The organism is Paraburkholderia sp. Tr-20389, from assembly GCF_017104565.1.
In the GTDB taxonomy this organism is placed as follows: domain Bacteria; phylum Pseudomonadota; class Gammaproteobacteria; order Burkholderiales; family Burkholderiaceae; genus Paraburkholderia.
The window spans coordinates 56,564-102,725 of record NZ_JAAGPD010000042.1; the positions used below are offsets into that span (position 1 = coordinate 56,564).

Sequence of the window (46,162 nt, forward strand, 5' to 3'; positions counted from 1 at the left end):
CATGCCGAGCCACGGCTCTTGATCGACCCGCTCGCCGAGCCCGAACGTCGCGCGCGCAAGCGGTTCGACCCGTTCGAGCTGGATGCCTGTCGGCGGCGCGCCGCGCTCCGCGATCTCCACGCCCGTCGTCACACGCAGCCGGTTGCCGTCCATCGGCGCGACCACGTAGCCCCGTTCGGTATCGACGATGGGCACGGAGAGCATTTGCCGCGCGGGCCGATAGTGCATGTGATAGCCGCGCTTCGCGCGCAGCGGAATCTTGTAGCCGAGCGGCCCGAATACGGTATCGGACCACGGCCCGAGCGCGAGCACGACCTGCTTCGCGCTGAGGGTGCCATGCTGCGTTTCGACCGTCCACGCATCGCCCGACGAACGCAGGCTCGTCGCGTCCCCGCTCACAAATGTGCCGCCTTCCGCTTCGAACAGACGCGCATAGCCTTTGACGAGCGCGCCCGGATTCATCACGCTCTTCGGATCCTTCCAGTGAATCGCGCCGCAGATGCCATCGCCGACGCCCGGCTCTCGCGCGCGCAGCGAGGCCGTATCGAGCACGCTTACGTGCAGGCCGTGCTCGCGCACCGCGTCGTCGGATGCCTTTGCCTCATGTTCGAACGCGGCGCGCGTGCGGAACGCCTCGATCCAGCCGCCGTCATGGACGAGGGCGCCGAGCCCCGCGCGCGCGATGAGCCGGTCGTGCTCGTCCACGCAGGCGCCGATCAACGGCATCATGTCGCGCGCGGCGGCCGCGAGGCGCTGCGGCGACGATTCCCACCAGAAACGCGCGAGCCACGTCGCATACGCGGGCAGCGCCTTGTAGTCCCAGTACAGATCGGTCGACTGGTTGCGCGCGTAGCGCAGCAGCGTGCCGAGCTTGCGTGGAAAGCCGTACGGCACGATCGACGAACGCTCGATCAGCCCCGCATTGCCGAAGCTCGTCTCCTCGCCGGGTGCGCGCCGGTCGACGAGCGCGATGCGTTGCCCGCGATCCTGCAGATGCAGCGCCGACGACACGCCGACGATGCCCGCGCCCAGCACAATGACGTCGAAATCCATAACGGTCAGCTTGTCCTTGAAATGGCTCGGGAAGCAGCCAGAAAGCAGCCAGAACGTGGCCGGAAGCGCAACGAGCGCGTGTCGCCACGCGCTCGCGCATTGAAAAGGAGAGGCCGGTTCCCGCTCAGCAGCCTATCACTTCGCGATGATGTCGCGCTTGAAGTATTTCTGCGAGAGCGACGTCAGTGTGCCGTCTTTCTTGAGTTCGGCAAGCGCGCCGTCGACCTTCGCCTGCAAGGCCTTGTCGCCTTTGCGCAGACCGAAGCCGGTCCCTTCGCCGAGCGTCGACGGATCTTTCAGCGGCTCGCCGACGATCTCGAAGCCCGCGCCCGCCGGCTTGTTCAGGAAGCCGTCGCTGGCTGTCTGCGCTTCCTGCACGGCGGCGTCGAGGCGTCCCGCGACGAGGTCCGCGTAAACCTGATCCTGGTCCTGATACGACACGACCTGCACACCCGCATTCGCCCAGTGCGCCTTGAGGAAGTCTTCCTGCGACGAGCCCTGCAACACGCCGACATGCTTGCCTTGCAGGTTCTTCACGTCCGGCTTCAAGCCCGAACCGTGCTTCGCGATCATCACGATGGGCACGACGTAGATGGGCGGCGTGAACGCGATGCTTTCCTTGCGCTTCGACGTGATGTTCATCGCCGAATTGATCACGTCGAACTTGCGCGCCTGCAGCGCGGGGATCAGGCCGTCGAACGCGTTCTCGACCCACACGCACTTCATCTTCAGCTTTGTGCAGACGGCGTTGCCGACGTCGACATCGAAGCCTTCGAGCTGGCCCGACGCGCTCTTGCTTTCGAACGGAGGGTAGGCGGCTTCGATGCCGAAGCGCAGTGTGTCGGACGATTGCGCGCAGGCGGCGCCTGCCGTCATCGCGAGGACGGCGGCAGCGAAGGAGAGCTTCAGGTTCATGACGGTTCCTGTCGTTGATGATCGGGCCACCCGCAGCGTGCGGCGGCGCAGGTGAAATATAGACTGAAAGTCCAGTATGGACTATAGGGAATACGATAGTCCAGTGATCAAAAATGCCCGGCCGATCCCCTCGTGGCCTTGTGTGATAAGCGCAAGAGCCGCATAAAACCAGACTCGATGCGATTCATGTTCTAGCAACGCTGCGTCCAGAACGAGACTTTTCTGTCCAAATTTATAAAGTCTCAAGTAGACTATCTGTCTACGATGCGATCGACCCGTCAACCGATGTATCGATCGGACAGGAATAGCAATGGTCGCTTGACGCGCCGCCTCAGGAGATGAACTCGATGAAAACCGCCTTGCCACTCGCCGTCGACGAACAGGCCGTCCGCGAAGCGCTGCCCGCCCTCGATGTGCGCCGCGCGCTGACCGCGATGTTTCGCGCGCTCGCATCCGCCGAGGCGGTGCAGCCGCCGCAGACGCTGACGCTGTTCCCGAACGGTGCCGGCGACTTCATCACCTATCTCGGCGCGCTCGCCGATGCGAAGGTGTTCGGCGCGAAGCTGTCGCCGTATATCGTGACGGGCGGGCGGCCGATCATCACCGCGTGGACGGCGCTAATGTCGATGGAAACGGGGCAGCCGCTGATGTGGTGCGACGCGGGGTTGCTCACCACCGAGCGCACGGCGGGCACGACGGCGCTCGCCGTCGACCAGCTCGCGCGCACGGATGCGAAGCGGCTGGCCGTCGTCGGCGCGGGCGCTGTCGGACTGGCGCATTTGCGACACGTCGCGCCGCTGCGTGCGTGGGAGTCGATCCGTGTTTATTCGCCCGATCTCGCCGCCAACGATGAGAAGCGCGCGGCGGTGCACGCCGCCGACGCGCGCGCCGAGGCCAGCGCGAGCCTCGCAGCCTGCGTGAAGGAGGCGGATGTGGTGATGCTTTGCACGTCGTCGGGCACGCCCGTGCTGCCGCGCGACGCGTTGACGAAACCCGCGCTCATCACGTCGATCAGCACGAACGCTGCCAACGCACATGAAATCGATCCGGCGTGGCTGCCGGAGCTGGACGTCTACTGCGACTATCGCGCGACGACGCCCGCGAGCGCCGGCGAAATGAAGCTCGCCGCGCAGCAAGGCTGGTCGCCGGAGAGCGTGAAGGGCGATCTGCCGTCGCTGCTGGCGGGCACCTGCTCGAAGCCCGCATACGGGCGGCATGCGTTCTTCCGTTCGATCGGTCTCGGCCTCGAAGACGTCGCGATTGCGAGCGAGCTGTATCGCTACCTGAGCGATCGTAGAGACCAGGCACAATAGCTACAATGTCGGTCAGCCGCCACTGTGCGCCGGGTATGAGAGGCGCGCAGCGGCACCACGAAGACACTGCGAAGCCCGTCACCGTCCGCCGATGCGCAAGAAAAAAACCTCCCCCGTCAAGGATCTGCTGCTGACCCGCTATGCGCCCATTGCGGACGGCATCGCCGCGCTGTTCTTCCCGTACGCGGAAGTCGTGATCCACGACCTGCACGACCAGACGGTGCTGTACCTCGCGAACAACCTGTCGAAGCGCGAGATCGGCGACGATTCCGCGCTCGAAGAAACCGAGCATTCGGCACGCGAGCGCGTGATCGGTCCGTATGAAAAGCTCAACTGGGACGGCCGCCGCATGCGCTGCGTGAGCAACGTGCTGTTCGACGACAACGGCCAGCCGGCGGGCATGCTGTGCATCAATTTCAACATCGCCGTGTTCGAGGACGTGCGCTCGACGCTCGATCTGTTCATCAAGGGTGCGGGCGTCGTCGCGCAGCCGGACGAACTGTTCCGCGACGACTGGCAGGAACGCATCAACACGTTCCTGCACGGCTGGCTGCGCGAGCGGCAGATCGGCCTGAACGGGCTCACGCGCGAACATCGGCGCGAACTGGTCGAAGCGCTCTATGCAGAAGGCGCGTTTCGCGGTAAGAGTTCGGCGAACTATGTCGCGAACGTGCTTGGCATGGGGCGTGCAACCGTCTATAAGCATCTGAAGCAGATGAAAGAGGGTGCGAACTGACGCATGCGACGAAGTGCGTCGACGCGACCCACGCTGCTTTGTCCGTTCAGACACCCGCGAGGAAATCACTGTGACCGTACGTTATCGACACTACAAGGGCGGTATTTACGAATTCATCTGCGAGGCGACGCTCGAATCGGATCCGAGCGTCACGATGATCGTTTATCGCGCTGACAACGGCACCATCTGGACGCGGCCGTCGTCGGTATTCTTCGAACTGATCGAGCACGAAGGCCAGACCGTGCAGCGCTTCGCGCCCATCAACTAGAAACTAGAAACGCCTGACGGGCGGCGTCGGTGTGGCCGGAATCTCGGCGGCGTCGGGCACGTCGATCACGAGATCGCTTTGCGCGACAGCCACGCACGGCAGGATATAACCTTCCGCCTTTTCTTCGGCGCTCACGCCGGGCCACTCGACCGTATAGCGCACGCTGCCCGACTCGAGACGGCACAGACACGTGCGGCACGTGCCGTTGCGGCACATGCGCGGCAGATGCAGATTCGCGAACCCCGCCGCTTCGAGCACGGTGAGCGATTCGGGCGCCTCGAACGTGCGGCCGAGCGGCTCGACGCGCACCGCGAAGGTCCGCTCGCCATGTTCATGCGTGGTTTCGTTCGATGGACGCAGCGATTCGCTGCCAGACTGTTCTTCGCGGGACATCGCGCCAACACAACCGATAGGGGGACGGGACGCAAGCTTAACGCAGCGCGACCTGGCGCGCTGCTTCGCGTGCGGGTGCGAACCGCGGCGGATCAGTGCGTGGTGCGCATCCGCATGTAGCGGTAGACCGTGTTGCGCGCAAGGCCCAGTTCGCGCGCGGCCGCCGAAATATTGCCGTTGTTGCGCGCAAGCGTCTGCTCGATCAACGTCGCCTGCAGTTCTTCCATGTTGGCTGGCTTCGACGGCGCGGCCGAATGGGCGGCGGGCACGGCCTGCAACGGCTCGTCGTCGTGCGGTGCGCAGTCGTGCAGGAAATCGTCCGGCAGATGGTCCAGTCCGATTTCGGCGGCGCCTTCGGCCATGATGCCCGCCGTGCGCAGCACGTTCGCCAGTTGCCGCAAATTGCCGGGCCAACGGCAGCGCGCGAAGCATTCGAGCACGTCGGGCGCCACGCGCGTCGGCATGTGCTCGCTGTCGGGCTCGTCGCGCCGCAGTCGCGCGAGCATCCGCTCGACGAGCACGGGCAGATCGGTGCGTTCGGCCAGCGCGGGCAGCGTGACGACGAGCCCGTTGATCCGGTAGTACAGGTCTTCGCGGAAGGTGCCTTCTTCGATCATCGCGCGCAGGTTGCGGTGTGTCGCGCAGACGATGCGCACGTCGACGGGCACCGCGCGCGTGCCGCCGAGCGGCACGACGGAGCGCTCCTGCAGCACGCGCATCAGACGCACCTGCTGCGCGAGCGGCATGTCGCCGATTTCATCGAGAAACAGCGTGCCGCCGTCGGCCTGGACGATCTTGCCGACGTTGCCGCGCTTGCGCGCGCCCGTGAACGCGCCGTCTTCGTAGCCGAACAACTCCGCTTCGATGAGCGTATCGGGCAATGACGCGCAATTGACGGCGACGAACGGCGCGTCGCGGCGCGGCGACTCTTCGTGCATCGCGCGCGCGAGCCATTCCTTGCCGGTCCCCGTCTTGCCGAGCACGAGCAGCGGAATATCGCGGCCGCGCACTTTCTCGACGCGGCCGAGCACGGCGGCCATGCGGGCGTCGCCCGTGTCGAGCGTCGCGAAGGTGATGGCGGCAGCGCGCGATCTGCACGACGCCGTCGCCGTCGCCGGTGCTGGAGGCGCCGATGCGCGCGGCGTGCCTGCGTCGGCGGAAAATGCGGGCCGTGCGGCGTATTCGGCGCGCGCCAGTACGCGCACGCCGCTGGGCAGCATCAGCGTCAGGCATTCGCCCGGCGCGCGCGACGCCTGCTGCAGCACGGCGGGAAACGCCGTGCCGAACAGCGCCTCGAACGGCTGTCCGAGCAACGCGTCGAGTGGCCGGCCGAACTGGAACAGTGCGCTGCGGTTGGCCGCGAGCAGCGTGCCGTTGGCGCCGAAGGCGGCGAGCCCTTCGAACAGCGTGCCGATGAACTCGCTGCGAGCATGAAAGCGCACGCGCACGGCATCGCCGAACTGGTTCGCGAACAACTGGTTTTCGATAATCTGCGCCGACATGCGCACGAGCGCCAGCGTGTGCTTGTGGAAGCCGCGCGGGTCGCCGCTCACATCGAGCGCGCCGATCGTGCGCCCGTACGGATCGGCGATCGGTGCGCACGAGCAGGTGAGGATGCGGTTGGCCTCGAGAAAGTGCTCGCCGCCGTGCACGACGGTCGGCTGGCCTTCGGCGAGCGCCGTGCCGACGGCATTCGTGCCGCGATGCGCCTCCGACCACGACACGCCTGCACACAGCGCGACGCGGTTCGCTTTCTCGACGAAATCGCTGTCGCCGAGACTGTGCAGGATCACGCCGTTGCTGTCGGTGAGCAGCACCATGCTTTCCGTATCGACGATCTGCGCGTGCAGCGTTTCCATCACGGGCAGCGCGTGCGCATACAGCGAGCGGTTGAGCTCGACGAGATCGCGCAGGGCGACGGACTGCAAGGGATGAAAGTCGGGCGCCTCGGACGCGCGCAGGCCGAATTCGCGCGAACGCGCATGAGCTTGCGCGAGCACGTCGGCGCGGCCCGTGACGGACGGCGTGACGGAACGTTGGGTCACTGCATGTCTCCGATGTTGTACCTGAACGCTGCCTCACAGGCGCACGTGCATGCGGCGTTGCGCAATGCAGCACGGAATGCCCGTTGAAAGTGTCGTCCGCTGGAAAACGTCCGGTCTGTGCCGACTCATGCCGGACCATCTTACAGGAGGACGCGTGGCGCGTGTTCCGCTTGCCTTCTGGCGCAGAAGTGCAATCATCGTAGACAGGCACGCGTTCGCGCCGCGTGCCGTCACTCGGGTTTCGTTCGTCGCGTTCCCGGCCAGCGCCATTTCGAGGAGAACGTCATGGTGCGTATGGAGTTGAGAGTCGTCCTCGCCACGCTTGCGATCTTCATCGCGCTAGGGGGCATCGGATTATCGATCCACGGTTCGCTCTACTATCTGGATCACGAGATCTGGACGGGCGTGATTCTGATTGCGATCGGTATTGCGGGCTGTGTGACGATGCTCACGTTGTGGCCGCGCGACTTGCCTGGCAAGACTCCGCCCGAGCATCCCGCCGACGACGCTGGACCACACGAACATCAACATCATCTGCCGACGCAGTTCTAGGTCTGTTTTCGCTGCGGTGCCGCAATTCTTGGTGCGTGGCGGCACCATGCTGGGGTATGGCGAAACAAAACTTGCGGCGCGGCGGAAGTCGTCTACAGTGGTGAGATCGACCGACGGCACGTGCGATGACGGCGTGTGTTTGCGGTCGACAGCCCGCGCTGCGATCCATAACGGAGGTGTGAACAGGGGCAGGCGCGATTTTCGGCGATGACGTTCCATCAAGGTGTTCCCCATGCAGATCAATTTCCCGAAAGAAGTCCCTGAATATTCTGGGCGCGAGCTGACTCTGGCGTTTCCGGCCATGGTCGATGGAGAACGGGTGGAATGCACGATCACCGCCGAGGCGCTGGAAGACCACTTCGGCGCGGCCTCACCGCGCATCGAAGACATGCTGGGCGCGTTCTCGACGCACCGCGAGCGGATCGAAGCCGCTACGCGGAGGTTGCTGTCGGAGACAGGGGCGCAGTGTGTCGTATTGAGGAGTGGGTATGTGAGGTTTTATGAGGCTAATTGGCGGGCGTGATGTTGTTGTTGGTGGTGGTGTCTGCGACGCGGCGTTGCCGGTTTGGTTTTTTTCGCTTTCGCTGGCATCCGCGTGATGTATTCGTGCTTCATGCGTTGCCCCTGTGCGGGGCGGCACCTACTTTTCTTTGCAGCGGCAAAGAAAAGTAGGCAAAAGAAAGCCGCTCACACCGCTAGCCCGTATGTTCGCCCAGGGGCTCTCAACGTCCCCGTCCTTCGCGCGGCATCGCGCTATTTCATGCGCGTTGCCAACGTTCCTGGATTCGCGTCACCCACTTCACACTCCCGCGTCACGTACCTCGTTACCAGACCTTCACCGCCGCCCAGGTGGCAAACTGTGTGTAGGCCATCGCGACGGAAGTGCACCACTCCGGACTGAAAAGCGGGACCACTACATCCTAGAAGCACGAACGCGTAAGGTGCGACAAGCTACACACAGTTTGCCACCTGGGCGGCGCAGACGGGTCGCTGCCGCTGGCTGCCTGCGGGTGATTGGAGTGGGTGATGCGCCTGTTCAAGGCGCTGGCAACGGGCGCAAAAAAGCGTGTTGCCGTGTGGAGTGCGGGACCCGTAGGGGGCCCGCAGGCAGGAAGAAGGATTGGCGGTGTTAGCGGCTTTCTTTTGCCTACTTTTCTTTGCCGCTGCAAAGAAAAGTAGGTGCCGCCCCGCACAGGGGCAACGCCAGCAAACCAGAGACATCACGCGGACGCCAGCGAAAGCAAAAACAAAAACCAAAACCGGCAACGCCGCGTCGCAGACAAAAGAATTTACTCAGATCCGAGATAAAAGAACCGAAACAAAAACACAGCAGCAATGATCCACACAACGAACTTGACCTGGCGAGCCCGCCCAGTGAGCAATTTCAAACCAGCATAAGAAATAAATCCAAACGCGACACCATTCGCGATGGAATACGTGAAGGGCATCATCAAAGCGGTGAGTGCAGCGGGCACGACTTCAGTGGCGTCATCCCAGGGCAGATCGGCCATTTCCCGCAGCATCAAACACGACACATACAGAAGAGCCGGTGCCGTCGCGTAGCCAGGCACAACGCCAGCCAGCGGCGCAAAGAACAGCGCGAGCAAGAACAGCACGCCAACCGTAATTGCGGTAACGCCAGTGCGCCCGCCCGCCTGTACCCCCGAAGCACTCTCGATGTAAGCCGTCGTCGACGACGTACCCAGCACCGACCCCGCGAGAATCGCAGTGCTATCCGCCAGCAACGCGCGGTTCAATCGATGCATCTTGCCGTGCACCAGCAGTCCCGCGCGATTCGCGACACCCATTAGCGTGCCCGTCGCATCGAACAGTTCGACGAGGAAGAACACCAGAACCACGTTGAGCACGCCTGTCGACAGCGCAGCCTTGATGTCGAGCTGGAACAGTGTCGGCGAGATCGACGGCGGCGCGGACACGATCCCGCGAAACTCGTTGCCGCCGAAGAAGAAGCTCAGAATCGTCACGCCGACGATGCCGATCAGGATAGCGCCGCGTACGCGCAGGAAGTCGAGCGTGACGATCGCGAAGAAGCCAATGATCGCGAGAATCACATGCGGATCGTGCAGGTTGCCGAGCGTAACGAGCGTCGCCGGGTTGCCCGTGACGATGCCCGCCGTCTTCAGCGAAATGATCGCGAGAAAGAGGCCGATGCCGCCCGTGATCGCAATGCGGATCGAATGCGGAATGCCATTGACGATCACTTCCCGCACGCGAAAGAGCGTGACGATCAGGAACAGACAGCCCGAGATGAACACCGCGCCGAGCGCGGCCTGCCACGTGAAGCCCATGCCCTTGACGACCGTGTACGCGAAATACGCGTTCAGACCCATGCCGGGTGCGCACGCAATCGGGTAGTTCGCATAGAAGCCCATGATCAGCGAAGCGAGCGCCGCGACGAGACACGTCGCAACGAACACCGAGTCTTTCGGCATGCCCGCATCGCCGAGAATCGCCGGGTTGACGAAGATGATGTAGGCCATTGTGAGGAACGTGGTGATGCCCGCGAGCACCTCCACGCGCAGGTTCGTGCCTGCTTCGTCAAAGCCGAAATACCGTTTTACGGAGTCCATGAGCCGAGTCTCTCGTCGTGTGAATGTCGTTGGTAACCGCTTGTTGTGCCGCGTCTCGTGCCGCTTCGTGACTGCCCGTGGGCGGATTTAATCACGATTGTTCAGCAAATACCGCATTTGCCGCGCGCGCGTGTAGCCGAAGCAACACTCGATAGTCGGGCGGCGAAGTCAAACGCGGATTTTGCTGGCGGAGGGCCGTGATGATACCTGAGCCGGCGCTTCAGGTCGGATTACGAGCGGAACGGGAAGGGATGCGGGAAGACGAGGGGAGGCTTGTGCAACGCGTCGATGCCCGGCGCTGGATAGACAACGCAATACGTGACGCGCTCTGCGATTTGAAGCACGCGCGTCACGCACGCATCGATCGAACGGAACTACTGCTGCGTGCCTTGAGCTTGCGCGCGATGCTGCGCGACGATGCGGCCCGCCGCGATCGCATTGGCCGGATAGTTGATCCAGTCGAGCGGATCGTAGCCAGCCTTGCGCCATTCGACGAGATCGGCCTTCACTTCGGCGCGTGTCTTGGGCGTGTTCTGGTCATACGCGCGCGATGTCTGCGCAAATGCGGACGACACGGCTGCTGCGCCGATGAGCGCGCCCAGAACCATACGAGGAATCAGCTTCATGGCAGGGGCCCTGAAAAGTTAGGATGACCCCCTTATTTTAGGTTCTGTATCCGCATTGAGTAAGGTTCGTAACTGAAATGAACCGTTGCTCACTTTGCGCCAAATGGGCTCTGCCAGCCGCATCAATCATGCGTGCAGGGTCGACGCTAGCCCATATGCTGAGAAGGCTTGCCCATTCGATCGAGTACGGCCGTCAACAGATCGACGGGCAGCGGAAACACGATCGTCGAGTTCTTGTCGGCGGCAATGGTCGTCAGCGTCTGCAAGTAGCGCAACTGCATCGCCTGCGGTTGTTGCGCGAGCATCTGCGCGGCCTGCAACAGCTTCTCCGACGCCTGCAACTCGCCCTCGGCATGAATCACCTTGGCGCGGCGCTCGCGCTCGGCTTCTGCCTGACGCGCAATCGCGCGGATCATCGTTTCGTTGATGTCGACATGCTTGATCTCGACATTCGATACCTTGATGCCCCACGCGTCCGTCTGCGCATCGAGCACCCGCTGGATATCGGTGTTCAGCTGCTCGCGCTCGGAGAGCAGTTCGTCGAGGTCGTGCTTGCCGAGCACGGCGCGCAGCGTGGTCTGCGACAACTGGCTGGTCGCTTCGAAGTAACGCGCGACCTGAATCACCGCGCGCTCCGGATCGACGACGCGAAAGTACACGACAGCATTCACCTTGACGGACACGTTGTCGCGCGTGATCACGTCCTGCGGCGGCACGTCGAACACGACGGTGCGCAGATCCATGCGCACGACCTGCTGCACGACGGGGATGATCAGCACGAGGCCCGGGCCCTTGACCTTCCAGAAGCGGCCGAGCATGAACACGACGCCGCGCTCGTACTCGCGAAACACGCGTACCGACGAAGCGACCAGCACGATCGCCAGAAGAATCAGGATGCTGCCGAAGCCGAAAGTGAAACCGATCATGTGCGTTCTCCTTGTGATGAGGCCGGGTTCGCGGGCACGACGGTGAGCATGAGGCCGCGCCGCCCGGTCACGCGCACCGCATTGCCTGCCGCGAGCGGCGCGTTGCTGCAGACACGCCAGCGCTCGCCATGCACGCGCGCCCAGCCGACGCGCTCCGGCTCGCCATGCAGCAGGCTGTCGGACCGGACCTCGGCGCGGCTTTCCATTGAATCGGCATCGGCGGCGACCAGGCCGTCGTCGAGCACGACGCCGACGCTGCCGATCATCGCCTCGGCACCCGTCACGACAGGCCGCCGCCGCGAACGCAGCACGAGGCTCGACACGCCGAAAATGAACAACACGCTGAATACGACGACGGCGGCGATCATCGGCAGCGGAATGCCATAGCCGGGCACATCGGTATCGATCAGCATCAGCGCGCCGATCGCGAACGCGACGATACCGCCGAAGCCGAGCGCGCCGAAGGTCGGCAGAAACGCTTCGGCGATCAGAAACGCCAGACCGAGGAAGATCAGACCGAGACCCACGTAATTGACGGGCAGCAGTTGCAGCGCGAACAGGCCCAACAGCAGGCTGATCGCGCCCGCGACGCCGGGCAGCACGAAGCCGGGATTCGCGAACTCGAAGAACAGGCCATACATGCCGATCATCAGCAAGATCAAGGCCACGTTCGGATCGGTGATGACGGCGAGGAAGTGGTTGCGCCAGTCCGCTTCGAGCGTGACGACGGGCGCGTGCGCCGTCGTCAGGTGCTGCGCGCCGGCTGCCGTGTCGTAGGTGCGGCCGTCCAGTTGCCGCAGCAGATCGGGAAGGTCGCGCGCAATGATGTCGACCACTTTCTGCTCGAGCGCGTCGCGCGCCGACAGGCTCACGGCTTCGCGCACCGCGCGCTCGGCCCATTCCACGTTGCGGCCGCGCAGTTGCGCGAGGCCGCGGATATACGCCTGCGCGTCATGAAGCTGCTTGCGCAGTTCCGTCGACTGACTGTCGAGCGCGAGCGCGCCCGATGCAGCATTGTCCCTGGCGGCCGGGCTCGATGACGGGCTCGACGAAGGCGCTGCGCCCGGCAACGCGGGCGGCTGGCCAGGCCGGGGCGCATCCTGTCCGCCGATGCCCAGCTGCACGGGCGACGCTGCGCCGAGATTGGTACCGGGCGCCATCGCCGCGATGTGGCTTGCATACGTGATGTAGGTGCCCGCGCTCGCGGCGCGCGCGCCGCCGGGCGCGATATAGGTTGCGACGGGCACGGGCGACGCGAGAATCGCCTTGATGATCTGCCGCATCGAGGTGTCGAGTCCGCCTGGCGTATCGAGTTGCAGTACGGCGAGTTGCGCGTGGTCCTCCGCCGCGCGGGCGAGACCGCGCACGATGAAGTCGGCAGTGGCGGGGCTGATCGCGCCCGCGACGGGAATCACGACTACGCTGCCGGGCGCGATGGCCGGCTGCGCAGCATCGGCGCAAGGGCCGAAGATTGCCGCGCAGCATACCGTCAACGCGAGCAGCAGTGCTCGCCGCAACGGTGTGCACGTGCCATGGGCGACGACGCGTAGCGCGCGAGCCCATGCAGTGCGGACCTCGGCGGCCGCAACTGCACCGTACGCGCTGCGATTCGCGAAGCATGCGCGACCGGACAAACGTCGCAAACCCGCTTGCCGGATCGGGAGAAGCCGGTAGGTTCCCATCGTCGACGGCCGGGCGCGCGGCGACGGATCACGTTCGTATGCGGCGCGCCTGGCCTGAAAAAGCTGGCCTGTCTTAAGCTTAGTCGGATTCCGCGGGTTCCGCGCGGCGGGACATACCCGTGCCCGGCGCTGCATTCACCGCCCGATAATCCGCCGGCCGCATCCCCGTCCACTTGCGGAACGCACGATGAAACGCACTCGGCTCCGCAAAGCCGAGCGTCGCAGCGATGTCGGCGATCGGCCGGCCGCCGCGCTGCAGTTCCGTGATCGCGATGTCGCGCCGCAAGTCGTCCTTGATCGACTGGTACGTATAGCCTTCCTGCTTCAGATGCCGGCGCATCGTCGCCTCGGCGACGTGCAGGCGTTGCGCCATCTCGTCGGAGCCGGGCCACGCGGCCATCGGCAGCGCACGCAACGTTTTGCGCACGCGTGCCGCGAGCGAGCCGGGATTGCGGTACTTGATGATGAAACTCGCGGGCGCGTCGCGCAGGAAGGGCTTGACGGACTTCGTGGTCTGCACGACAGGCAGGTCCAGAAAGCCGGGTGCGAGGTCGACGTACGACTCGCGTTGATCGAACGACAGGTCGTCGCAGAACATCAGCCGGTATTCGTGCGCGGCGGGCGGCTCCGCGCAGCGAAAGCGCGCTTCGATCAGCGGAATGCGCCGCCCGACCAGCCAGCACACCAGTCCATAAACCAGAATGAAGTACGTTGCGTAGGCAAACATGGCCGGCTGCGGCGCGCCGTCCCGATGATCGAATGCGAGGCGCACGCAGTCGTCGCGTTTGACGATCTGCACGCTCATGTCGTCGAGGACGAGGCGCATGAAGCCGACCGCGCGCGCCAGCGCCTGGCCGCCGTTGCGCGCGGTCAGCGCCATCTGCGTCATCGCGATGAAGCTGCCGCTCTTCATCGCGTGGGAATCCTGGCCGAAGAACTCGTCGTCGAGTGCGCGGGCGATGTTGGCCCACAGCGCGCCGTATTGCGCGGGCGTGACGCGGCTCTTTGCGCTGCCGAGCATCTGCGGCGCGATGCCCGCCGTCTCGACGATGGGCAGCACGTCGACGCCGCGAGCCCGAGCGAGCGCCAGCGTTTCTTCGACGAGACTCACGGAGATCGTGCCTCTTTCGGCTTTCATGCAGTCGGGATCCTTGTGTCGGCAGGAAGGCTGCGTTTCGTGCGTTCTTCGTGCGTTCTGGCAAATGCGCTCACATTGACGGCAATGCGCGCCTCGTAGTGCCCGCCATTTTGCCGCATAGGCGAGGCTGCCGGTATCCGGATATGGCAAATGCGCTCACGCAGATTGATCGAACGCGGCATCGAATCCCGCTTTCGCGCCGCCTACACTGGGTGCCATCGAACGCGCCTTGTGTGCAACGCAGCAGGCGCGTCAGCCAAACCGGAGAGGACACGCAGACACATGGACGAGTTCTATACCGACGATCAGCGGATGATCCGCGACGCGGCTCGCGACTTTTCGGTCGAATGCCTCGCGCCGAACGCAGCGCAATGGGACCGCGAAGGCGCGTTGCCTGCGCAAGTCGTCAGACAGATGGGCGAGCTTGGTTTTCTCGGCATGATCGTGCCGTCCGAATGGGGCGGCTCGTATACCGACTACATCGCGTATGCGCTCGCGCTGGAAGAAATCGCCGCCGGCTGCGCTGCGTGCGCGACGATGATGAGCGTGCACAACTCGGTCGGCTGCGGTCCGATCCTCAATTTCGGCAACGACGCACAGAAAGACCGCTATCTCGCCGACCTCGCGACGGGCAAGCGCATCGGTGCGTTCTGTCTGACCGAGCCGCACGCGGGCAGTGAGGCGAACAACATTCGCACGCGCGCCGTGCTCCGCGACGGCCAATGGGTGATCAACGGCAGCAAGCAGTTCGTGACGAACGGCTCGCGCGCGAGCATCGCGATCGTGTTCGCCGTCACCGATCCCGAGGCGGGCAAGCGCGGCATCTCGGCCTTCATCGTGCCGACGGATACGCCGGGCTTCAACGTCGGGCGGCCCGAGAGCAAGCTCGGCATTCGCGCCTCGGATACCTGTCCAATTTCACTCGACGATTGCGCGGTGCCCGAAGCGAACCTGCTTGGTGCGCCGGGCGAAGGCTTGCGCATCGCGCTGTCGAATCTGGAGGGCGGCCGCATCGGCATCGCGGCGCAGGCGATCGGCATCGCGCGTGCGGCCTTCGACGCAGCGCGTATCTATGCGAATGAGCGCATCCAGTTCGGTAAGGCGTTGAAGGAGCACCAGACCATTGCCAACATGCTCGCCGACATGGCTACGCGTCTGAACGCCGCGCGGCTGCTCGTGCATCACGCGGCGCGGCTGCGCAGCGCGGGGCGGCCGTGTTTGTCGGAAGCGTCGCAGGCGAAGCTGTATGCCTCGGAGGTGGCCGAGGAGGTTTGCTCGAAGGCGATCCAGATTCACGGCGGTTATGGCTACCTCGAAGACTACGCGGTCGAGCGGCACTATCGCGATGCACGCATCACGCAGATTTACGAAGGGACGAGCGAAGTACAAAGAATGGTTATCGCGCGGCATGTTTGAGCGCAGAATAATCCGCTAATAAAGCGCGATCGGCGCAGCGCGAGAGGGACCTGAGTAAGCGCTAAAGCGCTAACTCAGGCCGACTCCGCATGGGATCCGGGTAGGCGCTGAAGCGCCAACCCGGATCGACCGCGAGAGGGACCTGAGTAAGCGCTAAAGCGCAAACTCAGGTCGACTCCGCATGGGATCCGGGTAGGCGCTGAAGCGCCAACTCGGATCGACCGCGAGAGGGACCTGAGTAAGCGCTAAAGCGCAAACTCAGGTCGACTCCGCATGGGATCCGGGTAGGCGCTGAAGCGCCAACTCGGATCGACCGCGAGAGGGACCTGAGTAAGCGCTAAAGCGCTAACTCAGGTCGACTCCGCATGGGATCCGAGTAGGCGCTAAAGCGCCAACTCGGATCGACATGGAGACGACAATGACGGCAGCCCAAGGCTTTTTCGAAGCGCGCGACCTGTTGTTGCGCCATCGCACGGACTATGAGCGCGCATATAGCGAGTTCAGATGGCCGGAACTCGGGGAGTTCAACTGGGCACTCGATTATTTCGACGTCGTCGCGCAAGGCAATCACAATCCGGCGCTGTGGATCGTCGACGACGCCTCGCAGGAAGGGCTGAAGCTGTCGTATGCGCAGATGTCCGAGCGCTCGTCTCGGATGGCGAATTTTCTGCGTGGGCTCGGCGTGGGGCGCGGCGATCGCCTTCTGCTGATGCTGCCCAATCGCGTCGAACTGTGGGACGTGATGCTCGCGGCGATGAAGCTCGGCGCGATCGTGCTGCCCGCCACCACGCAACTGTCGCCCGACGATGTGCGCGACCGCGTGCAGATCGGCGGTGCGAATGTCGTCGTGGTCGATAGCGTGGAGACGGCCAAGTTCGATGGACTCGACGCGGCGGTGAAACGCATCTCGGTCGGCGCGCCGCGCGACGGCTGGACGGACATCGCGGCCGCATACGAATCATCGCCAGCATTCACGCCCGACGGCCCGACGCGCGCTACCGATCCGATGCTGCTGTACTTCACGTCGGGCACGACGTCGAAGCCGAAGCTCGTCGAACACACGCATCAGAGCTATCCCGTCGGCCATCTGTCGACGATGTACTGGATCGGCCTGCAACCCAACGACATCCACTGGAACATCAGTTCGCCGGGCTGGGCCAAGCACGCGTGGAGCTGCTTCTTCGCGCCGTGGAATGCGCAGGCCTGCGTGTTCGTCTACAACTTCGCGCGCTTCGTACCGAAGGAAACGCTGGATGTGCTGGTGCGCTGCAACGTCACGACGCTGTGCGCGCCGCCTACCGTGTGGCGCATGCTCGTGCAGGAACCGCTCGCGTCGTATGCCGTGAAGCTGCGCGAGATCGTCGGCGCGGGTGAGCCGTTGAACCCCGAGATCATCGAGCGCGTGCGGCATGCATGGAACATCACGATCCGCGACGGCTATGGGCAGACGGAAACCACCTGCCAGATCGGCAACCCGCCGGGGCAGCCGGTCGTGGCCGGCTCGATGGGGCGACCGCTGCCGGGCTATCGCGTCGAACTCGTCGACGCCGACGATCATCCCGTGACGGAAGGCGAAATCGCGCTGCCGCTCGATGTGCGTCCGCTCGGCCTGATGACGGGCTACGCGAACAATGCCAAGGCCACCGAACACGCGATGCGCAACGGCTACTACCACACGTCCGATGTCGCGATGCGGCGCGACGATGGTTATCTCGTGTACGTGGGCCGTTCCGATGACGTGTTCAAGTCGTCCGATTACCGGCTGAGTCCGTTCGAACTCGAAAGCGTGCTGATCGAGCACGAAGCGATTGCTGAAGCGGCCGTCGTGCCGAGCAACGATCCGCTGCGTCTGTCGGTGCCGAAGGCATTCGTCACTGTGCGTCATGGTTTCGAAGCCGGCCCCGAACTCGCGCGCGACGTATTCCGCTTCTCGCGCGAAAAGCTCGCGCCATACAAACGCATTCGACGCCTGCAATTCAGCGATCTGCCGAAGACGATCTCCGGCAAGATCCGCCGCGTCGAACTAAGGCGGCGCGAACTGGAGCGCACGGGCGAGCCCGCGCGTCTGCCTGACGAGTACTGGGAAGAAGATTTCCCCGAGCTTCGCAACGGCAATGGCAACTGAGTCCTGACACCGATATTGATCAAGGAGACACCGAGCATGAGCGCAATTCCAACGACAGTCGCAAGCCAGAAGGTCGAGACCGTGAAGCTGCTGATCAACGGCGAGTTCGTCGAATCGAGCGCGACCGAGTGGCGCGACATCGTGAATCCGGCGACGCAGCAGGTGCTCGCGCGCGTGCCGTTTGCGACGCGAGAAGAAGTGGACGCCGCGATCCGCTCCGCGCATGCCGCATTCGCGACGTGGAAGAACACGCCGATCGGCGCGCGCATGCGCATCATGTTGAAGTATCAGGCGCTGATTCGCGAGCACATGCCGCGCATCGCGAAGACGCTGACGGCGGAGCAGGGCAAGACGCTGCCCGATGCCGAGGGCGATATCTTCCGCGGCCTCGAAGTGGTCGAGCACGCGTGTTCGATCGGCACGCTGCAACAGGGCGAGTTCGCGGAGAATGTGGCGGGCAGTGTCGACACGTACACGCTGCGTCAGCCGATTGGCGTGTGCGCGGGCATTACGCCGTTCAACTTCCCCGCGATGATTCCGCTGTGGATGTTCCCGATGGCGATCGTATGCGGCAACACGTTCGTGCTGAAGCCTTCGGAACAGGATCCGCTGTCGACGATGCAACTCGTCGAACTCGCGATCGAAGCGGGCGTGCCGAAGGGCGTGCTGAACGTCGTGCATGGCGGCAAGGAAGTCGTCGATGCGCTTTGTACGCATGAACTGGTGAAGGCGATTTCGTTCGTCGGCTCGACGGCCGTGGGCACGCATGTGTACAACCTGGGCAGCCAGCATGGCAAGCGTGTGCAATCGATGATGGGCGCGAAGAATCATGCTGTCGTGTTGCCTGATGCGAATCGCGAGCAGACCTTGAATGCGCTGGTTGGTGCCGGCTTTGGCGCGGCGGGGCAGCGGTGTATGGCGACTTCTGTTGTCGTGCTGGTGGGTGCGTCGAAGGACTGGTTGCATGAACTCGTCGAGAAGGCGAAGACGTTGAAGGTGAATGCGGGTCATGAGCCGAAGACGGATGTCGGGCCGGTTGTTTCGCGTGCCGCGAAGGCGCGGATTCTGGGTTTGATCGAAAAGGGTGTGGAGGAAGGCGCCACGTTGGCGCTGGATGGGCGCGATGTGGAGGTGGCTGGCTACGCCGATGGGAATTTTGTCGGACCGACGGTGTTTAGCGACGTGAACGTCGGGATGGAGATCTACAAGACAGAGATCTTTGGGCCTGTGCTGTGTGTGATGACCGTGCCTACGCTTGATGATGCGATTGCGCTCGTGAATGCGAATCCGATGGGTAATGGCGTTGGTCTCTTCACGCAGAGCGGCGCGGCGGCGCGCAAATTCCAGAGTGAAATCGATGTCGGACAGGTGGGGATCAATATTCCTATTCCCGTGCCGGTGCCTTTTTTCAGTTTTACCGGGTCTCGGGGATCCAAGCTTGGGGATCTTGGGCCTTACGGCAAGCAGGTTGTGCAGTTTTATACGCAGACCAAGACCGTTACCGCTCGATGGTTCGACGACGTTACTGTTGTCGATGGTGTGAATACAACCATCGCTCTGCGGTAAGTTTTTTGTCTGCGACGCAGTCGCCATTCTGGTTTTTTTTTGCTGGCGAGCGCCTCATTCGCGCTGGCATCCGCGATTTCACGTCGGTGGTCATGCGTTGCCCCTGTGCGGGGCGGCACCTACTTTTCTTTGCAGCGGCAAAGAAAAGTAGGCAAAAGAAAGCCGCTCACACCGCTAGCTTTTGTACTTGCCTGCGGGCCCCCAACGGGTCCCGCACTCCACGCGGCACCGCATCGTTTTGAACCCGTTGCCATCGTGCTAACTTATGCATCACCCGCTTTACATCCCCGCGTGAAGGGCTGCGTTACCTGAAAGTCCACCGCCGCCCAGGTGGCAAACTGTGTGTAGGCCGTCGCAATGGAAATGCACGACTCCGGACTGAAAAGCACGATCGGTGTCGTAAAAGCGCGAATGCGTACGGTGCGACAACCTACACACAGTTTGCCACCTGGGCGGCACGGACGAGTCGCTGCCGCTGGCTGCGCTACGGGTGACTGGAGTGGGTGATGCGACTGTTAAGGCGTTGGCAACGGGCGCAAAACAAAGTGTTGCCGTGTGGAGTGTGGGACCCGTTGGGGGCCCGCAGGCAGGAACAAGCACTGGCGGTGTGAGCCCGCTTTCTTTGCTTACTTTCTTTGCGGCGGCAAAGAAAGTAAGTGCCGCCCCGCACAGGGGCAACACCAGCAAACCAGAAGCAAACCGCGGATGCCAGCGAAAGCAAAAAACCAAAAACCAAAAAAGCAAAACGACGACTGCGTCGCAGACAGCACAAAGGAGGACATCTGACATGAAGATCGGCTTCATAGGACTAGGCAACATGGGCGCGCCGATGGCGCACAACCTGCTAAAAGCGGGCCACACGTTAAACGTATTCGATCTCAACGCGCACGCAGTGCAATCGCTAGCAGCCGAAGGCGCAACGGCGTCAAGAACACCAAAAGCAGCATCCACAGACGTGGAATATGTAATAACGATGCTCCCGGCGGCAGCACACGTAAAAGCGGTGCTAACAGGAGAAGACGGCATCCTCGCGGGCATCGCGAAGAACGTAACGATCATCGACTCAAGCACCATCGACCCAGCCAGCGTAAAAACCTTCGCCGAACTGGCGAACCAAAACGGCAATACGTTCGTGGACGCCCCGGTATCAGGCGGCACAGGCGGCGCAACAGCCGGCACGCTCACCTTCATGGTGGGCGGCAGCGCAACAGCCTATGAGCACGTCAAACCCATCCTGCAAGCAATGGGCAAAAACATCGTCCACTGCGGTGACACCTCGACCGGTCAGGTCGCAAAGATCTGCAACAACCTCGTGCTCGGCATCACAATGGCCGGCGTCTCCGAAGCGATGGCGCTGGGCGTTGCGCTCGGCATCGACCCTAAAGTGCTCGGCGGCATCATCAATACGTCGACGGGCCGCTGCTGGAGTTCCGACACCTACAACCCGTTCCCCGGCGTGATCGAAACCGCGCCGTCGACGCGCGGCTATACAGGCGGCTTCGGCACCGACCTGATGCTCAAGGATCTCGGCCTCGCCACCGATGCCGCCAGGCTCGCGCGCCAACCCGTCTATCTCGGCGCGCTCGCGCAGCAGCTCTATCAGACGATGAGCACCAAAGGCGCAGGCAAGCTCGACTTTTCCTCCGTCATCAAGCTGTATCGCAACGAAGGAGACGCGTGATGATCGAACTCGATTACGCCCATGACGGCAGCGTCGCGCTGCTGTCCTTGAAGCGCCCGCCCGCGAATGCATTTACGCCGGAAGGGCTGCTGCAGTTGCAACACATCGTCGGGCGGCTCAATGGCGAAGCGCAGGTGCGCGCGATCGTGATCACGGGCGACGGTTCGAAGTTCTTCAGCGCGGGAGCCGACCTCAACACGTTCGCCGACGGCAACAAGGAAGTCGCGCGTACGGCGGCGACACGCTTCGGCACCGCCTTCGAGGCTCTGCAGAACGCACGGCCGGTCGTGATCGCGGCGATCAACGGTTACGCGATGGGCGGCGGGCTCGAATGCGCGCTTGCGTGCGATATCCGCATCGCCGAGCAGCATGCCGTGATGGCGCTGCCGGAAACGGCCGTCGGTTTGCTGCCGTGCGGCTGCGGCACGCAGACGCTGCCCTGGCTCGTCGGCGAAGGTTGGGCGAAACGCATCGTGTTGACGGGCGAGCGCGTCGATGCGGCGACGGCACTGCGCATCGGCCTCGTCGAAGAAGTGGTCGAGAAGGGCGCGTCGCGCGAGTTCGCGCTCGCGATGGCGGCGCGCGTCGCGGGCCTGAGTCCGCAGGCCGTCACGTTCAGCAAGGAACTCATCCAGCAGGCGCGCAACGGCGTGCCGCGCGCAGCGGCGCTCGCCGTCGAGCGCGAGCGTTTCGTCGATCTGTTCGACGGCGCGGATCAGCGCGAGGGCGTCAATGCGTTCCTCGACAAGCGTGCACCGCAATGGCAAGCCGCGCAAATCACACAAACGAGCGAGCCGCAGCGATGAGCGCCGTCCTCCAGCAGGAAGTCATGCGCGAACGGGAAGTGTTGTTTCGCGTCGTCAATCGCGTCGCGATCGTCACGCTCAACCGGCCTGCGGCGCTCAATGCGCTATCGCACGACATGGTGCGTGAACTGGCTTCGCTGATCGAACGTTGCCGCAACGATAGCGAGATCGTCGCCGTCGTGTTGCGCGGCGCGGGCGCGAAAGGCTTCTGCGCAGGCGGCGATGTGCGCGCGCTTCACGGCATGCGCCAGCGTAACGACAGCGGCTGGCAGCAGTTCTTCATCGACGAATACCGGCTCGACTACGCACTGCACACATTTCCGAAACCCGTCGTCGCGCTGCTCGACGGCATCACGATGGGCGGCGGCATGGGGCTGGGCCAGGCGGCGCGGCTGCGCATCGTCACCGAACGCACGAAGATCGCGATGCCGGAGACGCGTATCGGCTTTCTGCCGGACGTCGGCGCGACGCGCTTTCTTTCCATGATGCCCGCCGAGCTCGAACTGTACGTCGGGTTGACCGGCGCGACGCTGACGGGCGCCGATGCGCTGCATTGCCGGCTCGCCGATCTGTGCGTGCCGTCCGAATGGCTCGATACGTTCGAAGAGCGCCTGTTGCGCGTGTCGACAGCCGACATCGCCGCCGGCGATCTGTTGCGCGCGTTGCGCACCGTCTTCGAGCCGCCGTGCAACATCGTTCCGCATGCGGGGCTCGGCGCTTTCACGCAGGCGATCATGCGCCATTTCGACAAGCGTTCGGGCGTCGAGCGCATCGTTGCGGCGCTGCGCCAGGATCTTGAGCGAGAGCATCCGCGCGAGATGCGTCAATGGTTGCAGGCCACCTACGACGCGCTCACGTCGCACTCGCCGACCATGCTGTACGTGACACGCGATGCGCTGTTGCGCGGCCGTCAGATGACGCTCGCCGAATGCTTCCGGATGGAATTGGGCATCGTCACGCGCGCGATCGAAGAGGGCGATTTCAGCGAAGGCGTGCGCGCACATCTCGTCGACAAGGATCGCAAGCCGCGCTGGGCGCCGGCGACGCTTGCGGAAGTGCGGCCGGAACGTGTGCGGCATTTCCTGTCGTCGCCGTGGCGCACGCAGGCGCATCCCCTGGCGAGTCTCGGCGAGGAGCCGGCCGTCGTGTAACGCCCCGTGTGTGTGAAGCGACACGACACCGCAATCGAAACGAGGCCCAATGGGCCTCGTTTCATTTATCCCGACCCCGTGTTCAACGAACTGGGCGCGCAGAGGGCGCGGAGATCGGGCTCGCGGGCGTGGCGGCCGCGATCGCCGATGCCGTGCATCACGCGACGGGCGTCAGGGTGCGCAAGCCGCCCGTGATGATTGAGGATCTGCTCGCGGGCTAAGCCGCGATGGCGAGGTTTGACGTCAGTCAGTCACGCTTCGCCTGCCGCTTCAGGGCCCGTTGCAGGCGTCGTCGCGGCGCCTGCAGCGTCGTGCTCGCCCGCACCGCTCACGCGCCCGATCCACCTGCACGCGAACACGGCCGCCGCGGCCGCGAGCCACTCCACCGTGCCGTTTTCGCTTATTCCTTAGGCGCCATTCTGGAATGACGCGAATCGCAATGCGCAAACGGTTCCATTCGTTGTGCACACCCGCATGCATTGACGACCATCGGGACGCGAATTGTCCCAACGCGCACCTATAGTGTTGTCATTGCAGAGCGCACACCAGACAAACACGACGGGGAACAAGAATGGCCACTGAATATCTGCGCGACGACCACTATCACATCATCGACTCGATCGAGACCGACTCGAGCGGTAAGCAGATTGCGCGTGACGCGCATTACCACAGGCTTGGCGAATACGATCCCCGGGCCGATCAAACCCGCGACGTTTCGTTCCGGATCATCGGGACGGGCAATCAACTTTCGGCATTGATCTGGCGCGCAGTCAGATAGCCCGAGTCGCGCATTGTCATTGGCCGACGAGAATCGTCGGCCAATGCTGATAGAAAGTAGAGCCGGTGCCGTAATTGCCATAGTGTATTCATGGCGACCAGGCACGTCATCGGGACGCCGTTTGTCCCAAGCGCGATGCAAATCGTGTGAGTGAATCCACGCACACGGTGGCATTGGAGACACAGACTCACTGTATTCGCCTGAGAGGACTCAGAATGCTGAACAACAATTCTCCCCTTGAGAGCCTTGCGGCCTTTGCAATCGTCTTTGCCACCGGCATCCTGTCGACGGTCGTGCTCGGCAAATACATCGAAAAGGTGCGCCGCGACGCACAGCATGCCGAGCCTGGCGCAGCATGAGCATCTAACACACCGACTTCGCCGTTTCCACTCCAGCAAGCGTTCGCTCCATGCCGATTCCCGCCCCTCCTATGAAATTGACCTGCCGCACTTGCGGCTGGCACCGCATTTACAGGCCGCGCAGCGACGTGCTAATGGTGCTGGGCGCATGCGAAGCGTGTGGGAGTGAGGACATCGAGATGAGGCCGGCGCGGCCATTCGATAGTCCCGGCACGTTGGCCGCGTGGTTGTTGGACCGTCTCAGCGGCCGCTCGCGCACCAGGTTCTAGCGGCGCGCGCGTGCGGACATTTACATAACAACGACACAGACCACGGCGGACAGGCATAAGGAACAACGAGGGCCGTACTGGATGAAAGATCAACAACGGGAAATGGAGCAGGCTGCCGCCTGGCTGCACGACGCGGATGGACTGCTGGTCACGGCAGGTGCAGGGATCGGCGTGGATTCGGGGTTGCCTGACTCTGCGAGAGCCGTAAATCGATCTGGCAAAAGGCATCGGCATTCGGGGCGGCGCGCTTGAGGGACTGACGGCAATCGATGCTGCGCTTGCCGGGGACTGAGCACAGGCTCAAGAAAGCGGCAAAAAGTGCCGTTAAACCCGAGACCATCCACTCACGCGACTCTATCGTTCAATGTCCGACATCGACCGCGAAATCATGCGCGTGCTTCCCGACGCAGCCACGCAAAGCGATTACCTGAGCACGCCAGACATCTACCGGCGGCTGGCGGGCACCGTGCAGAACATGCCGTGGCCGAAGACGGTTCACCGGCATCTCGCCCGGCTCGAGGAAGAAGGTCTCGTCGAGACAGGCCAGCGCGGCACGGCCTCCGTCTGGCGCAGGAAGGCGGGGGCGAGCGGCCTCGCCGCCAAGGCCGGCGCGATGATCAATTTCGACGACACGTACGTTGACGATGCGCTGCATGTGCAAGGCACGGTCATGTTGAGCCAGCGGTTGCGCTGGCGGCTGCGTTCGTTCGGCCCGAACGTCGAACTGCTCGGACCTGCGAGCCTGCGTGCCGAGCTTGCTGCGGAAGCGGCGGAGCTTGCGAACATCTATAGCAACTAGCACGTCGCGCGAGGCAACGAAGCATGGCTCGGATTTTCCCAACCGACTGGAACGACAAGCTCGTGAACGGCGCGGCGAAGCGCGAGATCGAAACGCTCGGCACTCTGCATCGCGGCTTGCCTGACACGTACGCTGTTTATCACGGCGTGCACTGGACGCAACTCAACAAAGGATTTTCGATCTTCGGCGAAGCCGACTTCGTGGTCGTCAGCCCGACCGGCCGCGTGCTCGTGATCGAGCAGAAATCGGGTGCGCTCGAAGAGACACCCGACGGCCTCGTGAAGCTCTACGCGGGCAAGCGCAAGAGCGTGTCCTCGCAGATCGCGCGGACCATCGGCGGCATGCACAAGCGCTTTTCAGGCGCGTTCGGCGCGCAGAACTACAAGCTTGAAGAGATGTTGTATTGCCCGGACTATCGGGTGATGAATCCCTCGATAGCCGGCGTCAACCCGGAGCGGATCGTCGACGCGACGCGCAGCGATCAACTCGTGCAGATTGTCGAACGCATTCTTCCTGCCGACGAACCGGCGCAACCCTGCCGGGCGCGCCTCCATGCTTTTCTCGCCGACGAGCTTTCACTGATGCCGGATGTCCGGGCGATGATTGGTGAAGTCAACCGGCACGTAACGCGCGTGTCTGGTGGTCTTGCGACGTGGGTGCGGTCGATCGAATTCGAGCCGTTCAGGCTGCGAGTAATCGGTACGGCCGGCTCCGGCAAGACGCAGCTCGCAGTCCGCGTGCTCGATGATGCCGTCAAGGCGGGACAGCGCGCGCTTTACCTTTGTTTCAACCGCCCACTGGCCGATCATCTGCGGCATATCGCACCTGAAGGCGTGACCATACTCACGTATCACCAGCTCTGCCAGTGGGCAGCGGCACGCATAGGTCAGGTAGTCGACTTTGCCGACCAGCACGTATTCCGGACGCTCGAACACGCGTTGCTCGATGCGCAGTTCGACGAGGCTGAGTGTTTCGACACGGTGATCGTCGACGAAGGCCAAGACTTCCATCAAACATGGGTTGCGCCCGTAGAACGCCTGTTGCGCGAGAACGGCCGCTTCTGGTGGCTGGAAGATCCGATGCAGAATCTGTACTTGCGAAGCAGTGTTGAACTGCCGGGGTGGGTCGCAGTGCGCGCCATGGCCAATCATCGCAGCCCGCATGACATCGTGCAGTTCATCGACATGCTGGCGGACGCGCCGATGAAGGTCGACGCGGCGGGACCGTTCACCCGCTCGGATGTCCGTACGATGACCTACGCCGGCGGCAACGCGATGCAGGCCACCCGTGAAGCACTCGACGAAGCGATGGCGGCCGGCTTCTTGCCATCCGACATCGCGCTGCTGACATTCAGTGGGCGCGAGAAATCGCTACTGGCCAGGTTCGACCAGCTTGGAAGCCATACGCTGCGCAGCTTTACGGGCGAATATGACGAGCGCGGCGCCCCACGCTATCGCGATGGCGAGATCATGATGGAGAGCGTCTATCGCTTCAAAGGGCAAAGCGCTCCCTGCGTGATTCTGACGGAAGTCGATTTCGAACAGTTCGACGATACGGTGTTCCGACGCCTGTTCGTCGGTGCGACGCGCGCGACGATGAAACTGATCGTCGTGATGTCGGAGCGTGCGCAGACGCAACTGATCGAACGAATGTCATAGCGCACGTCAATCCTCATTGCGCATCCAGCTGCTGCGCGATCATGCGCAGCACCTCGCGCCTCACCACATGACGCGTCCCCTCGGGGCGCGTCGACGAGGCTGCAATCAATCGCCCTAGCCGCGCGAGCGCAGCCTGCGGCGACAACGTGCCCGAAAGCGCCCAGTGGCCTGAGCGTCTTTTCAGCAACTCATCCGGGCTGCCCGTAAACAGAACCATTTCGTTGCGGCCCGCGGCATACGATGCCAGAACGGCCTGATTCGCCTGGATACTGTGCCAGCAAAACGCATCGTTCGCGCGGCGCGTGGGCTGGACCAGATGCACGACGATGTCGGCATCCGTCTCACGCCTGAGGCGCGAAATCTTCCACGCAATTGAGCCGTCCAGATCGGGCAACTCGCCGATCCAGGACCGAACTTCCGTTTCATCGAATCCCCAAAGCCGCAACGCGATGCGAAGCGTATGCGCGTTGTCACGCGTATCGCGCCGCGCGATTATGATGTTCGTGCGAATCGGGTTCGTCGGCTTGGTCATAGGTATCGGGCACTCCCAGTGATTGCGTGATCGAAATTGTGGGAGATCGTCGGGACAAATGCTGTCCATATTCCCTGTCGAGATCTGTAATCGTGTCGGGACGCGAATTGTCCGGATGGGTTTTTATGTTCCGCACGGGCCTACCAACGTGTCGCTACATCAAACGATCAATGGAGGCATGTTTTGTCCAGACGAGTGCACAGAGTGCCGTCTCGTCGTTCGAGAGCAGTGAAAAAGCAACAGGAGATAAAACGAGAATACATCGACACATGAGTTTCAAGCGCTTTAAAAACACCATTGTTTCCACGTATCGAATCACGACGTCGCGATTCTTTTGCTGATCGTCATCGGCGTAATGTCGTATCGTTTTTTATGGCCGTCTATGCCGTCAACTGAAACTTGGCGGTGCCTATCGTGTTGTCGCCGATACAGGAAAAGCGCTTGCGTATCGGCCTCAAGTGTCAGCGCTCGAGGCCGCGATTGTTGAAGAATCGCTGCGAACTCGCGAGATCGACCGAGACGTGCCCCGTCATTTCCCAACAAACGGCCGACACGCCGGCATATCGCGCCGTCTCAATGTGCAGTCGGCAATGAATGCAGTTACGGACTCGCACATCAGTGAGATCGCAAGATGGAGGGCAACCTCACGACGGTTACGAACCTGAACTGAGTATGCCCGTTAATGCTCACCCCCAGAACAATGCGGCGCTCGCCGCGCAATCGTTTGCTATTGCTTGCATGACAGAAAATCCGGACGGCTTTGGCAATTGCGTCTAATTTGCATCCAATCCTCCCTAGTCCATTCGAAATGATTTTTAAGCGGACCCTAAATATATCGAAGCTTAGACCGATATCACGAAGGTAGAACCAATCTGGCGGGTTTCAAGTCTGTCTTTAAGCCGGGTCAAGGCTTGTGATACAGACGTCGCCTGACAACAAACAATCCAGATATCGGAAATGAGAGAACTTTCAGGGCATGACGACTCCGCAAGCCGGTCGTCGTTTGAATTGCGCACTCCGCGCATCACGTTGGACCAGGACGTGGTGCTCGCTCCCGAAACGCGTCGCATGTTCGAAGAAGCCATCGGCGCGATGCGCTATCACAAGACCATTTACGCCGATTGGGGCTTCGGGGCAGTGGACCCAATGGGCCGCAATATGGTCCTTAACTTCTATGGTCCGCCCGGAACAGGCAAGACGCTCGCCGCCGAAGCACTCGCGGGGACGCTCGGGCGTCAGTATCTGCACATTGGCATCTCCGAACTCGAAAGCAAATACGTCGGAGATACTGCCAGAAACATCACGCTTGCATTCAAGGAAGCAGCCGCCGAGGGAGCCGTGCTGTTCTTCGACGAAGCGGACACGCTGCTTGGCGCACGTCTTTCCTCTGTCACGCAAGGCATCGACAACGAGATCAACGCGATGCGCTCGACGCTTCTCGTCGAACTGGAACGCTTTGACGGGATTGTCGTGTTCGCCACCAACTTTGCGAAGAACTACGACTCTGCGTTTGTGAGCCGTATCCGCTATCACATCGAGTTCAGACTGCCCGACCTCGAAGGTCGCAAGCAGTTGTGGGAGCGCTTTCTCGTGCGAGGCGTCCCGCTTGCCGAAGAGCGGTCGCTTGTGATCGATCGATGTGCTGCCGCATCCGATGGACTGAGTGGCCGTGAGATACGCACCGTTTTGCGCACCGCTTTTCCGCGCGCCATTGTGAGCAAACCAGCAGAGCCGTGCGTGCATTGGGAACACATCGAGACGGCGATCGGCGACGTGCGCGCAGCGCATCGCAATGTCGGAAAACAACGGCAGAAGGCCTACGGCACCGATATTGGAGTCGATGCAGGCATGCAATTGCTCGGCCTTTCTGCGTGAAGCCACCATTTTTTATTGACAGTCACGGGGAGATACAGTGGGATTTTTCGACGGGTTAAAGAGCGCGTGGAGTACTGTTCGTAGTGTCGCTAGCTCGGTCATCGAGACGGCGAAAGACGTTGCTGGCCGTGTAATTGGATGGATGGCGGAGGAAGCGGAACAGTTCGTCGGCGACGTCAAACAGATGTGGCAAACGGTGAAGCCTTTTGTCGAGCATATACGAACAGGCTTGAGAGCCGCAGCGGGCATTGCACCGTTTCCCTGGTTGAAGGGCGCGCTAACCGCGCTAGATGCAGGCTTGGGCGCACTCACCGCGTTCGAAAATTCCCCGATCGCCAAGAAGGTGGAGGAGGCAATCAAGTGGGCAATCGAGCTGGCAAAGCGTTGGCATAAGCCCGTGCGCGGCGAGGTGCAGGCAAGCGGTCAAGAAGCAAGCACGCTTTCCGATGAAGAACTCGTAGTTGCAAAACGCCATCAGCAGACGTTCCGATTCGCCGAACGCGAAGTCGTGTCCGACTCGTTGCGACACGAACTGGGGTTGGCATCGGCGATCAACGACTTTGAAATTGCGTCCATCGATGTGACAAAGGCAATCGATGCGGCGCCCGCCGACTTCGAACACTATCTTCGTCTGCGCGCAACGCAAAAGCTTCTGACAATGGCGGAGAAGAAATTCCGTTCGGCCGGCACAGTGGATGATCTGAGCGCCGACGATCTGTTTCTGGTGCGTATCGCTTCCGATCTGGTCAAGGCGAAACCCGAATTGTCGATAGAGACCGCGTTGCGGCTGGACCGTTTGTTGACGGATCGCTACGGCAAGAAGCTGACGCCGTTCGTCTTCGAGGAACTGATTGCCGCGTGGGCCAAACGTGGTGAAGTACTCGGCCAGCAATGGAACGAAGCGAACCGCACCTATGCAAAGGATAAAATTCTGCTGAAGCGTTTGACGCTTGCCAAGGAAATCCAGGAGGAGCTTTCGGAAGAAGAGACGCTCGAGCTTTCGAAACTCGAGAAGGAAGTGCCCGCGAAAAAGACGGCGCTGGATCAACTGGCCACCCGACAACTCGACACCGAGCGCTATGCCGGCGCAGCCGAAGGCTTCCTGCAATTGCTCGAAAAAACACCTGAACAGATCGAAGCAGAAGATCGCAGCTATCTGATCGATGAAGGCGCGAACGTCGGAAAGATACTGATCGATTGTGCGCAAAACGAGATTCCGTTCGACAAACTGAGCGCCGATAACCAGGCACTCGTCAACGACTACGCGAACATCTTCAAGAACGAATCGAAGCAACGTACTGAAGTCATCCTGAAGGCGGCAGCATGAACCCACGCGAAGTACTGGACTTTCTGCTTCCTCAGGCGAACGATCCGCTCCAGCTGATTTTTCTTTCGATCATCCTGCTGCTGATCTTGTGCACGATGGTCAGCGCGCATATCACGGCCAATCCGAAATCGTGGGAGCACAAGTGGAACCGCGGAACGCCCGACGACAGCAGCGATGACCTCGATATCGAGCATGGCAGCGTCACCGACCTCTGGCAAGCCGTCGCCACGACACCCGAGAAACTGGCCGACATCATGCCGGGCATGCTGCTGGTCATCGGGCTACTGGGCACGTTTCTGGGCTTAGGTCTCGCGCTTAATCACGCGTCCCATATTTTGGGCCAGCCGGACGCGCTGACGGCAAATGGTGCGGCCGATAGCATGCGCGATCTGGTCGGCCTGCTTCAAGGTCTCGGGACCAAGTTCAAGACGTCGACGTGGGGTATTTCCGGGTTTGTGCTGCTCAAGTTCTGGAGCGAGATCACCCGTTTTGCGGAGAAGCGTCTTGCCTGGGTGATCGGCAAGGTCAAGATCGAGCTTGAACAGCGCAAGCAGGAAGAAGCGGTTGCAACTGCAGCAAAGCAAAAGGCGTTGTTCGATGAGATCAAGGGCGCGGCGAACGGCATCGTGAATGGCTTCGCTGAGCAGATCGCGCGCATGGCCGCACACGACGATGAACTGCATCAAGGCACGCAGACCCGTCTAGATGAACATTTTCGTCTGGTTCGTGAAGATCTCGGACAGGTGCAGGCTGCGAGCCGCGAAACTAACGCAGCGATGACGCAATTCACGTCGGGCGTGAAGACGGTCGTCGATGACATGGGCGATGCCGCGGCACGCATGGCGTCAGGCGCCGACAAAGTGGGCCGCGCAGCAGAGCAATTGACCGGTTCAGTGGATGCGTTCAGCGCGCAGTTCAAGGACGTGCTTGACAGCGTGCGCAAGGATCTGGGCACGGCGATCAAGGACATGAGCACTCAGGCGTCGGAGACACTTGGGCGCGGAAGCCAGCAACTGGAGAGCGCGACCAGGGAAATTGCATCTTCGCTCAACGTGCTTTCGAGTGATGTGAAGGAAACGCTGACGGCGGTGAAGGAGTCGATCGATAAATCGCTCAAAATGCAAACAGCGGCTTCCCAGACGTTCACTGTGTCGAGCGACGCATTGAACGAGACCATTGTCGAAATCAAGGAGCAATTCGACAAACTCGGTTCGAATATTTCCAGTGGACTGCAAGCCGTTTCGGGCGCCGGCCAGCATATGCGTTCGATCGGAAAAAGCCTGGGAGACGTTATCGCACCGCTGACCGCGATTTCAATCGAGCAGAAGGCATTGTTCGAACCGCTTGGCTCACTGCCGGCACAACAGCAGGCGATCCTGCGCGTACTTGGGGAAGTGCGCGACAATCTCGCGTCCACGTCCGCAGCGAAAATGGCCGCGAACGATGAAATCGTCCAGCCTGGCTAAGCGCGCGCCATGAAAGAAAAACCTAGCGAATGGATCGCCATTTCCGACCTCATGGCGGGTGTGATGGCCGTGGTGATGCTCATGTTGGTGGTCGCTGTCGTGCAGAAGAGCACGAGCGAGGCGCGTTATCGGGAAGAGTTGGCCAATGCGAAATCGAGCAAAGGCGACCCACTTGCAAAGATGATGCAGTCGCTCAGCGCGAAAGTCGGTACGGGAGACGCTGCCGGGTTGATGGCGCTCGACCGGAATACCAACCGGCTGACGCTGCGAGACGGTGTGTTCGAACGAGGCAGCGCGTGCCTGACGCCCGATGCGCGTGCCGCCGTTGAAGCCGTACAGAGCCAGTTGGCGCACTTCGTGGTCGATAATCCGCACGCACGCATTCTCGTCGAAGGCTACACCGACAATTTGCCGGTCAACCGACCGGTCATCGACTATCAGCGGTTTTGCACCGTCTATGACGACAATTTCACGTTGTCGGCCGCGCGTGCGCGCGAAGCGCGCCGCGCGCTGATCGGAACCATCGATGAAGTGGCCGCGAGGCGCATCGTCGTAGCAGGCTATGGCGAATCGCGCCCGCTACAAGGACTGGACCCCGCCGATCCGAAGAACCGGCGCGTCGAGGTGCAGTTTCTGGTGGATCAATAGACCCACTCCGTAAGTGCCCATGGATGGTTTGCGTAGGGCGTTCCAGTCCTACGCGACATCCAGCGTGAACGGCAACGAAACCCGATCTGGATAAATCGTACTTGACAGGCAATTCCCCAGCCGCAATTACGCGAAATCTTTCCGACCGCGTTCAAACGGCGACTGGTCGAACGATCGCCTGAGCCGGGCGCATCGGTGGCGTTGATCACGCGTAGCAACGATACCAATGCAAACCTGTTGTTCGGATGGCGACGGCTATGCCCGCGCCAGACATCGGGGACGTCGTGACCGTTGGCGGACCGGTGCCGCTCTCGTCAGCTATTTCGACGGCGCATTGAGCGGCGAGCGACCCTTCCGGAATCGACTATGGCGCCGAACTTTGTGACAGGACTGGTTCGTAACGTCAACTAGACGGCGCGTTGTTCTGCGTCCGTTCGATCTGTAGCACAGAATGTCCGGAGGTTTGCTCGCCGTCGTTCTGCCCAAGTGGACTCAATGACAGCCGATCGCGCACGCTATGGTCGATACGGCGCCTATGACACCAACGCCGACTCCCAGCCCAAACGTTTCAAGGGTCGTCGCACATCCTTGGAGAAGGCAAGCAGAAGCAAGCGTGCCTGCAATTAGTACGCGGCGCAAGGTGATGTGCGCCAGGGCGGGACGAAACATGGCGTGTTCCTTCGTTTTTGTCAGCAGCCCGATTGCCGCATTGAAGGCAGTGTATCGGCACCACCCTTGGCATTACCGATCAAGCAGCTACGCAAGTCTGCAAGTCGTTGCAAAATGTTTCCCTGCTCGCAGGAAACATCGACATGAGGTGGCGCACCCGCGATCCTCGCAGTCTTCTCGATTGGGGATTGGGCAACGGATGCCGATTCCGGATGCCTTCTATTCGAATCTCGGAGTCGCACGCGGTGTGTCGCGCGGATATCGATGAATCTACCGTGCAACTGATCGTCCAAAAAACGGAAGCTTGTTTGAAGGTTATCCCCGAGACGTTAGGTTCCGCTAGCGGCGAAAGCGGCAGGTTGGTCCGCCGCAATCGCGAAGAAACAGAGTAGCGATAATGCGGAGCTATCGGTGAGCGGCTTGGCGATATGCAGATTGTCGCCTTGACTCGGAGTTTTGGGGTGCCGCAGATCAAGCGAACCAAACTCTCGCGGGCGGTTGGAAAATGAAAGCATGTTTCATTGGTATTGTAAGCTGGTGCGATACCAAGACTCATGGAAATCCCGTACATCCTGGCGTCATCCGCGAAAGCTTTGGGAAGGGTTTGCATCGCTAAAATCTCCTCCAATCAATTGAGTCGGGCAGTTTTAGTGCCGCCTCGAACTAACGGAGACACTTGATGCAACCTACCTTTCGCGCGTTACGACATGTCGCACTTGTTTCTGGCCTGGTGGTTGCATTGGCGGGGCAGAGCGCGCGTGCTTCGGACGACGCCGGCGACAAGATCACCATCATGGTTGGTGGGATCACAAAAATCATCTATCTGCCGGCACGCCTCACGGAGCAACTCGGATATTTCAAGGAAGAGGGGTTGAATGTCGAACTGCTCTCGCAGCCAGCAGGTGTCGACGCCGAAAACGAACTACTAGCCGGAGCGGTGCAAGGCGTGGTTGGCTTCTATGATCACACGATCGATCTCCAGACAAAAGGTAAGGATGTCAAAGCGATTGTCGTATTCGGGCAGGTTCCTGGCGAGGTAGAGATGGTGTCGTCGAAGGCGGCAGACACCGTCAAATCGATGGCTGACGTCAAGGGAAAAACACTGGGTGTGACCGGTCTCGGATCGTCCACAAGCTTCCTCACACAGTATCTTGCGAGCCAGCACGGCATCGCGTCGAGTGAATACAGCATGTTGCCGGTTGGTGCAGACGCCAGCTTCATTGCAGCTGTCAAGCAGGGCCGCATCGACGCGGGCATGACTACTGAGCCGACTGTCTCCGCGCTTCTGAAGGCGGGCGATGCGAAGGTACTGGTGGACATGCGCACTGTCGACGGAACGCGTGCGGCGCTCGGTGGCACCTATCCGGCGGCAAGCCTCTATGTGCAGAACGCGTGGGCAACGTCGCATAAAGCCCAGAGTGCGAAACTGGCGCACGCGTTCGTACGCACCATGCAGTTCATTCATTCGCATAGTGCCGAAGAGATCGCCGCGAAAATGCCCAGCGACTATCAAAAGGACAAGGTGCTTTATGTGAGTGCACTGAAGGCATCGCTGCCGATGTACACCGCCGACGGCAAGATGCCCACTGACGGTCCCGCGACGGTGCTGAAGGTTCTGTCCAGCTTTAATCCCTCGGTGAAGGGCAAGCATGTCGACTTGTCCAAAACCTATACGAACGAATTCGTCGAGACGAAGTGATGTTGTCGGGGCGTCGTCGCACGGCGCTCTTGCCGCTTCGCCCGATGTTTTTCTCGGTATTGGTGTCGTGCCAGGCACCTGAACAATCGTGAGATGTCTTTGATGAAGCAAGCTCAAACCCGAACCGCTGCGCCGGCCATCGAGTTCCGCTCAGTCTCCTGCCGTTTCATCTCGCCGGACGGCAAGGCCACCATCGCCCTGCGGGATTTCAGCATGGCGGTCGCGCAGGGAGAATTTGTCGCGATCGTCGGCCCGACGGGCTGCGGCAAGTCCACGACGCTCAGCATGATCACCGGTCTGCTCAAGCCGACTGCAGGTGAAGTGCGTGTGATGGGGGCGCCAGTTAGCGGTATCGATCCGCGCATAGGCTTCGTCTTTCAGGCTGATGCCGTGTTTCCGTGGCGGTCAGTGCTCGACAACGTGGCAGCGGGCCCGCTCTACCGTGGTCGCTCAAAGCGCGCCGCCTACGACGAAGCAGGCGACTGGCTTCGCAGGGTAGGGCTCGACAGATTCGGCAAGCACTATCCCCATCAACTGTCCGGCGGAATGCGCAAACGTGTCGCGCTTGCACAGACCTTCATCAACAAGCCGGAAATCCTGTTGATGGATGAACCATTCTCGGCACTCGACATGCAGACACGGACGTTGATGCAGGACGAACTCCTTCAGCTTTGGGGCGGGACGGGCTCGGTGATATTCGTCACGCATGACCTCGAAGAGGCAATTGCGCTCGCCGACCGGGTTTTCGTGCTGACGGCCCGGCCAGCTACGCTCAAGAAGGTCTACGAGATTGATCTCCCGCGTCCGCGCATCACCTCTGAAATCCGCTATGCACCACGGTTCATCGAAATTTCGCGCGACATCTGGCACGACCTGCGCGAGGAGGTTCAAATTGCCTGAAACGCTCGAACTCCGGGAATTGCCCATGACAACCCATGCAACGCTGGACGGCAAGTCGCTCGAGCAGGTGGAGCGGATCGCACAACGCCGCTTGCGGCAGCGCCACGCCCTCGTTATAGGGCTGCGCGTGCTGGTGCTCATCGTAACCCTCGGTGGTTGGGAACTCGCGGGCCGCAACAAATGGATCGATCCGTTTTTCTTTTCGATGCCATCGCTGATCTTTCTGCAGATCGTCGACTGGTTCCAGAATGGAACCTCGCAGGGGCCGCTACTTCTTCAGGTATGGGTCACGCTGGAAGAAACCGTCATGGGTTTCCTGATAGGCGCGGTCGGGGGCGTGGTGTGCGGCGTGCTGCTCGGTCGTAACAAGCTGCTTTCCGATGTCTTCAGCATCTACATCAAGGTTGCCAACTCGATTCCGCGTGTGGTGCTCGGCTCGGTCTTCGTAATCGCGCTCGGTCTCGGCATGGCCTCGAAAGTCGCGCTTGCCGTCGTTATGGTGTTCTTTGTGGTGTTCGGCAATGCTTTTCAGGGCGTGCGCGAGGCGGACCGATACATGATCGCCAACGCGCAGATTCTGGGCGCATCGCGCAGACAGGTGACGACTTCCGTCGTGATTCCTTCGGCGTTGAGCTGGATTCTCGCGAGCCTGCATGTCAGCTTTGGCTTCGCACTGGTTGGCGCCGTGGTCGGCGAGTTTTTGGGCTCGAAACAGGGTATCGGGTTGCTGATCTCCACGGCACAGGGGGCGTTCAACGCGAGCGGCGTGTTTGCGGCAATGATCGTGCTCGCCGTCGTGGCGCTTTCAACGGATTACCTGCTGACGTTACTGGAAAAACGGTTGCTCAAATGGCGTCCCGCCGCGTTTTGAACGGGGCCCGGGCAGTACCCAGGCGGGTTTGGTTTCGAGGTCGATTCACGGCGAAAGCCGTCCGGCGTGTGCCGTCGGGCGGCTTTGTATCTGAGAGAACATCAGATGGTGCATAGTCTGCGTGCGCGTTTGCTATTGTGGCTGCTGGTGCCGCTTGCCGCGTTTGTGCTCGTGACCAGCGCTGTATCATATGACGCCGCGCGCCAGACCGCGGATCTCATGCAGGATCACTCCCTGCTCGATTCGGCGCGTACGATCATTGAAGACGTTGACTGGGATAATGGCGCGATCAGCGCGACGATTCCACCTGCGGCTCTGGAACTCTTTGAATCGCCCTGGCAGGATCATGTCTACTACAAGGTACTGGCCGGCAATGGCCGGCTGCTGGGTGGCGTTCCAGACCTGCCGCTGCCGACAACCAGTGCTGCGGTGCCTGTGTTTTACGACAGCACATATGCGGGTATGCCGGTTCGCGCCGTCGCCTACGAGCGCCTTCTCTATGACTCGGGCCGCGCCGAACGTGTCACGGTGATCGTCGGCAAGACGATTGCGTCCCGCCAGGCCATGATCGAAAGCCTATGGCGGCCTCAACTCATACGGCAATGGCTCATGCTGGCGCTCGTCGTGCTGCTTGTGCCGCTCGGGCTCACCCTTGAGTTGCGGCCACTCGTGAAGCTCAAGGACGACGTGGCTGACCGCGAGCCGGCCCAACTGGAGCCGATTCGCCCGGATCATTTGCCGTCGGAGCTTAGACCGATTGTCGACGCGATCAACCAGTGCATCGCGCGGCTCAAGGTTCACGTCGCAACGCAACGCCAATTCATCGCTGATGCGGCGCATCAGTTGCGCACGCCACTCGCGCTGCTGACGGCGCAGACGCAGTTCGCGAGCCAGTGCGACGCGCGTGATCCGGCACTCTTCGACGCGCTGAAAGGCGTGCGCCGCAACAGCCAGAAGATGGCGGAGTTGACGAATCAACTGCTTTTGCTTGCGCAGGCGGAATCGATGACCCAGTCGTCTCAGGTTCAGACCCGGGTCGACCTCACAGAAGTCGTCTCTTCTGTGCTCGAGGAAATGGTCCAGGCCGCGGAACGGCGAAACATCGATCTCGGTGCAGAACTCGCCAACGAGATGTATGTGGCCGGCAATACGGGGCTGCTTGCCTCGCTGGTATCGAATCTGATCGACAACGCCATACGCTATACGCAGACCGGCGGCCGTGTAACGGCTGTTTGCCGCTGCGAGGGAGGGCAGATCGTGTTGCAGGTCGTGGACAATGGCCCGGGTATCCCGGCCGAGGTGCGTGCACACGTGTTCGAGCGGTTCTATCGGGTCGCGACAGATACGGAGGGTACGGGTCTTGGTCTCGCCATCGTGCACCAGGTTGCGCGCTCGCACGGCGGATCAGTAAGCGTTGCTGCAGGGGGCGAACGCGTGGGGCTTGTCGCAACGGTACGGCTGCCTGTTTGGCAGGTTAAGGAGGGACCATGAAGCTGCTGCTGGTGGAGGACAATTCCGAACTTGCGCACTGGATCGTCAACCTGTTGCGCGCGGAGAATTTTGTAGTGGACTGTGTGATCGATGGGGAATCCGCAGATTCCGTGCTGCTCACCCAGATCTACGATCTTGTGCTCCTCGATATGCGCTTGCCGAGCCTTAGCGGCAAAGACGTACTCAACCGTTTGCGGCGTAGGCGCAATAATGTGCCCGTGCTCATGTTGACCGCGCACGGCTCGATCGACGACAAGGTAGCCTGCTTTGCTGCTGGCGCCGACGACTATGTGGTCAAGCCGTTCGACAGTCGCGAACTCGTCGCGCGCATCAAGGCGCTGATACGCCGTCAGTCAGGCGAGAAGTCGGGCTGCTTGACGTGCGGCGATTTGCATTATGTTTCCGACACGCGGGAGTTCCGTCATAACGATGCACCGCTAAATCTGCGTCGACGCGAGCATTCGATTCTCGAGGCGCTCATGCTGCGGCAGGGGAAGGCCGTCCCCAAGCACGTGCTGCTCGAGGGTATGTGCAGCCTGAGCGATGAAACGAGCGTGGACGCAATCGATATCTATATCCACCGGTTACGCAAGCATCTGGTGGAATCAAGTGTACAGATCACGACACTCCGCGGCCTCGGTTACATCCTGCGCGAGAAGGAACCGATCCTCGCGTGACCCAGGTCAGTATTTTTTTGGATATTAGTGCAAGCACTTAGGAATACAGATTTGATGTGAAAGAATCGTGAAGGAATCACCTCTCTAATATTCGTCTCATCCGCTGAATTGCAAAGTCTGGCCCGAAGAAAGACTGACTGCAGCGGATCCATGAAAACTTCAACGCAGTATTCCCTGGAGACGATCTTGAAGAGAAGGCACCTTGTATTCACCGTGGCGGCTGGCGCATTGGCGACAAGCGGCGCACACGCCCAGTCGAGCGTTCAGCTCTATGGTCTCCTGGATCTGAGCGTACCTACGTATCAGTCTCACGCGGATGCCAACGGCAATCACGTGGTTGGCATGGGCATTGACGGCGAGCCGTGGTTCAGCGGCAGCCGCTGGGGCGTGAAGGGTGCGGAAGACATCGGCGGCGGCACCAAGGTGATCTTCCGGCTCGAGAGCGAATATCGCGTGAGCGACGGCCAGATGGAAGATCCTGGCCAGATCTTCGACCGCGACGCCTGGGTGGGCGTCGAAGACGAACGCTTCGGTAAGCTCACCGCGGGCTTCCAGAACACGATCGCGCGTGATGCGTCGGCCATTTATGGCGACCCGTATGGCAATGCGAAGTTGACGACCGAAGAAGGTGGGTGGACCAACGCGAACAACTTCAAGCAGATGATCTTCTACGCTGCGAGCGCGACGGGCACTCGTTACAACAACGGCCTTGCATGGAAGAAGGTGTTCGATAACGGAATTTACGCTGCTGCGGGCTACGCGTTCGGCAATTCCACAAGTTTTGGCAGCAACGCGAATTACCAGTTCGCGCTGGGCTATAACGCCCCGACCTGGACGGCTTCGACGTTCTATAACCACGTGAACCGCGCCGGCAACACGAACCAGGCATTCTCCGTGGGCGGCAACTATTCGATCGGGATTTTGCGAGCCAACGCGGGCTATTTCCGCTACTGGGGTAACCAGGGGGCGCTTGGGCAGCGTCAGGACAACGCGTGGACGGTCTCGTTCAAGCTCGCGCCGAAGGGCGCGCTGGACTACGAGCTCGGCTATCAGCAGATGCGCACGCACAACGCCGCCTACAATGCTGACGGCGACATTCCGAATGCCAACCTCGGCGCGTTCGATCCCACCAGTGGCTTGCACAACGGCTTTAAGGAAACGCTTTACGGCTCGATCTTCTATCATCTGTCGAAGCGCACCGAAGTGTACCTTGCGGGCGACTACATGAAGCTACACGGCGGCTACACGGTGGGCACGACCTTTGGCGCAACCAATCAGGTCGAACTGACGACGGGCGTTCGCACCCGCTTCTGATCGCATTCGTCGTGTATTGCCGCGGACGCTCTTGGCGGAAACGCCGTTCCGCCAAGAGCGCCGGGGGCGAGCGATGGGCTCGCTGGTTCTTGAGGTACGAGAATTCGTGTTCCTCGCACGACCTTGGCCCGTTCTCGGATCAATACTCCGTCAGCCCTCATTTATGCAAACCACGGTCGGCGCTGTGTATGCGGACGGATAGGGCGACGTAGGACCGCTCACCAGACGCAGCCGCTGCGTGGCGAGGACATCTGCTTCGACCTGCTCGCGATGCGTCAGTATCGGTGGTTCGCCTGCCGGCGCTTCGTTCACGCTGCAAAGTAGGTGCTTTCCGTTGGACAATTGGACGGGCGTCTCGTAGGCCGAACCCGGCGGTGCGGCGAGACCGTAGGTACTCCACAGGGCGGCGGCGCAACCTAACGCAAATCCCAGCTGATGGATCTTCATGGCTCTCTCCTCGATTGAGGTAGCTTATCTTCAATCAATGAAGGCTTCTTAGCCAGCGCTAATCCGGCAAGTTACTCTTGCGTTCTGCTCTGTCCCCGTGCTGGAGATCAGATCTTGTTGCAGACGAACAGAGCCGTAAGTGCACACCGGATAGCGAATTGATCGCTGAGATCCAGCTATCGTTCCCATGTCAGGCGAGATCTCGAACGCGTGCATGATCTGCGGGCCGAGCGGCATCATCACCATGAAGTCCATGATGATGGTGAATTGCGTGAGCGCGAGCAGCCACAACAGGCGCCGCTCGTGCCGTTCGTTCAATGAGAGCATCCAGTCGCTCCGGGTTGAATGAGGGGCATCAGTCGTCGAGATTTTCGTGGACGGCCTGTTCGCCCTGTTTCCAGTACGCCGACGCGCGAATCCGCGATTTGTCGATGCCTCGCTCGTTGACGAGGTGCTGACGCACCGCGCGCATCGTCGCCGCTTCGCCCGCCGCCCATACGTAGCCTTCGCCGTCGGGCACGAAGGTTTCGCGCACCGCCTTCAGCAGCTCGCTGCCGCGATACGCGCCTTCGTTGCGATAGCGCCATTCGATGTACAGATCGGCCTGTGTGTCGAACTCGATACGCGCCGACGGATCGGCCACTTCGATCAGCGCCGCGACGCGCGCGCCTTGCGGCAATTCCGCGAGACGCCGGCCGATAGCGGGCAGCGCGGTATCGTCGCCGATCAGCAGATGCCAGTCGAAGCCCGTCGGCACGACGAACGAGCCGCGCGGCCCGCCGACGCCGAGGTATTGCCCGGCCTTCGCCTGCGCCGCCCATGCGGCGGCAGGACCGGCTTCGTGCATCGCGAACTCCAGATCGAGTTCGCGCGCGTCGCGATCATAACGCTTCGGCGTGAAATCGCGTGCGACAGGACGCGGGCGATCAGTCGGGAACACGGGACCATCGGGGCCCGCTGTCGGCACTGTCGGCTTGTCTTCACCGGGCGCCGGGAAAAACACCTTCACGTGATCGTCGAACGAGGCGGACACGAAATCGTGCAGATCGTCGCCCGTCAGCGTCACGCGGATCAGATGCGGCGTGACGGCTTCAACACGCGTCACCTGCAACAGACGGAATTTCAGCGGATGACGCACACGCGTCACGGTCAGATCGGGTCGGGTTGCTGCTTGCATAGATTGTTCTCTCCAGATGTTCGGTTGGCGCGCTCAGGCTGTTTCGCCTGGCGTGTTGCCGCCCGTCTCGCGCGGCTTGCTTTCGATTTCGGCGGTGGCGCGCGCGAGGATCGCCGCGATGCGCCGCTGCTCTTCCGGCGATGCGTTGTCGCGCAGCAGCAGCGCATGTTTCAGCGCGCGGCGCGCCTGCACGAATTCGGGCAGCCAGCCGCCGTATTCGGCCGCGTTGTCGTCGCCGGCCTCGCCCGTTTCGCCTGCGAACGCGCGGCGCACCGAGTCCATTTTTCGCGCGATGTGCGAGAGTTTCGCCAGCATCAGGTCGGCGCGCTCACGGTTGCCGGCGAGGTATTCGCGGCCCGCGTCGGCAAGCGAATAGCGCTTGCGGTTGCCTTCCAGTTGCACGGTCACATAGCCGAGTTCCTCCAGATACGTGAGGGCCGGGTAGACCATGCCGGGACTCGGCGTGTAGAAGCCGTTCGAACGCGCTTCGAGCGCCTTGATCAACTCGTAACCGTGGCGCGGCTGTTCGTCGATCAGCGCCAGCAGCAGCAGTTGCAGATCGTCGGACGTGAATTTGCGGCCGCGTGGGAAACCGTCGCCTTCACCGCCGAAGCCGCCGCCTCCGAACGGGCCGCCGGCACCGCCGCCGAACGGTCCGCCATGCCGGCCGCCGCGCTGATGGCGGCCGACTGCGTGCCAGAACAGCTGGAAGCGCTCATGGAAGCCGAAGAACGAGGGATCGCGAGCAAAGGCGGCGTCGCGGGCGAAATCACGGGAAAAGCGGGGGTGGTGATGGCGCATGTGGCATCTCCGAGTGTCTTAAGATGTATCGTAAGATATATATCTAAAGATAATTCGTCAAGAAGGATTTTTGTTTTTTATCGGGGGCAGAACGGGCGCTGCGGGTGGATTTCCGCCGGCAAGTTCGAGCAAATCCGAAAGCGTGTGGACGGTCTTCCGTTCGCGGTCGTTGAGAGCGTATGCGGCGTCGAACGGGGGCACGGGAGTGTGCGGGGGAGCGCTGGGGATCGTCACGCCAATAATCGGATTTGTGACTACGCAATGCTGATGAGGGAACGAGACAAGGAGTGCGCAGGGCACCGCACGCACGTAGGCAGCGGAGCACGGAGTGAGTCTCCGCGCAAATGGCCGCCACGCGGGGAGGGGGCGGGCCAGTGCGCAGTGGGCACAGGAAGGCGTTGAAGGTGGTCGGGTCCTGCCGGTCCGACTGCGCTCGCGCCCGGAGACGGAACTGAAGCCTGGTGGCCATTGCGGTCATTCAAGGGCCAGCAACTGACTAGCTGCTATCCGCGCTCTTACAGGCACTCACCTGGCCATCATTGGTGCGACGAAAATGTTCCGCCGCGAAACTGTTCGAGGCTGACTCTCGCCTGATCGAAGGCCAGATGCGTGACATAGCCGGTTGCCATCTGCGGTGAGTCGCTTGCATCGATACTGTCCGGTCTGAGCAGCAGTTGCGCATCGCTCTCCAGTCCGGCAATCCTCCCGGCGTATGCGTAGACGCCGCTTACACAAAGGCCTAGTCGAACGACACTGAGGCGGCCGGTCTCGATCGCTTCTTTCAAGCCGTCCATGCAACTCGTTGGCACATTGAGCGATGCCCACCACAAAGCGGGTTCGTGCAATTCCTTGTCGCTGCGGTTGAATCCGAGTCTGGCGGTACCTAGTGGAATATCGGAGAAGGCCATGCCGAGCGTTTCCTGCAAGCTGCGAAGCCCATCGTGGTCTGTGCTGCTGATCTGGCGGCTCGTAAAGGTGACATGCACCGTGGGGGTGGCGAGCCAGGGCTCACCAATGATCGACAACTCGCCGTCGTCCAGAGATGCCATGCCGCAGATCGAGGTTGATAGGACCGCACTGGCCGACCCGGCGATGGGCTCCAGTTGGCGCACGACCCGGAGATCCTGCAGGTGAAGCCAGATCGATCCCTTCAGCTTGAACGTTGAGATGCTTCCATCGTCCCTCAACCATTCAAGCGCATTCCGGCCGGCGTCCCGGATGATTACGCTGCGAGGCAGGTCGGTATCGCTGGTCGCCGATCCGGGTGGCCTTTCAGTTTCAGTGTGTTTGTCACCAGACCGTGAGGTGGCCGGCAATCGCTGTCCAACGTATCCGGCTGCCGTCACGTTGTCGAGAATATCCTGACGCATGCGGACGACGGCGCGTTGTTCACCTGACGGGTATCTCGCGTCGGTCCCTGTTCGCGTCGATTCGTGCGATAACGGCGAAAGTTCCGGCGGGCTTCGAAGCTCGCGACACGGGCTCGACGGGTCGACAAAACTGCCCCACGCCGGCATCAGACGAGTCAAGAGATTGCTGTAGGGCACGAGCAGCGGCATGAACGTCATTGCCACGAGAACGTTGAACAGCGTATGAAAGTCGGCCACGACCCGTCCGTTGTCCGGCTCGATCACGACTATCAGGCGGCCAATCGGCACCAGTGCTGCTAGCGCCACGCCGACGCCCATCAACAGCATCAGCAGGATCCCGGCGGGGACACGTCGCGATGACGGTTCGCCGGGCGCCGCGCGGTCAAGCACCGGCCGGGCGGCCGTACCGAGATTCGCGCCTAGAACAAGAGCGAAAGCCGTATCGGGCGGTACTACGTTCTTCGCGCAAAGGGATGCGATCAGCAGCACTGCTGCCACGTTCGACTCTGCCGCCCAACTTAAGCTCGCGGCCAGCAGCATGTCGACCACCGGCATCGTGGACGCGGCGCCCAACACCATGCGAAGGCTGGGCGCGTCTTCGTAATCCGTCATCAGATCCAGCAGCGCATGCAGCCCGAGCAACATGAGCCCGAGTCCGATGAATGCGCGCCCCAGATCATGGGCGCGCGTGTTCGAAGCCTTGCGAAACATCAACACGCCAGCAAGGATGAGTGCGGGAGAGACAGCTGGCTGATCGACAACCAGCAGTATCTGCACGACAAGCGTCGCCCCTATATTCGCGCCGAGTACAGCCGCGAGTGGAGGTGCAAGGTCGGCCGGGCGCGTGATGGCCACACGCTCGGTCATCCATCCCATCACCGTGCTGCTCTGCTGGATGGTGGACACACCCAGCCCACCCAGAAAGGCATGTCCACGGTCGCGCAGCGCACGCAGAAGAAACGGCTCGAAGACCGGACTGAACGTCCGGTTCATGCCATTCTGGAACATCTGCATACCCAATAGCAGCAGCGCGACGGAGCCGGCGAGGTCGATAAGGGTAAAGGTTTGCAGTGGCATGGCGACCCGTGCTGTTTCCGCAATAGTCCTTGCCGCTCCCATCTGATACGCCGACCTCCTGAGTGTGGGCTGAAGGCGAATCAGGGCTGAACAACCGACAACGCGTAACTGAACCGAATTTTCCACGACATTGCATGGGCCATACGTGCGCTAACGAACAGCGCAATCAGTTGTTTGAGCCAGCAGGCGAAATAGACGGGGCAGGTTGTCGTGATCGAGGCTACCGCGCTGAAAGTGCCAACTCCTGCGTAGCAGGTATGTTCCTGGATCGATCGCGGGGTTCCGTACAAAGCGGAAGGTTGGCCGATGGCAGGCACTGTCGAGTACGGCGACGGTACGGCCGCTCAAAACGTGTCAATCCGCTCCAGCAAACGGTGCAGCCGCTGCTGCTGCTTAGGGGCGAGCCCGGTTGTCGCGGATGCCTGGAGCACCCGCTCGCGCCAGTATGCCCGCGAAAACAGTGATCTCGCGCCATCGGCATCCAGCACAGTTTCCAGATGAGCAATTGCCGCATCGATATCGCGGAAGGTGTAGGGACTACGGTAGCCTGCCTTGGTATTGCCGGAAGCCATGACTTCGTACGAAAGAGGTTGATAAATATAAGTAGTACGTATTAACGCTGCGTTTTGAATCTCCCGCGAGGCCGCAAAATAATACGATCGACCGTAAGGGAATATCTTCAGACAACGGTTTCCGCGGCGACGAAGTTCAATAACGTCCGTGAGCAGGAAGCCGAAACATCTGTTGAATGTTGCGACGCAGCAGGCTATCGATTGTAAGGAACGGTGTGTGATTGTCAAACCGTTTAGCGCCTGGCGATCAGACTGGAAAGGAGAGGGCGTTAGCCATAATGCCGTTCAGTTAAGGTCTCTTTTGAGGACTCGAACGGTATAACGAAACGGTCTGGACTTGACGGCCCGAGCGCAAGAGCGCCCGGGCCGTTTTTCGTTGATAAGTTGCTTGAGCCGCTCACGC

At 61.5% G+C, this 46,162-nt stretch carries 42 protein-coding genes and 2 pseudogenes (1 of these 44 only partly in view); 27 read left to right on the forward strand and 17 right to left on the reverse strand.

The features are described 5' to 3' along the window. Positions 1 to 1,053 carry the 5' portion of an FAD-binding oxidoreductase gene (locus tag G3N95_RS31225; RefSeq protein WP_205973950.1) on the reverse strand. The gene continues 192 nt to the left of window position 1, outside the view, so only the first 1,053 of its 1,245 coding nucleotides appear in the window; the start codon lies at positions 1,051 to 1,053; its stop codon lies beyond the left edge, outside the window. A 135-nt stretch (positions 1,054 to 1,188) separates the two neighbouring features. Further along, a complete protein-coding gene (locus G3N95_RS31230) occupies positions 1,189 to 1,968 on the reverse strand; it encodes an ABC transporter substrate-binding protein (protein WP_205973951.1) in 780 nt (259 codons plus the stop codon). 347 nt (positions 1,969 to 2,315) lie between these two features. On the opposite strand from G3N95_RS31230, the gene G3N95_RS31235 reads away from it, so the two are divergent. The 3 genes from G3N95_RS31235 to G3N95_RS31245 all read left to right on the forward strand — a co-directional run bounded on the left by G3N95_RS31235 (position 2,316) and on the right by G3N95_RS31245 (position 4,285). Next, positions 2,316 to 3,281: an ornithine cyclodeaminase family protein gene (locus G3N95_RS31235; protein ID WP_205973952.1), complete on the forward strand. Its 966-nt coding sequence runs from the start codon at positions 2,316 to 2,318 to the stop codon at positions 3,279 to 3,281. 91 nt (positions 3,282 to 3,372) lie between these two features. Beyond that, on the forward strand, positions 3,373 to 4,017 hold the full coding sequence (locus G3N95_RS31240; RefSeq protein WP_205973953.1) for a PAS domain-containing protein: 645 nt from the start codon (positions 3,373 to 3,375) through the stop codon (positions 4,015 to 4,017). Between the two features lie 70 nt (positions 4,018 to 4,087). After that, positions 4,088 to 4,285, forward strand: coding sequence for a DUF1653 domain-containing protein (locus G3N95_RS31245; protein WP_205973954.1), 198 nt, complete (start codon positions 4,088 to 4,090; stop codon positions 4,283 to 4,285). A gap of 3 nt (positions 4,286 to 4,288) precedes the next feature. On the opposite strand, the gene G3N95_RS31250 is transcribed toward G3N95_RS31245, so the two are convergent. Further along, entirely contained in the window at positions 4,289 to 4,678 is a 390-nt protein-coding gene (locus tag G3N95_RS31250) for a 2Fe-2S iron-sulfur cluster-binding protein (RefSeq protein ID WP_241019052.1), read from the reverse strand. 92 nt (positions 4,679 to 4,770) lie between these two features. After that, the gene (locus tag G3N95_RS31255) at positions 4,771 to 6,723 is read right to left on the reverse strand and encodes a sigma-54-dependent Fis family transcriptional regulator (RefSeq protein ID WP_205973955.1); all 1,953 of its coding nucleotides are present in this window, start codon (positions 6,721 to 6,723) and stop codon (positions 4,771 to 4,773) included. Between the two features lie 285 nt (positions 6,724 to 7,008). On the opposite strand from G3N95_RS31255, the gene G3N95_RS31260 reads away from it, so the two are divergent. Then, the gene (locus tag G3N95_RS31260) at positions 7,009 to 7,275 is read left to right on the forward strand and encodes a DUF2964 domain-containing protein (protein ID WP_205973956.1); all 267 of its coding nucleotides are present in this window, start codon (positions 7,009 to 7,011) and stop codon (positions 7,273 to 7,275) included. 232 nt (positions 7,276 to 7,507) lie between these two features. Beyond that, positions 7,508 to 7,798, forward strand: a complete 291-nt coding sequence (locus G3N95_RS31265; protein ID WP_205973957.1) for a DUF1488 domain-containing protein — start codon at positions 7,508 to 7,510, stop codon at positions 7,796 to 7,798. Between the two features lie 766 nt (positions 7,799 to 8,564). Here G3N95_RS31265 and G3N95_RS31270 read toward each other — a convergent pair. From G3N95_RS31270 to G3N95_RS31290, 5 genes are all read right to left on the reverse strand, one after another. Continuing rightward, positions 8,565 to 9,866 carry an NCS2 family permease gene (locus tag G3N95_RS31270; protein WP_205973958.1) on the reverse strand — a complete coding sequence of 434 codons (1,302 nt, stop codon included), beginning with the start codon at positions 9,864 to 9,866 and terminating at the stop codon, positions 8,565 to 8,567. Positions 9,867 to 10,240: 374 nt separating this feature from the next. Further along, on the reverse strand, positions 10,241 to 10,492 hold the full coding sequence (locus tag G3N95_RS31275) for a DUF4148 domain-containing protein (RefSeq protein WP_205973959.1): 252 nt from the start codon (positions 10,490 to 10,492) through the stop codon (positions 10,241 to 10,243). A gap of 146 nt (positions 10,493 to 10,638) precedes the next feature. Next, entirely contained in the window at positions 10,639 to 11,418 is a 780-nt protein-coding gene (locus tag G3N95_RS31280) for a slipin family protein (RefSeq protein ID WP_205973960.1), read from the reverse strand. After that, complete coding sequence (locus G3N95_RS31285) at positions 11,415 to 13,100, reverse strand: nodulation protein NfeD (RefSeq protein ID WP_205973961.1); 1,686 nt, start codon at positions 13,098 to 13,100, stop codon at positions 11,415 to 11,417. Before G3N95_RS31285 ends, G3N95_RS31280 begins: the two co-directional genes overlap by 4 nt. A gap of 79 nt (positions 13,101 to 13,179) precedes the next feature. After that, entirely contained in the window at positions 13,180 to 14,238 is a 1,059-nt protein-coding gene (locus G3N95_RS31290; RefSeq protein WP_205973962.1) for an AraC family transcriptional regulator, read from the reverse strand. A 282-nt stretch (positions 14,239 to 14,520) separates the two neighbouring features. Here G3N95_RS31290 and G3N95_RS31295 point away from each other — a divergent pair, with 282 nt between their 5' ends. From G3N95_RS31295 to G3N95_RS31320, 6 genes are all read left to right on the forward strand, one after another. Then, positions 14,521 to 15,654 (forward strand): acyl-CoA dehydrogenase, encoded by a 1,134-nt coding sequence (locus G3N95_RS31295; RefSeq protein WP_205973963.1) that lies wholly within the window; start codon positions 14,521 to 14,523, stop codon positions 15,652 to 15,654. Between the two features lie 418 nt (positions 15,655 to 16,072). After that, positions 16,073 to 17,779 (forward strand): AMP-binding protein, encoded by a 1,707-nt coding sequence (locus G3N95_RS31300; RefSeq protein ID WP_205973964.1) that lies wholly within the window; start codon positions 16,073 to 16,075, stop codon positions 17,777 to 17,779. Positions 17,780 to 17,815: 36 nt separating this feature from the next. Next, positions 17,816 to 19,345 carry a CoA-acylating methylmalonate-semialdehyde dehydrogenase gene (locus tag G3N95_RS31305; RefSeq protein ID WP_205973965.1) on the forward strand — a complete coding sequence of 510 codons (1,530 nt, stop codon included), beginning with the start codon at positions 17,816 to 17,818 and terminating at the stop codon, positions 19,343 to 19,345. 787 nt (positions 19,346 to 20,132) lie between these two features. Further along, on the forward strand, positions 20,133 to 21,026 hold the full coding sequence (gene mmsB, locus G3N95_RS31310; protein WP_205973966.1) for a 3-hydroxyisobutyrate dehydrogenase: 894 nt from the start codon (positions 20,133 to 20,135) through the stop codon (positions 21,024 to 21,026). Beyond that, positions 21,026 to 21,832 carry an enoyl-CoA hydratase gene (locus G3N95_RS31315; RefSeq protein WP_205973967.1) on the forward strand — a complete coding sequence of 269 codons (807 nt, stop codon included), beginning with the start codon at positions 21,026 to 21,028 and terminating at the stop codon, positions 21,830 to 21,832. Before mmsB ends, G3N95_RS31315 begins: the two co-directional genes overlap by 1 nt. Continuing rightward, positions 21,829 to 22,983, forward strand: a complete 1,155-nt coding sequence (locus tag G3N95_RS31320; protein WP_205973968.1) for an enoyl-CoA hydratase/isomerase family protein — start codon at positions 21,829 to 21,831, stop codon at positions 22,981 to 22,983. The genes G3N95_RS31315 and G3N95_RS31320 overlap by 4 nt, the downstream gene beginning before the upstream one ends. Positions 22,984 to 23,234: 251 nt before the next feature. Here the strand turns inward: G3N95_RS31320 and G3N95_RS40940 are convergent, their stop codons facing one another. Continuing rightward, the gene (locus G3N95_RS40940) at positions 23,235 to 23,369 is read right to left on the reverse strand and encodes a hypothetical protein (protein WP_277398050.1); all 135 of its coding nucleotides are present in this window, start codon (positions 23,367 to 23,369) and stop codon (positions 23,235 to 23,237) included. A gap of 185 nt (positions 23,370 to 23,554) precedes the next feature. Here G3N95_RS40940 and G3N95_RS31325 point away from each other — a divergent pair, with 185 nt between their 5' ends. The 5 genes and pseudogenes from G3N95_RS31325 to G3N95_RS31340 all read left to right on the forward strand — a co-directional run bounded on the left by G3N95_RS31325 (position 23,555) and on the right by G3N95_RS31340 (position 26,846). Further along, entirely contained in the window at positions 23,555 to 23,761 is a 207-nt protein-coding gene (locus G3N95_RS31325) for a hypothetical protein (protein WP_205973969.1), read from the forward strand. A gap of 215 nt (positions 23,762 to 23,976) precedes the next feature. Beyond that, a complete protein-coding gene (locus G3N95_RS31330; protein WP_205973970.1) occupies positions 23,977 to 24,120 on the forward strand; it encodes a hypothetical protein in 144 nt (47 codons plus the stop codon). A gap of 350 nt (positions 24,121 to 24,470) precedes the next feature. Then, positions 24,471 to 24,581: pseudogene (locus G3N95_RS40715) on the forward strand (NAD-dependent deacetylase); the annotation flags it as partial. Positions 24,582 to 24,753: 172 nt separating this feature from the next. Continuing rightward, positions 24,754 to 25,188, forward strand: coding sequence for an Lrp/AsnC family transcriptional regulator (locus G3N95_RS31335; RefSeq protein WP_205973971.1), 435 nt, complete (start codon positions 24,754 to 24,756; stop codon positions 25,186 to 25,188). Between the two features lie 23 nt (positions 25,189 to 25,211). Beyond that, positions 25,212 to 26,846 carry an ATP-dependent helicase gene (locus tag G3N95_RS31340; protein ID WP_205973972.1) on the forward strand — a complete coding sequence of 545 codons (1,635 nt, stop codon included), beginning with the start codon at positions 25,212 to 25,214 and terminating at the stop codon, positions 26,844 to 26,846. Positions 26,847 to 26,859: 13 nt separating this feature from the next. Here G3N95_RS31340 and G3N95_RS31345 read toward each other — a convergent pair whose 3' ends face one another. Then, positions 26,860 to 27,378 carry a hypothetical protein gene (locus tag G3N95_RS31345; RefSeq protein WP_205973973.1) on the reverse strand — a complete coding sequence of 173 codons (519 nt, stop codon included), beginning with the start codon at positions 27,376 to 27,378 and terminating at the stop codon, positions 26,860 to 26,862. A 957-nt stretch (positions 27,379 to 28,335) separates the two neighbouring features. On the opposite strand from G3N95_RS31345, the gene G3N95_RS31350 reads away from it, so the two are divergent. The 11 genes from G3N95_RS31350 to G3N95_RS31400 all read left to right on the forward strand — a co-directional run bounded on the left by G3N95_RS31350 (position 28,336) and on the right by G3N95_RS31400 (position 40,315). Next, the gene (locus G3N95_RS31350; RefSeq protein ID WP_205973974.1) at positions 28,336 to 29,253 is read left to right on the forward strand and encodes an AAA family ATPase; all 918 of its coding nucleotides are present in this window, start codon (positions 28,336 to 28,338) and stop codon (positions 29,251 to 29,253) included. Positions 29,254 to 29,290: 37 nt separating this feature from the next. Then, positions 29,291 to 30,580, forward strand: a complete 1,290-nt coding sequence (locus G3N95_RS31355; RefSeq protein ID WP_205973975.1) for a hypothetical protein — start codon at positions 29,291 to 29,293, stop codon at positions 30,578 to 30,580. Between the two features lie 254 nt (positions 30,581 to 30,834). Continuing rightward, the gene (locus G3N95_RS31360) at positions 30,835 to 32,046 is read left to right on the forward strand and encodes a hypothetical protein (RefSeq protein ID WP_205973976.1); all 1,212 of its coding nucleotides are present in this window, start codon (positions 30,835 to 30,837) and stop codon (positions 32,044 to 32,046) included. A 9-nt stretch (positions 32,047 to 32,055) separates the two neighbouring features. Beyond that, on the forward strand, positions 32,056 to 32,694 hold the full coding sequence (locus G3N95_RS31365; protein ID WP_205973977.1) for an OmpA family protein: 639 nt from the start codon (positions 32,056 to 32,058) through the stop codon (positions 32,692 to 32,694). 195 nt (positions 32,695 to 32,889) lie between these two features. Next, a complete protein-coding gene (locus tag G3N95_RS40720) occupies positions 32,890 to 32,982 on the forward strand; it encodes a hypothetical protein (protein WP_346778426.1) in 93 nt (30 codons plus the stop codon). A gap of 1,060 nt (positions 32,983 to 34,042) precedes the next feature. Further along, positions 34,043 to 35,062, forward strand: a complete 1,020-nt coding sequence (locus G3N95_RS31375; protein ID WP_205973978.1) for an ABC transporter substrate-binding protein — start codon at positions 34,043 to 34,045, stop codon at positions 35,060 to 35,062. 102 nt (positions 35,063 to 35,164) lie between these two features. After that, complete coding sequence (locus G3N95_RS31380) at positions 35,165 to 35,962, forward strand: ABC transporter ATP-binding protein (RefSeq protein WP_205973979.1); 798 nt, start codon at positions 35,165 to 35,167, stop codon at positions 35,960 to 35,962. A gap of 25 nt (positions 35,963 to 35,987) precedes the next feature. Then, positions 35,988 to 36,833 (forward strand): ABC transporter permease, encoded by an 846-nt coding sequence (locus G3N95_RS31385; protein WP_205973980.1) that lies wholly within the window; start codon positions 35,988 to 35,990, stop codon positions 36,831 to 36,833. 105 nt (positions 36,834 to 36,938) lie between these two features. Beyond that, positions 36,939 to 38,324, forward strand: coding sequence for a sensor histidine kinase (locus tag G3N95_RS31390; RefSeq protein ID WP_205973981.1), 1,386 nt, complete (start codon positions 36,939 to 36,941; stop codon positions 38,322 to 38,324). Next, positions 38,321 to 39,001: a response regulator gene (locus G3N95_RS31395; RefSeq protein WP_205973982.1), complete on the forward strand. Its 681-nt coding sequence runs from the start codon at positions 38,321 to 38,323 to the stop codon at positions 38,999 to 39,001. Before G3N95_RS31390 ends, G3N95_RS31395 begins: the two co-directional genes overlap by 4 nt. 150 nt (positions 39,002 to 39,151) lie before the next feature. Further along, positions 39,152 to 40,315, forward strand: coding sequence for a porin (locus tag G3N95_RS31400; protein WP_205973983.1), 1,164 nt, complete (start codon positions 39,152 to 39,154; stop codon positions 40,313 to 40,315). A gap of 150 nt (positions 40,316 to 40,465) precedes the next feature. Here G3N95_RS31400 and G3N95_RS31405 read toward each other — a convergent pair whose 3' ends face one another. From G3N95_RS31405 to G3N95_RS41070, 6 genes and pseudogenes are all read right to left on the reverse strand, one after another. Then, the gene (locus G3N95_RS31405; RefSeq protein ID WP_205973991.1) at positions 40,466 to 40,762 is read right to left on the reverse strand and encodes a hypothetical protein; all 297 of its coding nucleotides are present in this window, start codon (positions 40,760 to 40,762) and stop codon (positions 40,466 to 40,468) included. Positions 40,763 to 40,954: 192 nt separating this feature from the next. Further along, positions 40,955 to 41,089: pseudogene (locus G3N95_RS31410) on the reverse strand (MFS transporter); the annotation flags it as partial. A gap of 28 nt (positions 41,090 to 41,117) precedes the next feature. Then, positions 41,118 to 41,939, reverse strand: a complete 822-nt coding sequence (locus tag G3N95_RS31415; protein ID WP_205973984.1) for a siderophore-interacting protein — start codon at positions 41,937 to 41,939, stop codon at positions 41,118 to 41,120. 33 nt (positions 41,940 to 41,972) lie between these two features. Next, entirely contained in the window at positions 41,973 to 42,740 is a 768-nt protein-coding gene (locus tag G3N95_RS31420; RefSeq protein WP_205973985.1) for a PadR family transcriptional regulator, read from the reverse strand. Between the two features lie 536 nt (positions 42,741 to 43,276). Beyond that, positions 43,277 to 45,187: a Na/Pi symporter gene (locus G3N95_RS31425; protein WP_205973986.1), complete on the reverse strand. Its 1,911-nt coding sequence runs from the start codon at positions 45,185 to 45,187 to the stop codon at positions 43,277 to 43,279. Positions 45,188 to 45,531: 344 nt separating this feature from the next. Continuing rightward, on the reverse strand, positions 45,532 to 45,987 hold the full coding sequence (locus tag G3N95_RS41070) for a hypothetical protein (protein WP_346778427.1): 456 nt from the start codon (positions 45,985 to 45,987) through the stop codon (positions 45,532 to 45,534). Between the last annotated feature and the right edge of the window lie 175 nt (positions 45,988 to 46,162).

Excerpts from the sequence above, each read along its gene's own strand:
- G3N95_RS31290 (WP_205973962.1), bottom strand. The coding sequence starts at position 14,238 with ATGAAAGCCGAAAGAGGCACGATCTCCGTGAGTCTCGTCGAAGAAACG.
- G3N95_RS31285 (WP_205973961.1), bottom strand. The coding sequence starts at position 13,100 with ATGGGAACCTACCGGCTTCTCCCGATCCGGCAAGCGGGTTTGCGACGT.
- G3N95_RS31380 (WP_205973979.1), top strand. The coding sequence starts at position 35,165 with ATGAAGCAAGCTCAAACCCGAACCGCTGCGCCGGCCATCGAGTTCCGC.
- mmsB (WP_205973966.1), top strand. The coding sequence starts at position 20,133 with ATGAAGATCGGCTTCATAGGACTAGGCAACATGGGCGCGCCGATGGCG.
- G3N95_RS31340 (WP_205973972.1), top strand. The coding sequence starts at position 25,212 with ATGGCTCGGATTTTCCCAACCGACTGGAACGACAAGCTCGTGAACGGC.
- G3N95_RS31330 (WP_205973970.1), top strand. The coding sequence starts at position 23,977 with ATGCTGAACAACAATTCTCCCCTTGAGAGCCTTGCGGCCTTTGCAATC.
- G3N95_RS31405 (WP_205973991.1), bottom strand. The coding sequence starts at position 40,762 with ATGAAGATCCATCAGCTGGGATTTGCGTTAGGTTGCGCCGCCGCCCTG.
- G3N95_RS31235 (WP_205973952.1), top strand. The coding sequence starts at position 2,316 with ATGAAAACCGCCTTGCCACTCGCCGTCGACGAACAGGCCGTCCGCGAA.
- G3N95_RS31425 (WP_205973986.1), bottom strand. The coding sequence starts at position 45,187 with ATGCCACTGCAAACCTTTACCCTTATCGACCTCGCCGGCTCCGTCGCG.
- G3N95_RS31240 (WP_205973953.1), top strand. The coding sequence starts at position 3,373 with ATGCGCAAGAAAAAAACCTCCCCCGTCAAGGATCTGCTGCTGACCCGC.
- G3N95_RS31375 (WP_205973978.1), top strand. The coding sequence starts at position 34,043 with ATGCAACCTACCTTTCGCGCGTTACGACATGTCGCACTTGTTTCTGGC.
- G3N95_RS31295 (WP_205973963.1), top strand. The coding sequence starts at position 14,521 with ATGGACGAGTTCTATACCGACGATCAGCGGATGATCCGCGACGCGGCT.
- G3N95_RS31385 (WP_205973980.1), top strand. The coding sequence starts at position 35,988 with ATGACAACCCATGCAACGCTGGACGGCAAGTCGCTCGAGCAGGTGGAG.
- G3N95_RS31320 (WP_205973968.1), top strand. The coding sequence starts at position 21,829 with ATGAGCGCCGTCCTCCAGCAGGAAGTCATGCGCGAACGGGAAGTGTTG.
- G3N95_RS31280 (WP_205973960.1), bottom strand. The coding sequence starts at position 11,418 with ATGATCGGTTTCACTTTCGGCTTCGGCAGCATCCTGATTCTTCTGGCG.
- G3N95_RS31315 (WP_205973967.1), top strand. The coding sequence starts at position 21,026 with ATGATCGAACTCGATTACGCCCATGACGGCAGCGTCGCGCTGCTGTCC.
- G3N95_RS31335 (WP_205973971.1), top strand. The coding sequence starts at position 24,754 with ATGTCCGACATCGACCGCGAAATCATGCGCGTGCTTCCCGACGCAGCC.
- G3N95_RS31395 (WP_205973982.1), top strand. The coding sequence starts at position 38,321 with ATGAAGCTGCTGCTGGTGGAGGACAATTCCGAACTTGCGCACTGGATC.
- G3N95_RS31265 (WP_205973957.1), top strand. The coding sequence starts at position 7,508 with ATGCAGATCAATTTCCCGAAAGAAGTCCCTGAATATTCTGGGCGCGAG.
- G3N95_RS31260 (WP_205973956.1), top strand. The coding sequence starts at position 7,009 with ATGGTGCGTATGGAGTTGAGAGTCGTCCTCGCCACGCTTGCGATCTTC.
- G3N95_RS31350 (WP_205973974.1), top strand. The coding sequence starts at position 28,336 with ATGAGAGAACTTTCAGGGCATGACGACTCCGCAAGCCGGTCGTCGTTT.
- G3N95_RS31230 (WP_205973951.1), bottom strand. The coding sequence starts at position 1,968 with ATGAACCTGAAGCTCTCCTTCGCTGCCGCCGTCCTCGCGATGACGGCA.
- G3N95_RS31325 (WP_205973969.1), top strand. The coding sequence starts at position 23,555 with ATGGCCACTGAATATCTGCGCGACGACCACTATCACATCATCGACTCG.
- G3N95_RS31420 (WP_205973985.1), bottom strand. The coding sequence starts at position 42,740 with ATGCGCCATCACCACCCCCGCTTTTCCCGTGATTTCGCCCGCGACGCC.
- G3N95_RS31400 (WP_205973983.1), top strand. The coding sequence starts at position 39,152 with ATGAAAACTTCAACGCAGTATTCCCTGGAGACGATCTTGAAGAGAAGG.
- G3N95_RS31345 (WP_205973973.1), bottom strand. The coding sequence starts at position 27,378 with ATGACCAAGCCGACGAACCCGATTCGCACGAACATCATAATCGCGCGG.
- G3N95_RS31360 (WP_205973976.1), top strand. The coding sequence starts at position 30,835 with ATGCCGGGCATGCTGCTGGTCATCGGGCTACTGGGCACGTTTCTGGGC.
- G3N95_RS31305 (WP_205973965.1), top strand. The coding sequence starts at position 17,816 with ATGAGCGCAATTCCAACGACAGTCGCAAGCCAGAAGGTCGAGACCGTG.
- G3N95_RS31415 (WP_205973984.1), bottom strand. The coding sequence starts at position 41,939 with ATGCAAGCAGCAACCCGACCCGATCTGACCGTGACGCGTGTGCGTCAT.
- G3N95_RS31390 (WP_205973981.1), top strand. The coding sequence starts at position 36,939 with ATGGTGCATAGTCTGCGTGCGCGTTTGCTATTGTGGCTGCTGGTGCCG.
- G3N95_RS31300 (WP_205973964.1), top strand. The coding sequence starts at position 16,073 with ATGACGGCAGCCCAAGGCTTTTTCGAAGCGCGCGACCTGTTGTTGCGC.
- G3N95_RS31270 (WP_205973958.1), bottom strand. The coding sequence starts at position 9,866 with ATGGACTCCGTAAAACGGTATTTCGGCTTTGACGAAGCAGGCACGAAC.
- G3N95_RS31250 (WP_241019052.1), bottom strand. The coding sequence starts at position 4,678 with ATGTCCCGCGAAGAACAGTCTGGCAGCGAATCGCTGCGTCCATCGAAC.
- G3N95_RS31365 (WP_205973977.1), top strand. The coding sequence starts at position 32,056 with ATGAAAGAAAAACCTAGCGAATGGATCGCCATTTCCGACCTCATGGCG.
- G3N95_RS31275 (WP_205973959.1), bottom strand. The coding sequence starts at position 10,492 with ATGAAGCTGATTCCTCGTATGGTTCTGGGCGCGCTCATCGGCGCAGCA.